Origin of the sequence: Pseudomonas abietaniphila, from assembly GCF_900100795.1 — a bacterium.
Taxonomy (GTDB): Bacteria; Pseudomonadota; Gammaproteobacteria; order Pseudomonadales; family Pseudomonadaceae; genus Aquipseudomonas; species Aquipseudomonas abietaniphila.
In genome coordinates this window covers 342,535-398,925 of the sequence record NZ_FNCO01000005.1, presented here as the reverse complement: position 1 = coordinate 398,925, position 56,391 = coordinate 342,535, and the positions used below count along the sequence as shown (strand labels likewise).

General features: G+C 59.8%; 56 protein-coding genes and 1 tRNA gene (2 of these 57 cut by a window edge). 46 read left to right on the top strand and 11 right to left on the bottom strand.

Translation table 11 applies throughout. From position 1 onward, the window contains the following. Nucleotides 1–82: the end of a ubiquitination-like system serine protease family protein gene (locus BLS87_RS34625; protein ID WP_074752856.1), read on the top strand. The gene continues 293 nt to the left of window position 1, outside the view; only the last 82 of its 375 coding nucleotides appear in the window; the start codon falls outside the window, past its left edge; it ends in the stop codon at nt 80–82. Here the strand turns inward: BLS87_RS34625 and BLS87_RS12830 are convergent, their stop codons facing one another. Both BLS87_RS12830 and BLS87_RS12825 read right to left on the bottom strand, forming a co-directional pair. Further along, nucleotides 83–1,342 carry a tyrosine-type recombinase/integrase gene (locus BLS87_RS12830; RefSeq protein ID WP_074752855.1) on the bottom strand — a complete coding sequence of 420 codons (1,260 nt, stop codon included), beginning with the start codon at nt 1,340–1,342 and terminating at the stop codon, nt 83–85. It abuts the gene before it with no gap. A gap of 169 nt (nt 1,343–1,511) precedes the next feature. Then, nucleotides 1,512–1,596, bottom strand: a tRNA-Leu gene (locus BLS87_RS12825). Between the two features lie 108 nt (nt 1,597–1,704). On the opposite strand from BLS87_RS12825, the gene queA reads away from it, so the two are divergent. The 8 genes from queA to BLS87_RS12785 all read left to right on the top strand — a co-directional run bounded on the left by queA (nt 1,705) and on the right by BLS87_RS12785 (nt 10,946). Further along, complete coding sequence (gene queA / locus BLS87_RS12820; protein ID WP_074752854.1) at nt 1,705–2,784, top strand: tRNA preQ1(34) S-adenosylmethionine ribosyltransferase-isomerase QueA; 1,080 nt, start codon at nt 1,705–1,707, stop codon at nt 2,782–2,784. Between the two features lie 14 nt (nt 2,785–2,798). Then, a complete protein-coding gene (tgt, locus tag BLS87_RS12815; protein ID WP_167362058.1) occupies nt 2,799–3,914 on the top strand; it encodes a tRNA guanosine(34) transglycosylase Tgt in 1,116 nt (371 codons plus the stop codon). Between the two features lie 55 nt (nt 3,915–3,969). Continuing rightward, nucleotides 3,970–4,308: a preprotein translocase subunit YajC gene (gene yajC, locus BLS87_RS12810; RefSeq protein WP_062383548.1), complete on the top strand. Its 339-nt coding sequence runs from the start codon at nt 3,970–3,972 to the stop codon at nt 4,306–4,308. 62 nt (nt 4,309–4,370) lie between these two features. After that, nucleotides 4,371–6,239, top strand: a complete 1,869-nt coding sequence (gene secD, locus BLS87_RS12805) for a protein translocase subunit SecD (RefSeq protein ID WP_074752852.1) — start codon at nt 4,371–4,373, stop codon at nt 6,237–6,239. Nucleotides 6,240–6,248: 9 nt separating this feature from the next. Next, nucleotides 6,249–7,160 (top strand): protein translocase subunit SecF, encoded by a 912-nt coding sequence (secF, locus tag BLS87_RS12800; RefSeq protein WP_074752851.1) that lies wholly within the window; start codon nt 6,249–6,251, stop codon nt 7,158–7,160. A 118-nt stretch (nt 7,161–7,278) separates the two neighbouring features. Continuing rightward, nucleotides 7,279–7,821 carry a glycine zipper 2TM domain-containing protein gene (locus BLS87_RS12795; protein WP_074752850.1) on the top strand — a complete coding sequence of 181 codons (543 nt, stop codon included), beginning with the start codon at nt 7,279–7,281 and terminating at the stop codon, nt 7,819–7,821. Between the two features lie 218 nt (nt 7,822–8,039). Continuing rightward, nucleotides 8,040–9,281, top strand: coding sequence for an OprD family porin (locus tag BLS87_RS12790; protein WP_074752849.1), 1,242 nt, complete (start codon nt 8,040–8,042; stop codon nt 9,279–9,281). 66 nt (nt 9,282–9,347) lie between these two features. After that, a complete protein-coding gene (locus tag BLS87_RS12785; protein WP_074752848.1) occupies nt 9,348–10,946 on the top strand; it encodes an argininosuccinate lyase in 1,599 nt (532 codons plus the stop codon). 25 nt (nt 10,947–10,971) lie between these two features. Here BLS87_RS12785 and BLS87_RS12780 read toward each other — a convergent pair whose 3' ends face one another. Further along, complete coding sequence (locus BLS87_RS12780; RefSeq protein ID WP_074752847.1) at nt 10,972–12,192, bottom strand: cation:dicarboxylate symporter family transporter; 1,221 nt, start codon at nt 12,190–12,192, stop codon at nt 10,972–10,974. Nucleotides 12,193–12,325: 133 nt separating this feature from the next. On the opposite strand from BLS87_RS12780, the gene BLS87_RS12775 reads away from it, so the two are divergent. Continuing rightward, the gene (locus BLS87_RS12775; RefSeq protein WP_074752846.1) at nt 12,326–13,261 is read left to right on the top strand and encodes a LysR family transcriptional regulator; all 936 of its coding nucleotides are present in this window, start codon (nt 12,326–12,328) and stop codon (nt 13,259–13,261) included. A gap of 40 nt (nt 13,262–13,301) precedes the next feature. Here BLS87_RS12775 and suhB read toward each other — a convergent pair whose 3' ends face one another. Then, on the bottom strand, nt 13,302–14,117 hold the full coding sequence (suhB, locus tag BLS87_RS12770; protein ID WP_074752845.1) for a type III secretion system regulator SuhB: 816 nt from the start codon (nt 14,115–14,117) through the stop codon (nt 13,302–13,304). A 236-nt stretch (nt 14,118–14,353) separates the two neighbouring features. On the opposite strand from suhB, the gene trmJ reads away from it, so the two are divergent. The 23 genes from trmJ (at nt 14,354) to BLS87_RS12655 (ending at nt 34,098) form a co-directional block, all read left to right on the top strand. Continuing rightward, nucleotides 14,354–15,127: a tRNA (cytosine(32)/uridine(32)-2'-O)-methyltransferase TrmJ gene (trmJ, locus tag BLS87_RS12765; protein ID WP_074752844.1), complete on the top strand. Its 774-nt coding sequence runs from the start codon at nt 14,354–14,356 to the stop codon at nt 15,125–15,127. Then, a complete protein-coding gene (gene cysE / locus BLS87_RS12760) occupies nt 15,127–15,912 on the top strand; it encodes a serine O-acetyltransferase (protein WP_074752843.1) in 786 nt (261 codons plus the stop codon). The genes trmJ and cysE overlap by 1 nt, the downstream gene beginning before the upstream one ends. Nucleotides 15,913–16,083: 171 nt before the next feature. After that, nucleotides 16,084–16,575: a Fe-S cluster assembly transcriptional regulator IscR gene (iscR, locus tag BLS87_RS12755; RefSeq protein ID WP_074752842.1), complete on the top strand. Its 492-nt coding sequence runs from the start codon at nt 16,084–16,086 to the stop codon at nt 16,573–16,575. A gap of 44 nt (nt 16,576–16,619) precedes the next feature. Beyond that, the gene (locus BLS87_RS12750) at nt 16,620–17,834 is read left to right on the top strand and encodes an IscS subfamily cysteine desulfurase (protein ID WP_074752841.1); all 1,215 of its coding nucleotides are present in this window, start codon (nt 16,620–16,622) and stop codon (nt 17,832–17,834) included. A 92-nt stretch (nt 17,835–17,926) separates the two neighbouring features. Continuing rightward, a complete protein-coding gene (gene iscU, locus BLS87_RS12745) occupies nt 17,927–18,313 on the top strand; it encodes a Fe-S cluster assembly scaffold IscU (protein ID WP_062383507.1) in 387 nt (128 codons plus the stop codon). 38 nt (nt 18,314–18,351) lie between these two features. After that, nucleotides 18,352–18,675, top strand: coding sequence for an iron-sulfur cluster assembly protein IscA (iscA, locus tag BLS87_RS12740; protein ID WP_074752840.1), 324 nt, complete (start codon nt 18,352–18,354; stop codon nt 18,673–18,675). 8 nt (nt 18,676–18,683) lie between these two features. Next, nucleotides 18,684–19,202, top strand: a complete 519-nt coding sequence (gene hscB, locus BLS87_RS12735; protein ID WP_074752839.1) for a co-chaperone HscB — start codon at nt 18,684–18,686, stop codon at nt 19,200–19,202. A 45-nt stretch (nt 19,203–19,247) separates the two neighbouring features. Then, on the top strand, nt 19,248–21,110 hold the full coding sequence (gene hscA / locus BLS87_RS12730; protein ID WP_074752838.1) for a Fe-S protein assembly chaperone HscA: 1,863 nt from the start codon (nt 19,248–19,250) through the stop codon (nt 21,108–21,110). Nucleotides 21,111–21,113: 3 nt separating this feature from the next. Then, complete coding sequence (gene fdx / locus BLS87_RS12725) at nt 21,114–21,455, top strand: ISC system 2Fe-2S type ferredoxin (RefSeq protein WP_062383494.1); 342 nt, start codon at nt 21,114–21,116, stop codon at nt 21,453–21,455. A 13-nt stretch (nt 21,456–21,468) separates the two neighbouring features. Next, entirely contained in the window at nt 21,469–21,669 is a 201-nt protein-coding gene (iscX, locus tag BLS87_RS12720; RefSeq protein ID WP_074752837.1) for a Fe-S cluster assembly protein IscX, read from the top strand. Between the two features lie 90 nt (nt 21,670–21,759). Next, entirely contained in the window at nt 21,760–22,185 is a 426-nt protein-coding gene (gene ndk / locus BLS87_RS12715) for a nucleoside-diphosphate kinase (protein ID WP_074752836.1), read from the top strand. A 27-nt stretch (nt 22,186–22,212) separates the two neighbouring features. Then, entirely contained in the window at nt 22,213–23,361 is a 1,149-nt protein-coding gene (gene rlmN, locus BLS87_RS12710) for a dual-specificity RNA methyltransferase RlmN (RefSeq protein WP_074752835.1), read from the top strand. A gap of 26 nt (nt 23,362–23,387) precedes the next feature. Next, nucleotides 23,388–24,146, top strand: coding sequence for a type IV pilus biogenesis/stability protein PilW (gene pilW / locus BLS87_RS12705; protein WP_074752834.1), 759 nt, complete (start codon nt 23,388–23,390; stop codon nt 24,144–24,146). Further along, on the top strand, nt 24,146–25,168 hold the full coding sequence (locus tag BLS87_RS12700; RefSeq protein WP_074752833.1) for a RodZ domain-containing protein: 1,023 nt from the start codon (nt 24,146–24,148) through the stop codon (nt 25,166–25,168). Before pilW ends, BLS87_RS12700 begins: the two co-directional genes overlap by 1 nt. A gap of 3 nt (nt 25,169–25,171) precedes the next feature. After that, the gene (gene ispG, locus BLS87_RS12695; protein WP_074752832.1) at nt 25,172–26,281 is read left to right on the top strand and encodes a flavodoxin-dependent (E)-4-hydroxy-3-methylbut-2-enyl-diphosphate synthase; all 1,110 of its coding nucleotides are present in this window, start codon (nt 25,172–25,174) and stop codon (nt 26,279–26,281) included. A 21-nt stretch (nt 26,282–26,302) separates the two neighbouring features. Beyond that, nucleotides 26,303–27,592, top strand: coding sequence for a histidine--tRNA ligase (gene hisS / locus BLS87_RS12690; protein WP_074752831.1), 1,290 nt, complete (start codon nt 26,303–26,305; stop codon nt 27,590–27,592). Between the two features lie 36 nt (nt 27,593–27,628). Beyond that, nucleotides 27,629–28,270 carry a YfgM family protein gene (locus BLS87_RS12685; RefSeq protein ID WP_074752830.1) on the top strand — a complete coding sequence of 214 codons (642 nt, stop codon included), beginning with the start codon at nt 27,629–27,631 and terminating at the stop codon, nt 28,268–28,270. Beyond that, the gene (gene bamB / locus BLS87_RS12680) at nt 28,263–29,414 is read left to right on the top strand and encodes an outer membrane protein assembly factor BamB (protein ID WP_074752829.1); all 1,152 of its coding nucleotides are present in this window, start codon (nt 28,263–28,265) and stop codon (nt 29,412–29,414) included. Before BLS87_RS12685 ends, bamB begins: the two co-directional genes overlap by 8 nt. 152 nt (nt 29,415–29,566) lie before the next feature. Next, nucleotides 29,567–31,036 carry a ribosome biogenesis GTPase Der gene (gene der / locus BLS87_RS12675; RefSeq protein WP_074752828.1) on the top strand — a complete coding sequence of 490 codons (1,470 nt, stop codon included), beginning with the start codon at nt 29,567–29,569 and terminating at the stop codon, nt 31,034–31,036. Nucleotides 31,037–31,155: 119 nt separating this feature from the next. Beyond that, on the top strand, nt 31,156–32,304 hold the full coding sequence (locus tag BLS87_RS12670; RefSeq protein WP_074752827.1) for a pyridoxal phosphate-dependent aminotransferase: 1,149 nt from the start codon (nt 31,156–31,158) through the stop codon (nt 32,302–32,304). Further along, nucleotides 32,292–33,083: an amidohydrolase gene (locus BLS87_RS12665; protein WP_074752826.1), complete on the top strand. Its 792-nt coding sequence runs from the start codon at nt 32,292–32,294 to the stop codon at nt 33,081–33,083. Before BLS87_RS12670 ends, BLS87_RS12665 begins: the two co-directional genes overlap by 13 nt. A 58-nt stretch (nt 33,084–33,141) precedes the next feature. Next, complete coding sequence (locus tag BLS87_RS12660) at nt 33,142–33,570, top strand: hypothetical protein (protein ID WP_074752825.1); 429 nt, start codon at nt 33,142–33,144, stop codon at nt 33,568–33,570. Between the two features lie 120 nt (nt 33,571–33,690). Then, complete coding sequence (locus BLS87_RS12655; RefSeq protein WP_074752824.1) at nt 33,691–34,098, top strand: hypothetical protein; 408 nt, start codon at nt 33,691–33,693, stop codon at nt 34,096–34,098. 207 nt (nt 34,099–34,305) lie between these two features. Here BLS87_RS12655 and leuA read toward each other — a convergent pair whose 3' ends face one another. The 3 genes from leuA to xseA all read right to left on the bottom strand — a co-directional run bounded on the left by leuA (nt 34,306) and on the right by xseA (nt 38,652). Next, nucleotides 34,306–35,991 carry a 2-isopropylmalate synthase gene (leuA, locus tag BLS87_RS12650; protein WP_074752823.1) on the bottom strand — a complete coding sequence of 562 codons (1,686 nt, stop codon included), beginning with the start codon at nt 35,989–35,991 and terminating at the stop codon, nt 34,306–34,308. Nucleotides 35,992–36,426: 435 nt separating this feature from the next. After that, entirely contained in the window at nt 36,427–37,269 is an 843-nt protein-coding gene (locus BLS87_RS12640; protein ID WP_425262218.1) for a M23 family metallopeptidase, read from the bottom strand. Between the two features lie 3 nt (nt 37,270–37,272). Continuing rightward, nucleotides 37,273–38,652 carry an exodeoxyribonuclease VII large subunit gene (gene xseA, locus BLS87_RS12635; RefSeq protein WP_074752872.1) on the bottom strand — a complete coding sequence of 460 codons (1,380 nt, stop codon included), beginning with the start codon at nt 38,650–38,652 and terminating at the stop codon, nt 37,273–37,275. 194 nt (nt 38,653–38,846) lie between these two features. On the opposite strand from xseA, the gene BLS87_RS12630 reads away from it, so the two are divergent. From BLS87_RS12630 to BLS87_RS12610, 5 genes are all read left to right on the top strand, one after another. After that, nucleotides 38,847–39,632, top strand: coding sequence for a sulfite exporter TauE/SafE family protein (locus BLS87_RS12630; RefSeq protein ID WP_074752821.1), 786 nt, complete (start codon nt 38,847–38,849; stop codon nt 39,630–39,632). 72 nt (nt 39,633–39,704) lie between these two features. Further along, nucleotides 39,705–40,253: a sugar ABC transporter ATPase gene (locus BLS87_RS12625; protein WP_074752820.1), complete on the top strand. Its 549-nt coding sequence runs from the start codon at nt 39,705–39,707 to the stop codon at nt 40,251–40,253. Between the two features lie 126 nt (nt 40,254–40,379). Further along, nucleotides 40,380–41,849 (top strand): IMP dehydrogenase, encoded by a 1,470-nt coding sequence (gene guaB, locus BLS87_RS12620; protein ID WP_074752819.1) that lies wholly within the window; start codon nt 40,380–40,382, stop codon nt 41,847–41,849. 100 nt (nt 41,850–41,949) lie between these two features. Continuing rightward, nucleotides 41,950–43,527, top strand: coding sequence for a glutamine-hydrolyzing GMP synthase (gene guaA, locus BLS87_RS12615; RefSeq protein ID WP_074752818.1), 1,578 nt, complete (start codon nt 41,950–41,952; stop codon nt 43,525–43,527). 273 nt (nt 43,528–43,800) lie between these two features. After that, nucleotides 43,801–44,145 carry a helix-turn-helix domain-containing protein gene (locus BLS87_RS12610; protein ID WP_074752817.1) on the top strand — a complete coding sequence of 115 codons (345 nt, stop codon included), beginning with the start codon at nt 43,801–43,803 and terminating at the stop codon, nt 44,143–44,145. Between the two features lie 166 nt (nt 44,146–44,311). On the opposite strand, the gene BLS87_RS12605 is transcribed toward BLS87_RS12610, so the two are convergent. Next, the gene (locus tag BLS87_RS12605) at nt 44,312–44,683 is read right to left on the bottom strand and encodes a PH domain-containing protein (protein WP_074752816.1); all 372 of its coding nucleotides are present in this window, start codon (nt 44,681–44,683) and stop codon (nt 44,312–44,314) included. Nucleotides 44,684–44,954: 271 nt separating this feature from the next. Between BLS87_RS12605 and BLS87_RS12600 the strand changes: the two genes are divergently transcribed. Together BLS87_RS12600 and tadA are read left to right on the top strand one after the other, a co-directional pair. Then, complete coding sequence (locus BLS87_RS12600) at nt 44,955–46,325, top strand: multicopper oxidase family protein (RefSeq protein WP_074752815.1); 1,371 nt, start codon at nt 44,955–44,957, stop codon at nt 46,323–46,325. Continuing rightward, nucleotides 46,325–46,807, top strand: a complete 483-nt coding sequence (gene tadA / locus BLS87_RS12595) for a tRNA adenosine(34) deaminase TadA (RefSeq protein ID WP_074752814.1) — start codon at nt 46,325–46,327, stop codon at nt 46,805–46,807. Before BLS87_RS12600 ends, tadA begins: the two co-directional genes overlap by 1 nt. A 60-nt stretch (nt 46,808–46,867) precedes the next feature. On the opposite strand, the gene mltF is transcribed toward tadA, so the two are convergent. Then, nucleotides 46,868–48,328 carry a membrane-bound lytic murein transglycosylase MltF gene (mltF, locus tag BLS87_RS12590; protein WP_074752813.1) on the bottom strand — a complete coding sequence of 487 codons (1,461 nt, stop codon included), beginning with the start codon at nt 48,326–48,328 and terminating at the stop codon, nt 46,868–46,870. Between the two features lie 215 nt (nt 48,329–48,543). Here mltF and purL point away from each other — a divergent pair, with 215 nt between their 5' ends. Beyond that, nucleotides 48,544–52,443, top strand: a complete 3,900-nt coding sequence (purL, locus tag BLS87_RS12585; protein WP_074752812.1) for a phosphoribosylformylglycinamidine synthase — start codon at nt 48,544–48,546, stop codon at nt 52,441–52,443. Between the two features lie 6 nt (nt 52,444–52,449). Beyond that, nucleotides 52,450–52,761, top strand: a complete 312-nt coding sequence (locus BLS87_RS12580) for a YqfO family protein (RefSeq protein ID WP_074752811.1) — start codon at nt 52,450–52,452, stop codon at nt 52,759–52,761. A 167-nt stretch (nt 52,762–52,928) separates the two neighbouring features. Here the strand turns inward: BLS87_RS12580 and BLS87_RS12575 are convergent, their stop codons facing one another. After that, nucleotides 52,929–53,492 carry a L,D-transpeptidase family protein gene (locus BLS87_RS12575; RefSeq protein WP_074752810.1) on the bottom strand — a complete coding sequence of 188 codons (564 nt, stop codon included), beginning with the start codon at nt 53,490–53,492 and terminating at the stop codon, nt 52,929–52,931. Between the two features lie 49 nt (nt 53,493–53,541). Then, the gene (locus BLS87_RS12570; RefSeq protein WP_074752809.1) at nt 53,542–54,093 is read right to left on the bottom strand and encodes an NUDIX hydrolase; all 552 of its coding nucleotides are present in this window, start codon (nt 54,091–54,093) and stop codon (nt 53,542–53,544) included. 159 nt (nt 54,094–54,252) lie between these two features. Between BLS87_RS12570 and BLS87_RS12565 the strand changes: the two genes are divergently transcribed. The 4 genes from BLS87_RS12565 to purT form a co-directional block, all read left to right on the top strand. Beyond that, on the top strand, nt 54,253–54,864 hold the full coding sequence (locus BLS87_RS12565) for a CoA pyrophosphatase (RefSeq protein WP_074752808.1): 612 nt from the start codon (nt 54,253–54,255) through the stop codon (nt 54,862–54,864). Nucleotides 54,865–54,932: 68 nt separating this feature from the next. After that, nucleotides 54,933–55,457, top strand: coding sequence for a gamma carbonic anhydrase family protein (locus tag BLS87_RS12560; protein ID WP_074752807.1), 525 nt, complete (start codon nt 54,933–54,935; stop codon nt 55,455–55,457). Then, the gene (locus tag BLS87_RS12555) at nt 55,457–55,675 is read left to right on the top strand and encodes a DUF1289 domain-containing protein (protein ID WP_074752806.1); all 219 of its coding nucleotides are present in this window, start codon (nt 55,457–55,459) and stop codon (nt 55,673–55,675) included. The genes BLS87_RS12560 and BLS87_RS12555 overlap by 1 nt, the downstream gene beginning before the upstream one ends. Before the next feature lie 120 nt (nt 55,676–55,795). Then, nucleotides 55,796–56,391, top strand: partial view of a formate-dependent phosphoribosylglycinamide formyltransferase gene (purT, locus tag BLS87_RS12550; protein ID WP_074752805.1) — the 5' portion only. The gene runs 586 nt beyond the window's last position; 596 of the gene's 1,182 nt are visible here — the first part of the coding sequence; the start codon lies at nt 55,796–55,798; its stop codon lies off the right edge, out of view.

Here is a 56,391-nt window from a genome sequence, read left to right as displayed (position 1 = left end):
GTACTTGGGCGATTGCACGCACTCTATGGCAGGGAAGACTGTCGACCTGCCAGAGTGGAGTAAAGCCTGGGAAGCGTGGTAGTTATGCAGGCATCTGCCTGACCTTAAATCCAGGCCCCGGCTTCGGGGTCGTGCAAGTCTCAAGAGAGTCGAGATAATCCGCGTACCACTGCATCATTTCCCGCCGCTGCTTCAGATACCCTGCCTTGTTGTAAACCCCCGCCACGCCTTCCTCCTTGTGCGCGAGCATCGCCTCGACAAAATCCTTCTGCCATTCGTGCTCGCGCAGCAGTGTGCTTGCCGTATGCCGAGTCCCATGCCCGACCAGCCTTCCTTTATAGCCAACCTGCGCGTAGACCTTCCCGATCGTGTTTTCGCTGATAACCGGCGTGCGATTTCCCGTGCCAGGGAAAACCCATTTGTTCTGGCCAGTTGATTCGTGGAGGTCGCGCAGCATCGCCACCAATTGAGTGCAGAGCGGCACGACGTGGTCGCGGCGCATCTTCATCTTGCTGGCGGGGATCACCCACAGCGCATCATCCAGTTGGAGTTCAGACCATTCTGCGAAACGGACCATGCCCGGGCGGCTGGCCGTATACAGGCACATCCAGCCAGCGGTCAGTGAGATTTTCCTGCTGGTGGACTTTCTCAGCGCGCGCAGGAAATCGGGCAACTCATGCTCGAGCAGATGCGGGTACTGCTCGGTCGCCGGCGGCGGGGTGGCCACGGCGAGGAGTTCGCTCGCTGGGTTGTTCTCGGTAAGGCCGCTGGCGATCGCGAAGCTGAAAATTTTGTTCAGCCAGCCGCGTGCCTTCTTTGCCACGTTGTGGGCGTCGCGCTTCTCGAATGCAAGCTGCAGAGCTGCGCAGTCTTTACGGTTGATTTCGTCGAGCTGCTTGTCACCTAGCGCTGGCAGGATATCGCTGTCGAGGTAAGTACGGACCTTTTCCAAAGTGGACTGGGCGAGCCCTTCCTTGGTCTTCTTCTCATACCAGGCTTCGGCGGACGCGCGGAAGGTGTTCCGCTTTGCGATCACCTCAGCAGTCGCAGCGGCCGTCTTGTTAGCCACAGGGTCGACACCGCGCTCGATCAGCTTGATCGCATCCTGAGCTTTTTCGCGGGCCTTCTTTGCAGAAACCTCGGGATAACCGCCCAGGCCCATGAAGGACCAGCTGCCAGTTTCCTTCTTGAATCTGAGCTCCCACCGCTTCCGGCCGTTTGGCGCGACCACAAAATAGATCCGATCCACCCCGTAGGTTTCACGATATTCCTTGGCTTCTGGTTCGAGGGAGGCGAGCACGGTATCGGCGAGCGGCCGGCGCTTTATGTCTGTGCGTTTCATGACATCCGTGTATGGGAAAGTTCGAGTTGAAATCGACCATACACGACACCATACACGGCATCAAGAATCATGCTGCTGCATGAGGGATCATGCAGACACAAAAAAACCGCCGAAAGTGGCGGTTTCATTGCGTTTCGCGACCATGCTGGTGCATGTGGAAACATACGGTTGGTGCCCCGAGGGAGACTCGAACTCCCACTCCTTTCGAAAACGGATTTTGAATCCGCCGCGTCTACCAATTCCGCCATCAGGGCTCAATGGCGGCGAAGTATAGAGACGCTCCTACCGTTGGTCAATCATGTTTCATGGTCAATTTTCACTTATTCGGCTAAACTTCCCGGCCCTGCTAGACGAACCCCATCATGCGTGTCGCTGACTTTACCTTCGAGCTCCCTGATTCATTGATCGCTCGCCATCCTTTGGCGGAGCGACGCAGCAGCCGTTTGCTGACCCTCGACGGGCCAAGCGGCGCGCTGGCACACCGCCAATTCACTGATTTGCTGGAGCATTTGCGCCCCGGCGATCTGATGGTTTTCAACAATACCCGGGTGATTCCGGCGCGTTTGTTCGGGCAGAAAGCCTCGGGCGGCAAGCTGGAAATTCTGGTGGAGCGAGTGCTCGATCAGCACCGCGTGCTGGCTCACGTGCGCTCCAGCAAGTCGCCTAAAGCGGGTTCGACGATCCTCATCGATGGCGGTGGCGAGGCCGAGATGGTCGCGCGCCACGATGCGTTGTTCGAGCTGCGCTTTGCCGAGCCGGTGCTGCCGTTGCTGGAGCGCGTCGGGCACATGCCGCTGCCTCCTTATATAGATCGCCCGGACGACGACGCCGACCGCGAGCGTTATCAGACCGTGTACGCGCAGCGTGCCGGTGCGGTGGCGGCGCCGACGGCGGGGCTGCATTTCGATCAGACGATGATGGATGCGATTGCCGAGAAGGGCGTCGAGACGGCGTTCGTGACGCTGCACGTGGGCGCGGGGACGTTCCAGCCGGTGCGCGTAGACCGTATCGAAGATCACCACATGCACAGCGAATGGCTCGAGGTCACGCAGGACGTGGTCGATGCCGTTGCGGCGTGTCGCGCCCGTGGCGGTCGGGTGATCGCGGTCGGTACGACGAGTGTGCGTTCGCTGGAAAGCGCCGCGCGCGATGGCGTGCTCAAGCCGTTCAGTGGTGACACCGACATCTTCATCTATCCTGGGCGGCCGTTTCACGTGGTCGATGCCCTGGTCACCAACTTCCATTTGCCTGAATCCACGCTGTTGATGCTGGTTTCGGCCTTCGCCGGTTACCCGGAAACCATGGCGGCCTATGCGGCGGCGGTGGAGCACGGTTACCGCTTCTTCAGTTACGGTGATGCCATGTTCATCACCCGCAATCCCGCGCCGACTGCCCCTGAGGATTCTGACCCAGTGGACGCGGCCTCAGAGGATCAAGCATGAGTCGCACCTGTCGTATGTCGTTCGAGCTGTTGGCCACTGATGGCAAGGCTCGTCGTGGTCGTCTGACCTTTCCCCGTGGCGTGGTCGAAACCCCGGCGTTCATGCCGGTCGGTACCTACGGTACGGTCAAGGGCATGCTGCCTCGGGATATCGAAGCCACGGGTGCGCAGATCATCCTCGGTAACACCTTCCACCTGTGGCTGCGTCCGGGCACCGAGGTGATCAAGGGCCACGGCGACCTGCACGATTTCATGCAGTGGAAAGGGCCGATTCTGACCGACTCCGGCGGTTTTCAGGTGTTCAGCCTGGGCGCCATGCGCAAGATCAAAGAGGAGGGCGTGACCTTCGCCTCCCCGGTGGATGGCGCCAAAGTGTTCATGGGGCCGGAAGAGTCGATGCAGGTCCAGCGTGATCTGGGCTCGGACATCGTGATGATTTTCGACGAATGCACGCCGTACCCGGCGGACGAAGACGTCGCGCGCACCTCCATGGAGCTGTCGCTGCGTTGGGCCAAGCGGTCGAAAGTCGCCCACGGCGAAAACACCGCGGCACTGTTCGGCATCGTCCAGGGCGGCATGCATGAAAACCTGCGCATGCGCTCGCTGGAAGGCTTGAACGAGCTCGACTTCGACGGCCTGGCCATTGGCGGCCTGTCGGTGGGCGAGCCCAAGCACGAAATGATCAAGGTGCTGGACTATCTGCCAGGGCGCATGCCGGCTGAAAAACCTCGTTACCTTATGGGTGTAGGCAAGCCGGAAGACCTGGTTGAAGGTGTGCGCCGCGGAGTCGACATGTTCGACTGCGTGATGCCTACGCGCAATGCTCGCAACGGTCATCTGTTCATCGACACCGGTGTCCTGAAGATTCGTAACGCGTTTCATCGCCACGATGAATCGCCGCTGGATCCGACCTGCGATTGCTACACCTGCAAGAACTTCTCCCGCGCTTATCTGCATCACCTGGACAAGTGCGGCGAAATGCTGGGGAGCATGCTCAATACGATCCACAATTTGCGGCATTACCAGCTGCTTATGGCTGGTTTGCGCGAGGCTATTCAACAGGGTACATTGGCCGCCTTTGTCGACACGTTCTATGCCAAACGCGGGCTTCCCGTGCCGCCGCTGGACTGAATGACATCCGGTCTTACCGCTTCTTATTATTAAAATTATGCAACTGGAGTGTTAAATGAGCTTTTTCATTTCCAATGCCATGGCAGACGCCGCGGCACCTGCGGCCGCTGGCCCGGCAGGTTCGGGTTTTGAGTGGATCTTCCTGGTCGGCTTCCTGGTCATCTTTTATCTGATGATCTGGCGTCCACAGGCCAAGCGCGCCAAAGAGCAGAAGAACCTGCTGGGCAACTTGCAGAAGGGCGACGAAGTTGTCACTTCCGGCGGTATCGCGGGCAAGATCAACAAAGTGACTGACGATTTCGTGGTAATCGAAGTGTCCGACACCGTTGAGCTGAAGATCCAGAAGGGCGCCATCGCTGCCACCCTGCCTAAGGGCACTCTGAAAGCCATCTGATTCCAGTCTTTTACCAATCGACGGGGCGCGCAAGGCGCCCCGCGTTATAAGCAGGCGGCGTGATGTTGAACAAATACCCTCTGTGGAAATACATCCTGATCCTGGCAGTGCTAGTGGTCGGCTTTATTTATTCCGCACCCAATCTCTACCCTGATGACCCGGCCGTTCAGGTCAGCGGCGCAAGCACCGCGTTGCAAGTCACTCAGGCTGATCTGGATCGCGTAAGCAAGGCGCTTACCGATGCTGGCATCGCGGTCAAGGGCGCGTCTCTGGCCGAGAATGGCAAGGGCGGTTTGTTGCGTCTGACCAAACAGGAAGACCAGCTGCCCGCCAAGGATGTCGCGCGCAAGGCGCTGGGTGACGACTACGTCGTTGCACTGAACCTGGCACAAACCACGCCCAAGTGGCTGCGCAGCATTGGCGCCAGCCCGATGAAGCTGGGTCTGGACCTTTCCGGCGGCGTGCACTTCCTGCTCGAAGTGGACATGGACAAGGCGCTCAGCGCTCGTCTGAATGTATATGAAGGCGAAGTGAAGAGCCTTCTGCGCAAGGAAAAAGTGCGCTATCGCAGCTTGCCGCAAGACGGCACTGCCATTCAGCTGGGTTTCAGTGACACCGATTCCCGCGAACAGGCCCGTGCCCTGATCCGCAAGGATTACACCGATTTCGATATCACCATGAGCGATCGTGGTGAGATGCCGATCCTGCGTCTGGCGATGACCCAGGCCAAGGTCGCCGAGATTCGCGAATACTCGATCAAGCAGAACTTGACCACTGTGCGTAACCGGGTCAACGAACTGGGTGTGGCCGAGCCACTGGTTCAGCGTCAGGGTGCCAACCGCATCGTCGTTGAACTGCCAGGCGTGCAGGACACTGCCGAAGCCAAGCGTATTCTCGGCAAGACCGCCAACCTTGAGTTCCGTTTGGGCGCAGGCCCCGATGACACCAAGGCCACCACTGAAATGTTCGAGTTCCGCGAAGGCGGTCGTCCGGCAGCTGCGGTTGAGCGGGGTCTGATCATCACCGGTGACCAGGTGACCGACGCTAAGGCTGGCTTCGACGAACACGGCCGTCCACAGGTGAACATCAAGCTCGATGGTCACGGTGGTGACCTGATGAGTCGCGCCACCCGCGCCAACGTCGGTCGCAGCATGGCGGTGATCTTCATCGAGCAGAAACCGACCACCACCTACACCAAGCAGATGGTGAACGGCGTCGAAAAAGACGTGCCGGTTCAGACCTTCAAAGAAGAGAAGAAGATCATCAGCCTGGCGACCATCCAGTCGCCGCTGGGTGCTCAGTTCCGCATCACCGGCCTGAACGGTCAGGGTGAGTCTTCCGAGCTCGCGCTGTTGCTGCGTGCCGGTGGTCTGGCTGCGCCGATGTACTTCGCTGAAGAGCGCACCATTGGCCCGAGCTTGGGTGCCGACAACATCACCAAGGGCGTTCACGCATCGCTCTGGGGCATGCTGTTCGTTTCGCTGTTCATCCTCGCCATCTACCGTTTCTTCGGTTTGATCGCGACCGTCGCGCTGGCCTTCAACATGGTCATGCTACTGGCGCTGATGTCGCTGCTGGGTGCAACACTGACCCTGCCGGGTATCGCCGGTATCGTGTTGACCATGGGCATGGCGGTGGACGCCAACGTGCTGATCTTCTCGCGTATTCGTGAAGAGATCGCCAATGGCATGACCGTGCAGCGTGCGATCAACGAAGGTTTCGACCGCGCCTACACCGCGATCCTCGACGCCAACCTGACGACGCTGCTGGTCGGCGGCATTCTCTTCGCGATGGGCACAGGCCCCGTGAAGGGCTTTGCGGTGACCATGTCGCTCGGGATCTTTACCTCGATGTTCACAGCCATCATGGTGACCCGCGCAATGGTCAACCTGATTTTCGGTGGTCGTGACTTCAAGAAGTTGTGGATTTAAGGGGCTGCCATGAAACGTACCATCAACTTCATGGGCGTTCGCAACGTTGCGTTCGCCATCACCATGCTCCTTACCGCACTGGCGCTGTTCAGCTGGTTCAGCAAAGGGCTCAACTTCGGTCTGGACTTCACCGGCGGTACGCTGATCGAACTGACTTACGAGCGTCCTGCCGATCTGGGCAAGGTGCGTGAGGAGCTGGTTTCTTCGGGCTACCACGAGGCCATCGTGCAGAGCTTCGGTGCGACCACCGACCTGCTCGTGCGGATGCCGGGCGAAGATCCACAACTGGGTGCCCAGGTGGCCGAAGCGCTGCGCAAGACCGGCGCTGACAACCCTGTGACGGTCAAGCGTGTCGAGTTCGTCGGCCCTCAGGTCGGTGAAGAGCTGCGCGACCAAGGCGGTATCGGCATGCTGCTCGCGTTGGGCGGCGTACTGATCTACCTGGCCTTCCGCTTTCAGTGGAAGTTCGCGGTTGGCGCGATTGTTTCGCTGATCCACGACGTGGTCGTGACCATGGGTATCCTGTCGTTCTTCCAGGTGACGTTTGACCTGACGGTACTGGCAGCGGTGCTCGCGATCATCGGCTACTCGCTCAACGACACCATCGTGGTATTCGACCGGGTTCGTGAGAACTTCCGTCTGCTGCGCAAGGCCTCGCTGATCGAGAACATCAACATCTCGACCACGCAGACCCTGTTGCGCACCATGGCGACGTCGATTTCCACCTTGCTGGCCATCGTCGCGCTGTGGGTCTTCGGTGGCGACAGCCTGCACGGGTTCTCCGTTGCGCTGTTCATCGGTGTTCTGGCCGGTACGTACTCCTCGATCTACATCGCGAACGTGGTGTTGATCTGGCTGAACCTGCGCGTTGAAGACCTGCTTCCACCCGTGACCACTGACAAGGTGGACGACCGTCCGTAACGAGCTTTTCGGACCGGTCATCATGTGAAAAGGCGCGAGTGTGAACTCGCGCCTTTTTTTGTGCTCCAAGGCTGGGAGTAGCGCGAGCAATTGCGCCGAATATCGCCAGGAGGTTCACGTGAACAAGTCGTTGCTAGTTGGTGCAGTATTGGGTGCTGTCGGTGTCACCGCCGGTGGCGCTTTGGCCACCTATAGCCTCGTAAAATCAAACGGCCCAGAGTACGCAGAAGTGCTCGCCGTCGAGCCTGTAAAAGAACAGATCAAAACGCCACGCCAGGTGTGCAAAGACGTCGCGGTCACCCACCGCGCGCCGGTCAAGGACGAGCACCAGATCGTCGGCAGTGTCATCGGTGCCGTCGCCGGTGGTCTGCTCGGCAACCAGGTCGGTGGTGGTAACGGTAAGAAGATCGCGACCGTTGCCGGTGCCGTCGGTGGTGGTTATGCCGGTAACAAGGTTCAGGAAGGCATGCAGAACCGCGACACCTACACGACCACTGAAAGTCGTTGCAACACGGTCAACGACATCAGCGACAAAGTCGTGGGCTACAACGTGAAGTACAAGTTGAACGACAAGGTTGGCCAGGTGCGCATGGATCGTGATCCGGGCAGCCAGATTCCGGTCAACAAGGACGGCCAGTTGGAGTTGAGCCAGGCTCAGTAAGCCTGACTGCTGCCTCGCTTCAAAAAACGCCCCACTGGTTGGGGCGTTTTTTTGCCCTAATTTTCTTCATATCCATAAGGTATTGAATGGGTAGTAACTATATATTTTTAATCGCCAATCTCGCCGCGTAAGCTTTTCTCCGTGGCCCCGCGACGGACGCGTCGTCGGGCTCGCACGATAAATCTAATAAAAATCAGCGATGACACACGGGAATAAAAATGCATAAAAGCCCTGTTGCTCTTGGCCTCACGTCGGCTGCCTTCGGGCTGACCCTGGCGTTTCCTGGCTTCGCCGAAGCCGGTTTTCTCGAGGACAGCAAAGCTGATCTCGAACTTCGCAATTTCTACTTCAACAGCGACTACCGACAGGACGGCGCCAGCCAGTCCAAGCGTGACGAATGGGCCCAGGGCCTGATCCTCAACTATGAGTCGGGGTTTACCGACGGCACGGTCGGCTTCGGTGTCGATGCCATCGGCCTGTTCGGTCTGAAGCTGGATTCCGGTCCCGATCGTCGCAACAGCGGACTGCTGCCGGTCGGGGATGAAAAGGCCCCGGATGACTACGGCCGCGCAGGCGTGACCGCCAAGGCGCGAATCTCCAAGAGTGTGTTGCGGGTCGGCACCTTGCTGCCGAGATTGCCGACGGTACTCCCTAACGACGGCCGTCTGTTGCCGCAGACCTTTCGGGGTGCGCAGGTGACGTCCAGAGACATCGCCGACATGACCCTCAACGTCGGCCGCCTGACCAGCAACACCGAGCGCAACGACAGCGGGCACGAAGACATTGAGGCCGATGGCAAGGGCCTCAAGGGCGGTCGTCCCAGCGACAAGTTCGACTTCGCCAGCGCGAGCTACAACTGGAGCAAGGGGCTGACCACGTCTTACAACTACGGGGGGCTTGAAAACAACTACAAGCAGCACATCGTGACGCTGGTTCACAGCTTTGCGCTGAGCGAGTCGCAGTCATTCAAGAGTGACCTGCGTTACGCGCGCTCGCTCAAGGATGGTAATACCAATGTCGACAATACCGCCGTGGGCGCGAAGTTCACCTACAGCGTCGCAGGCCATGGTTTTGGCGTGGCGTATCAACGCATGAACGGCGAAACCGGGTTTCCGCACCTGGCGGGCACCGACTCCTTCCTCGTCAATTACGTGATGATTTCTCCAGATTTCGCCAACCCTGAGGAGCGCTCATGGCAGGCCCGTTACGACTACGACTTTGCAGCGGTGGGCTTGCCCGGCTTGAGCTTCATGACGCGCTACCTGCAGGGCGACAACTTCGCTCGCGGCAACAAAGAAGGCACCGAGTGGGAACGCAACAGCGACATTGCCTACGTGTTCCAGAGCGGCGCGCTGAAAAACCTCGAACTGAAATGGCGCAACGGTACTTACCGCAGTAACGGCGGCAACAACATCGACCAGAACCGCGTCATCGTCAGCTACACGCTGCCGCTGCTCTGAGTGCCGAAGCTTTTATCACCTTCCCAATAACGCTCATCTTCGGCACTCGCCGCAACGGAGCTTGATATGCCCACAAGAAAGTCCCTCATCCATCTGGCCATCGCCTTCGCGCTGTTCAACAGCTATGGCGCTTATGCGGCCAACACGGCCGAGTTGCCGTGTGCGACGACCGAGCAATGCGCTGCCCAGGCGGCGAAAATCGGCGCCACGGTCGATAAATCGAGCGCCAAAGGCAACAAAGGCGAAAGCCAGTTTTCCTGGCTGAACCGCATCAACAAAGCCTCGATCGTCATGCTGACCGAAGAGGGCATTGTGAAACCCGAGATGGGCCAGAAGATCGCGACCGGCGTGCGCTACGCCATCGATCAGGCCGACCAGCCCAATGGCAAGCGCCCGAGCGATGTGCTGCAACTTGAGCAGATCATGACCGACAAGATCGGCCCGGAAGCGTCGCTGATTCACTCCGGTCGCAGTCGCCAGGACATGCTCGCCACCTACCGTCTGGCCAAACTGCGTTCGGACGTGCTGGCCTACAGCGAAGCCATGAACGCGACCCGTAAACGCCTGTTGGACCTCGCCGACAAGAATATCGACACGCTGATTCCGGCCTACACCAACGGCGTTCAGGCGATGCCGATCACTTACGCGCACTATTTGCTGGCGTTCGAGGCCTCGTTTGATCGCGATGGGCAGCGGATCCGCGAGCTGTATCAACGCCTGAATCAAAGCCCGATGGGTACTGCCGTGCTGGCCAACTCCGCTTACCCGCTGAATCGCGAGCGCATGGCCGAGTTGCTGGGCTTCGACGGCGTGCGTGAGAACTCCATGGATTCCAGTCAGATTTCCACTTACGACATCCCGATCGAGGCAGCGAATATCGCGTCGTCCTCGGCGATTCGGGTGGGCGCGATGATTGGCGACATCCACACCCAATACCACCAGATTCGGCCGTGGTTGTTACTGGACGAGGCGAAGACCTACACCAGCAGCGCGATGCCGCAGAAACGGAATCCGGGGTTGCTGATGCGTGCGCGGGAAAGCGCGTCCGACGTGGTGGGCCTGGCGCAAAGCGTGACCCTGCGCGCGCACAACGTCACGCCTGGCATGACCGACTACAAGTTCGCCTTCGACTCTCTGGGTGTGTTCGATTCGACCAAAGCCATGTTCGGCGCGATGGATGCCGTGCTTGATGCGTTACAGGTCAATCCGCAGCGCGCCCGCGAAGAGCTGGAAAACGAGTGGACCACCTCGATGGAGCTGGCGGACACGCTTGAGCGTACGCAGAAAGTGCCATTTCGCATTGGCCACAGCTTCGCGTCACTCATTGTCGAGCAGGCCCGCGATCAAGGCCTGACGCCAAAAACCTTCCCGTATGCCGATGCGCAAAAGCTCTACACCCAGGCGGCGGACAAGTATCAGTGGAAGCCGAATACCCTGCCGCTGGATGAGTCGACGTTCCGCGCGTCGCTGTCGCCGGAAAACATGGTCAAGACCCGCAAAGGCACCGGTGGACCTCAGCCCGAAGAGGTCAAACGCATGCTGGCCGAGGCGCACAAGACGCTGGATGCCGATCAGGCGTGGCTGCGTGAACGTCGAGAGAAGTTGACCCAGGCGGAAGGTAACCTGGATCGGGCGTTCGAGAAGTTGCTGTCGTCCAAAGGCTGATGTCAGTCGGTTTCTGCCCGGTGGGTTACGTCCTTCGGGCAGAAACAAAAGCAACGGCATTCTGCCAGCGCGCAATCGCCAGGCACGCCACGCAATTGCCCAGCACGTTGGTCAACACCCTGCACTTCATCAGGCGTTCCACGCCCAACAGCAAGCCGACACCTTCCAGCGGTACGAGGTGAAACAGGTTCAGCGTCGCGATCAATGTGAAGAAGGCCGAACCCGCCATGCTGGTAGAGCCCAGGGACGTCACCAGTGATATCAGCAGCAGCGTCAGCAGTTCGCTGCCGGTCAGTTCGATCCCCGCCATTTGCGCCAGAAACAGTGCCGCCGTGATCAGGTAGATATTTGAACCGCTGAGGTTGAAGGTGTAGCCGGTGGTCAGCACCAAGCGCGTCAGCTGGCGGTCGCAGCCCAGGGTCTGCATCTTCTCGATCAGGCCGGGCAGTGCGGCCACGGAGGAACCGGTGAATGTCACCAGCAGCAACTCGTCCTTCAGATGCACGATCAACCGCCATAGCGACACCCCGGAGGTTTGGGCTACGGGGGTCAATACCAGCAGCACGAAGGCGGCCGATGCCAGGTACATCACGGCGACGAACTTGAGCAGCGGTAATGCCGACGCCGGGCCGAAACGCCCGATGGTGAAGGCGATGGCGCCAAAAGCGGCAAGCGGTGCGAAACGCAGAATGACCTTCAGAACCTTGAAGAGCAGGCTCACGGCCTTTTCCAGCAACGTGCGCAAGGCATCGGCATGACGATGCCCCTCTGCGCGGGCGAGCAGGGCACCTGCCAATAACCCGGCGAGCATGATCGGCAGTATCGGGTTTTGCACGAGTGCATGGCTGACGACAGCCCCTGCGGCTGACCACGAAAATTCGCCTGGGGTGTTGGCCGCATCGATCACGGGCAGGGACAGAGTTGACGCGCTGGATGCGACGCCGTTACCCGGGTGCAGGGCTTCAGCGATCAGGCACCCCATCGACAACGACAGCAGCGCCATCGTCTGGAAATAGATCAGGACCCTGCATCCCAAGCCGCGTTGCCTGACCTGCAAACCGGCGACGCCCGACGCGATCAGGAGGAACATCATGAAAGGCATCAGCCAGCCGATGATGCGAATGAACCCATCGCTCAGCGGTTTCATGGCAACGGCAAGTCGCGGGTCAACAGCGCCCAGCAGCATGCCGCAGGCGATGGCCATGAGCAGTTGGAGCGTGGGATTGCGCAGAAGCCTGAGTGGCATCGGTGTTCCGGGTTTCGGCGTATTTATTGTTATGAACGTGCCTTGTCAGCGCTGGATGGATTGGGCACGCTTGCCGGTCAATGTCGCGTTGATCGGGCGGCCATCATAAAACCTTGAGGCGGGATAGACCACCATGGAGCTTCGTCATCTGCGCTATTTCGTCATGGTGGCCGAGGAGCGGCATTTCACACGCGCCGCCGCTCGCCTGAACATGCAGCAACCGCCACTCAGCCAGCAAATTCGAGCGCTGGAAGACGAACTCGGGTTCGACCTGTTCAAGCGTCATCCCAAGGGCGTAGATCTCACGGCGGGTGGTCTGGTATTCCTACAGGAAGCGCAGGGCATTCTGGCGCGTGTCAAAGAGGGTTCGCTCAAGGCGTCTCGTGCCGCTCACGGTATCGAAGGCCAGTTGAGCATCGGCTTCACCAGTTCGGCCGCCGCCCATCCGCTGATCCCGCGCATCATTCGTGCTTATCGTGAGCGTTATCCCGGCGTGGCGGTTTCACTCAAGGAGGGGAGTGCGAAAAAGCTCACTGACATGAGCATCGAGGGCGGTGTCGACGTCGGCATCCTGCGAGCGCCGGTCAGTCGTCATCAGAGCATCGAGTTTTATCGCCTGCTCAACGAGGAAATGCTGCTCACCTTGCCGGTGGGGCATCGCTTGCTGGCGGAGCATGATCCGTCTGCCAAGCCGCCGTCGATTTCGCTCGATGACCTGCAGGATGAGCAGTTCATTCTCGTGCGACGGCCCGGCGCTCCCGGGATGTACGCCAACCTGATCAAAGCCTGTCAAAACGCAGGCTTCAATCCGAAGATTGCCTTCGAGGTGGAGCGCATGCTGACCAACGTCAGCCTGGTGGCTGCGGGCGCAGGAATCTCCATCGTCCCGGCTTCGATGAAGGACGTGCACAAAGAGAGTGTCGTCTACTGTCCGATTGCCCATGCCAGGCCTCGGCTGCATGCACCGATCACGCTGGTGTGTCGCAGCTTTAATCAGTTGCCGCCGCTGCAGAACTTCATTGATCTGTCGCGCGAGTTGAGCGGGCGAAGGGCGCTGCAGCGGGCATAAAAAAACCGGCACATGGCCGGTTTTTTTGCAGCGTTGAAGCTTAGCGCTTCAGCGAGGCTGGCACGTACGGAGCGATCGAGGTCAGTACGGCTTTGAAGCACTTGGTGTTGCCGGCAACGATGTGGCCTTTCTCAAGGAATTCGTGGCCACCGTTGAAATCGCTGACCAGTCCGCCTGCTTCCTGAATCAGCAGGGCGCCTGCGGCCATGTCCCATTCGGACAGACCCGACTCCCAGAACGCATCAAAGCGACCGGCAGCGACGTAGGCCAGGTCCAGGCTTGCTGCGCCAGCGCGGCGGATGCCGGCGGTCTGGCCGACCAGCGAACGGAACATGTTCAGGTAGTTCTCGAGGTTGTCCAGCTGGTTCTCGCGGAACGGGAAGCCGGTGCCGAGGAGGGCGCCTTCCAGGCTCTTGCGAGGGCTGACGCGCAGGCGACGACCGTTGAGTTGCGCACCACGGCCACGGCTGGCGGTGAATTCTTCCTGGCGGACCGGGTCCAGAACAACGGCGTGTTCCAGGCGACCACGGTATTTGCAGGCAATGCTGACCGCGAAGTGCGGAACGCCGCGAACGAAGTTGGTGGTGCCGTCCAGCGGGTCGATGACCCACAGGTAATCGGCGCCTTCACCGCTGCCTTCGTGCAGGCCGGTTTCTTCGCCGAGGATGCCGTGGGTTGGGTAAGCCTTGAGCAGGGCGTCGATGATGACTTTTTCTGCCGCGCGATCGACCTCGGTGACGTAGTCTTTCGCGTCTTTTTCGTCGACCTTGATGGTATCCAGGCGCTCGATGGAGCGGAAAATCAATTCGCTGGCGCTGCGGGCGGCGCGCAGCGCGATATTCAGCATGGGCTGCATGGATGTATCACCTAGGTCGTTAAAGAGAGCCGGGCATTCTATGGGTTCTTTCCGACGATTTCCAGCGCGAGTGCAGCCTTTGCCCTGCGTCCGGTCGCCTCATGACCCCTTGATCGTCACTGGCCCCGCGGGCCTTAACGGTGTATCTAGGTCGAATGGCGCACGGGTTCATAGCCTTGCGCCGGGTGCTTCTGTAAGATTCGTCCCCCTTTTCACCTGCTAGCGAGACTTCACCAGTGCTGCAAAATATTCGTGTCGTCCTGGTCGGTACCAGTCATCCGGGAAATATCGGTGGCGCTGCTCGTGCCATGAAGAACATGGGGCTTTCGCGTCTGGTGCTGGTCGATCCGGCGATGTTCCCGCATCACGAAGCGGACGCCCGTGCGTCGGGGGCGGGCGACATTCTGGAAGGCGCCCAAGTGGTCGCGACGCTTGAAGATGCGCTCGTGGGCTGCAACCTCGTGCTGGGTACCAGCGCCCGTGATCGCCGCATTCCCTGGCCATTGCTCGACCCACGCGAAGCGGGCGTGAAAACCGTTGAGCACGCCGCGCAGGGCGAAGAGATCGCCCTGGTGTTTGGCCGTGAGTACGCGGGCCTGACCAACGAAGAGCTGCAGCGCTGCCATTACCATGTGCACATCCCTTCCGATCCGGAATTCAGCTCGCTGAATCTGGCGGCTGCGGTGCAGGTCCTGAGCTACGAAACCCGCATGGCGTGGCTCGCAGCAGGCGGACAGGCGACCAAGGTCGAGAAGTTCGAGGTCAATTCCGTGCGCAGCACCGAGCTTGCGACAATGGATGAGATGGAAAAATTCTATGAGCATCTGGAGGCCACGCTGGTGAATATTGGCTTCCTCGATCCGGAAAAGCCTCGTCATCTGATGGCCAGGTTGCGCCGGCTCTACGGGCGCTCCTCTGTAAACCGATCTGAAATGAGCATTTTGCGCGGCATCCTCACCGAGACCCAGAAAGCGGCCAACGGCGAGCCCTACAAGCGGAAGGATCAGTGATGTTCGAGCGTCTGCGAGAAGACATTCAAAGCGTGTTTCACCGTGACCCGGCAGCCCGAAACGCATTCGAAGTGCTGACCTGCTATCCAGGTATGCACGCCATATGGTTGCATCGTTTGTCTGGCTGGCTGTGGCGCAAGGACTTGAAGTGGCCGGCCCGTATGGTCTCCAACTTCGGTCGCTGGTTGACGGGTATCGAAATCCACCCCGGCGCCAAAGTCGGACGGCGTTTCTTTATCGATCACGGCATGGGCATCGTCATCGGCGAGACAGCCGAGATCGGCGATGACGTGACGCTTTATCAGGGTGTGACCCTGGGCGGCACCAGTTGGAACAAAGGCAAGCGGCATCCCACGCTGGAATCCGGCGTTGTCGTGGGGGCGGGTGCGAAGGTGCTGGGCCCGTTTACGGTGGGCGCGGGCGCCAAAGTCGGTTCCAACGCCGTGGTGACCAAGCCGGTGCCGGCGGGTGCGACAGTGGTCGGTATTCCCGGGCGGATCATCGTCAAGTCGGACGACAGCGAGGCTGAAGCCAAGCGCAAGGCGATGGCCGAGAAGATAGGTTTCGATGCGTACGGTGTGAGCGAAGACATGCCAGACCCTGTCGCCAAGGCGATCGGTCAGTTGCTGGATCACCTGCAAGCGGTGGATGTGCGCATGGAAGACATGGGCAAGGCGCTCAAGAGTCTGGGGTGCGAATACCGCGAGAAGGCCCTTCCGGAGCTGCATCAGGAAGTCTTCGATTGCATCAAGGAACGCAGCGAAACCAAAGCCGTCCACGACTAAAGGAGGGGGTGGGGGCTGGAAAACGCAGAAGTGCCATTCCAGCCTGGGTTTTGCTATGATGCGGCCCGCTGTTTTGCGGGTAATCCCGACTGTTTCACTAGGTCTTATAGTTGACTTAAATACTCGGGAATAGCATACTCGCCCTCATTCCGAACCTCCGCGGTACACGTCATGCGACTGACTACAAAGGGCCGATACGCCGTCACTGCCATGCTGGATCTGGCATTGCACGCGCAGCATGGGCCAGTGTCTCTGGCCGACATCTCCGAGCGGCAGGGGATTTCCCTTTCCTACCTCGAGCAACTGTTCGCCAAGCTGCGCCGCAGCAACCTGGTGTCCAGCGTGCGTGGGCCCGGCGGTGGCTACCAGCTGTCCCGCACGATGCAAGGCATTCAAGTGGCGCAGGTGATCGATGCGGTCAACGAATCGGTCGATGCGACACGTTGTCAGGGACTCGGTGATTGCCATGCTGGCGATACCTGTCTGACCCACCATTTGTGGTGTGACCTCAGCCAGCAGATTCACGAATTTCTAAGCGGTATCAGCCTGGCCGACCTCGTCACTCGCCGTGAAGTGCAGGAAGTCGCCCAACGTCAGGATCTGCGTCGTTGCAACAACAAGACGCAGCAACTGGACAAGATTGAAACATCCGCCGTTGAGTGAACGCAGATGAACGCGCGGCGCGCCTGCCCGATAGGAGATATTCAATGAGATTGCCGATTTACCTCGATTATTCCGCGACGACCCCGGTCGACCCGCGTGTTGCGCAGAAAATGAGCGATTGCCTGCTGGTTGATGGCAACTTCGGTAACCCGGCGTCGCGCTCCCACGTCTTCGGCTGGAAAGCAGAAGAAGCGGTCGAGAATGCCCGTCGTCAGGTCGCTGATCTGGTCAACGCCGACCCGCGTGAAATCGTCTGGACCTCCGGTGCTACCGAATCCGACAACCTGGCGATCAAAGGCGCTGCGCATTTCTATGCCTCCAAAGGCAAGCACCTGATCACCAGCAAGATCGAACACAAGGCTGTCCTCGACACCATGCGCCAACTGGAGCGTGAAGGTTTCGAAGTCACGTATCTGGAGCCGACTGAAGACGGTCTGATCACTCCGGCCATGATCGAATCGGTTCTGCGTGACGACACCATCCTGGTTTCGATCATGCACGTGAACAACGAAATCGGCACCGTGAACGACATCGCTGCGATTGGCGAGCTGACCCGTTCGCGTGGCGTGCTGTTCCATGTCGACGCCGCTCAGTCCACCGGCAAGGTCGACATCGACCTGTCGAAACTGAAAGTCGACATGATGTCCTTCTCGGCCCACAAGACCTACGGTCCAAAGGGCATTGGCGCGCTGTACGTGAGCCGCAAGCCGCGTGTTCGCATCGAAGCGACCATGCACGGTGGCGGTCACGAGCGCGGCATGCGTTCGGGCACATTGGCCACTCACCAGATCGTCGGCATGGGTGAAGCGTTCCGCGTCGCCAAAGAAGACATGGCTGCCGAGAACGTGCGCATCAAGGCACTGAGCGACCGTTTCTACAAGCAGGTCGAGCACCTGGAAGAGCTGTACGTCAACGGCAGCATGACCGCTCGCGTACCGCACAACCTGAACCTGAGCTTCAACTACGTCGAAGGCGAGTCGCTGATCATGGCGCTCAAGGACCTCGCGGTGTCGTCCGGTTCTGCCTGCACCTCGGCTTCCCTGGAGCCGTCCTACGTGCTGCGCGCCCTGGGTCGCAACGACGAGCTGGCGCACAGCTCGATCCGTTTCACCTTCGGCCGTTTCACCACGGAAGAAGAGATTGACTGGGCTGCGCAGAAAGTTTGCGAGGCTGTCACCAAGCTGCGCGCTCTGTCGCCGCTGTGGGACATGTTCAAAGACGGTGTCGACATCTCCAAAATCGAGTGGGCGGCGCACTAATTTAAAGTCGCCACAGATGCGGCGCTTTAAAAACGCGTTGTCCGGTTTTTGAAGTGTCGCGAGAGCGATTTACCTGATGAGAGGATTGCACCATGGCTTACAGCGAAAAGGTCATTGACCACTACGAGAACCCGCGCAACGTCGGCAAGATGAACGCGGAAGATCCTGATGTCGGCACCGGCATGGTCGGCGCTCCAGCGTGCGGCGACGTGATGCGCCTGCAGATCAAGGTTAACGAGCAGGGCATCATCGAAGACGCCAAGTTCAAGACCTACGGCTGCGGTTCTGCCATCGCTTCCAGCTCCCTCGCCACCGAGTGGATGAAGGGCAAGACCCTGGACGAAGCAGAAACCATCAAGAACACCCAACTGGCGGAAGAGCTGGCGTTGCCGCCGGTGAAAATTCACTGCTCCGTACTCGCTGAAGATGCCATCAAGGCCGCTGTTCGCGATTACAAGCAGAAGAAAGGCCTGCTCTAAGCAGTCTTCATCCCGCTTGCAAGAGGTAAGGAGTTCCGATGGCTATCAGCATGACCGAAGCTGCCGCAAATCACGTGCGTCGCTCCCTTGAAGGGCGCGGCAAAGGTGATGGCATTCGTCTGGGTGTTCGTACGACCGGGTGTTCTGGCCTGGCGTACGTCCTCGAGTTCGTCGACGAGCCGGAAAGCGAAGACTCGGTGTTCGAATACCATGGCGTCAAGGTGATCATCGATCCCAAGAGCCTGGTTTACCTCGACGGCACCGAGCTCGATTTCGTCAAGGAAGGGTTGAACGAAGGCTTCAAGTTCAACAATCCCAACTCGCGCGGTGAATGTGGCTGCGGCGAAAGCTTCAACGTTTGAGGCTGACTGTGGGCACTCCTTGTCATTTCGCTTTATTCGATCTGCAGCCGGGCTTCCGTCTGGATCTAGACCTGCTGGCGACGCGTTACCGCGAGCTTGCCCGTAGCGTGCACCCCGACCGCTTTGCTGACGCCCCCGAGCGTGAGCAGCGCGTTGCGCTGGAGCGCTCGGCGAGCTTGAACGATGCCTACCAGACGCTTAAGAGCGCGCCTAAACGGGCGCGCTATCTGTTGGCGCTCAAGGGCGAAGTTCCGCTTGAAGTCACCGTGCAGGACCCCGAGTTTCTGATGCAGCAGATGCAATGGCGCGAAGAACTCGAGGACTTGCAAGACGAAGCGGACCTGGACGGTGTCGCGACGTTCAAGCGTCGGCTCAAGGTTGCGCAGGAAGAACTGAACGAAAGCTTCGCGGCCTGTTGGGATGATGCTGCACAGCGTGAGCAGGCCGAAAGGCTGATGCGCCGCATGCAGTTCCTCGACAAGCTCTCTTACGAAGTGCGCCAGCTGGAAGAGCGCCTCGACGATTAACCCCGCGCCGCCCTTGGGCGGCGCGCCAGTGATATCAGAAAAGCAATGGCTCTACTGCAGATCGCCGAACCCGGCCAAAGTCCAAAACCTCATCAGCGCCGTCTGGCCGTCGGGATCGATCTCGGCACCACCAACTCGCTGGTGGCTGCGCTGCGCAGCGGCATCAGTGAACCGCTTCCCGATCAGAACGGGCAGGTCATCCTGCCGTCGGCGGTGCGTTACCACGCCGATCGCGTCGAAGTGGGCCAGTCGGCCAAAGACGCTGCCGCCACCGACCCCTTGAACACGATCATTTCGGTCAAGCGCCTGATGGGGCGCGGCATCTCGGACGTCAAGCATCTGGGCGAGCAACTGCCGTACCGCTTCATTGGCGGTGAGTCGCACATGCCGTTCATCGAGACGGTTCAGGGCGCCAAAAGCCCCGTTGAAGTCTCTGCCGATATCCTGAAAGTACTGCGTCAGCGTGCCGAAGCGACGTTGGGTGGCGATCTGGTCGGTGCGGTGATTACCGTGCCTGCCTATTTCGACGATGCTCAGCGTCAGGCGACCAAAGACGCCGCCAAGCTGGCGGGGCTGACGGTCCTGCGTTTGCTCAACGAGCCTACCGCGGCGGCCGTGGCTTATGGTCTGGACCAGAACGCCGAAGGGGTCGTGGCCATCTATGATCTGGGCGGCGGCACCTTTGACATCTCGATTCTTCGCCTGACCGGCGGTGTGTTCGAAGTCATGGCCACCGGCGGCGACAGCGCGTTGGGCGGCGACGATTTCGACCACGCCATCGCGAGCTGGATCATCACTGAGGCCGGTCTTTCCGATGACCTCGATCCTTCGGCGCAGCGCAGTCTGATGCAGACCGCCTGTGCCGCCAAGGAAGCGTTGACAGACACTGATTCGGTCGACGTCGTACACGGTGCGTGGACGGGTGTGCTGACCCGTGCAGCGTTCGAAGCGCTGATTGAACCGATGATCGCCCGCAGCCTCAAGGCCTGCCGTCGCGCGGTGCGTGACAGCGGTATCGAACTGGATGAAGTGGAAGCGGTGGTCATGGTCGGCGGTTCGACCCGTGTGCCTCGTGTTCGCGCAGCCGTTGCCGAGCTGTTTGGTCGTCAGCCGTTGACCGAAATCGACCCTGATCAAGTGGTGGCCATCGGTGCCGCGATCCAGGCCGACACACTGGCGGGTAACAAGCGTGACGGCGGCGAGCTGTTGCTGCTGGACGTGATTCCACTGTCCCTGGGGCTTGAAACCATGGGCGGTCTGATGGAGAAAGTGATCCCGCGTAACACCACGATTCCGGTGGCGCGTGCTCAAGAATTCACCACCTACAAAGACGGCCAGTCGGCCATGATGATTCACGTGCTGCAAGGCGAGCGTGAATTGATCAGCGACTGCCGTTCACTGGCGCGTTTTGACCTGCGCGGCATCCCCGCCATGGTCGCCGGCGCCGCCAAGATTCGTGTCACTTTCCAGGTCGACGCCGACGGTCTGCTCAGCGTGTCCGCTCGGGAACTGGCGTCCGGCGTGGAGTCCAGCATCCAGGTCAAGCCGTCTTACGGTCTGACCGACGGCGAAATCGCTCGCATGCTCAAGGATTCGTTCCAGTATGCCGGCGATGACAAGGTCGCTCGTGTCCTGCGTGAACAGCAGGTCGACGCCCAGCGTCTGATCGAAGCCGTCGAAGGTGCGCTGCAGGCCGATGGCGAGCGCTTGCTCGACGCCGAAGAGCGCATGGTTATCGACATGCAGGTGGACGAACTCCGTGAATTGATGAAGGGCACCGACGGTGCGGCCATCGAGCAGCAGACCAAGCGTCTGTCGCAGGTGACCGATGCCTTCGCAGCCCGCCGCCTGGACTCGACGGTGAAAGCCGCGTTGGCAGGGCGCAACCTGAATGAGATTGAGGAATAACTGATGCCGCAGGTCATTTTTCTGCCACACGCCGAGCATTGCCCGGACGGTATGGTTGTCGAGGCCGAAACCGGCAAGTCGATTCTTGAAGTGGCGCATGACAACCACATCGAAATCGAGAGCGCTTGCGGCGGCGTCTGTGCCTGCACCACCTGTCACTGCATCATTCGCGAGGGTTTCAATTCCCTGGAAGAGGCTGACGAGCTGGAAGAGGACTATCTTGATCGTGCCTGGGGTCTTGAGGCGCAGTCGCGTCTGTCCTGTCAGGCGAAGGTCGGCACTGAAGACCTGACCGTCGAGATCCCGAAATATTCGCTTAACCATGCAGCTGAAGCGCCGCACTGACCGAGGGATTGTCATGAGCTACGGTTGGAATGATGTACAGCGTATCGCTGAGGAATTGTACGAAGCTCATCCCGATACCGATCCGTATTCGGTTGGCTTCGTCAAACTGCAGCAGATGATTCAGCAGTTGCCTGATTTCGACGATACCTCTGGCCGGGTCGGCGAGAAGGTGCTCGAAGCGGTTCAGACCCTCTGGGCCGCCGAAATAGACTGATCATCTTTGCACGTTAGGCAATACACCAGAACCCGCGTATAATTCGCGGGTTTAATTTTTCGCAACAATCACTGTTTCTGGAGTTACACCATGGCTGTTCAACGTACTTTCTCGATCATCAAGCCTGACGCCGTTGCTAAAAACGTAATCGGCGAAATCACCACCCGCTTCGAAAAAGCCGGTCTGCGTGTTGTGGCGTCGAAACTGAAGCAACTGTCCAAGGCCGAAGCAGAAGGTTTCTACGCTGAGCACAGCGCTCGTGGTTTCTTCGGTGATCTGGTTGCTTTCATGATCTCCGGTCCGGTTGTCGTTCAGGTTCTGGAAGGCGAAAACGCCATCGCTCTGAACCGTGAGCTGATGGGCGCTACCAACCCTAAAGAAGCAGCTGCTGGCACTATCCGTGCTGACTTCGCTGATTCCATCGACGCCAACGCTGTTCACGGCTCGGACTCCGAAGCTGCTGCTGCTCGCGAAATCGCTTACTTCTTCGCTGCTACCGAGGTAACCGCTCGCTAAGCTGCTGCTGCGAGTGAGGGTGAATCCATGACTGATACAACTGGCAAAATCAACCTGTTGGGTCTGACCCAGCCGGAAATGGAAAAATTCTTCGAGTCGATCGGGGAGAAACGCTTCCGTGCCGGTCAGGTCATGAAGTGGATTCACCATTTTGGCGTCGATAACTTCGAGGCCATGACGAACGTCGGCAAGGCGCTGCGCGAAAAGCTCGAGCGTCGTGCCGAAATTCGGGGTCCTGAAGTCGTCAGCGAGGACATTTCCACCGACGGTACCCGTAAATGGGTCGTTCGCGTGGCGTCCGGCAGCTGCGTCGAGACCGTCTACATTCCGCAAGGCAAACGCGGCACCCTGTGTGTCTCGTCCCAGGCGGGCTGCGCGCTGGATTGCAGTTTCTGCTCTACCGGCAAGCAAGGCTTCAACAGCAACCTCACCGCCGCCGAAGTAATCGGTCAGGTGTGGATTGCCAACAAATCTTTCGGCAGTGTCCCGGCTACCGTCGACCGTGCCATCACCAACGTGGTGATGATGGGCATGGGTGAGCCATTGCTGAACTTCGACAATGTCATCTCCGCCATGCATCTGATGATGGATGACTTCGGCTATGGCATCTCCAAACGCCGGGTGACCTTGTCCACGTCGGGCGTGGTACCCATGATCGATGAGCTGGCCAAGCACATTGACGTTTCGCTGGCCCTTTCGCTGCACGCGCCGAACGACGCGTTGCGCAACCAGCTGGTGCCGATCAACAAGAAGTATCCCTTGAAGATGCTGCTCGAGTCCTGCCGCAACTACATGTCGGCATTGGGCGAGAAGCGCGTGCTGACCATCGAATACACGCTGCTCAAGGACATCAACGATCGTCCTGAACACGCGGTCGAGATGATCGAGCTGCTCAAGGACACGCCATGCAAGATCAACCTGATCCCGTTCAACCCGTTCCCGCATTCGGGTTACGAGCGTCCCAGCAACAACGCGATCCGCCGTTTCCAGGATCTGCTGCATCAAGCCGGGTATAACGTCACCGTGCGTACCACGCGCGGTGAGGACATCGATGCTGCCTGTGGCCAGTTGGTCGGGCAGGTCATGGACCGCACGCGTCGCAGCGAACGTTATATCGCTGTGCGTGAGCTCAGTGCCGAGACCGACGGGGCTCAGGTCACCGCGGCCCGCACCTGACTGCGAATTTGACTGAGAGGATCTCTATGTCCCTGCGCGTTGCGCTGCTCCTGTGTTTTGCCACGTTGCTGGTAGGTTGTGTGTCCACTGGCAACGTCGATCCGCTGAGTACCGGCAAGGGACGTGAAGAAGCTCGTCATGCCTATGTGCAATTGGGCCTCGGCTATCTGCAGCAGGGTCAGATGGAGCGGGCGAAAGCGCCGCTGAAAAAGGCGCTTGAGCTGGACAGCTCGGACGCCGACGCGAACGCTGCCCTGGGACTCGTCTTTCAAGCCGAGCTCGAACCCGAGCTGGCCAATGAGTATTACACCAAGGCACTGTCCTCACGTCCCAAGGATGCCCGCATTCTCAACAACTACGGTGGCTTTCTTTACGAGCAGAAGCGCTACAAGGAAGCTTATGAGCGCTTTCAGCAGGCCGCCGATGATAATCTCTACGCCGAGCGTGCCAGGGTGTTCGAGAATCTGGGCATGACGTCCCTGATGCTGGGGAATCGTGACGCAGCACTGGAAGAATTCAACAAAGCCTTGAGGCTTGATCGCCAACAACCACGCGCATTGCTCGAAATGGCTGAGATGTCTTACGAAGACAGGCATTATGTGCCGGCGCGTGACTATTACGACCGTTTCAGCCAGCTTAGCGAGCAGAATGCACGTAGTCTGTTGCTGGGCACGCGGTTAGCGAAGGTTTATGACGATCGCAACAAGGCAGCCAGTTATGGCCTGCAACTAAAAAGACTCTATCCCGGTACGCCGGAATATCAGCAATACCTGTCGGAGCAATGATGAAAGCGGCGCATCCCGAAGTTGTAGCAGCCACTCGCAGGAACCCTGGTGAAACGTTGCGCCAGGCTCGCGAGAGCAGAAACTGGTCGCTGCCAGATGTGGCTTTGAGGCTGAACCTCACCGCGACGTCCCTGGGTTATGTGGAGGCGGGCGATTTCGACAAGCTCCCCGGCCATACCTTTGCCCGGGGTTACATTCGTGCCTACGCGAAACTGATGGACCTTGACCAGGCAGCCCTGGTCAACGAGTTCGATCAGTACACCGGCACCGACGGCAAGGGCAGCAACGTACATGCCCTGGGTCGCATCGAAGAGCCTGTGCGCCTGTCCCACAATATCCTGCGCATTGTCAGCTTGTTGCTGCTGATTGCGCTGATCGGTGGGGGGTTTGTCTGGTGGCAGGATCAGGCGACTCTGCGCGGCAAAGAACCAACCAGTCTCGGAATGGAGCACGTCGAAGTCGAAAGTGCTGACGGCACCACCCAGATTCATCCGCTGGACGAGCCGGAAGATCAGGCGGTTACTGAAGCCCAAGGCAGCACGCCAGCGCCGCTGCCGTTGAATAACGCCGAGCCGGCCGCAGCCGTACCGACGACGCCGACCGCACCGACCACCACCGCGCCAGCCACAGGTGCAACGGCGGCCGCGCCTGCGCACGGCACGGCTGCCACGCCTGCTGCTCCCGCGCACACCGCGCCGACGACGCCAGCCACGGCTGCCGTGCCTGCGCCAGCGCCTGCACAAGCACCAGCGACCACTGAGGCAGCGCCGGCGCCTGCCGGTTTCGGTCAGGTGCACATCGCATTCAACGCCGATTGCTGGTTTCAGATCACCGACGGTAACGGCAAGGTGCTGACCAGTGGCCTCAAGCGCTCTGGCGACACCGTCGATGTCAGCGGCAAGCCACCTCTGGCGGTGCGACTGGGCGTGGCCCGTGCTGCACAGGTCAGCTACAACGGTCAGCCGGTCGACGTCGCACCTTTCACTTCGGGCCAGACGGCTCGCATGAAGTTGGGGCAATAAGTCATGCACGGCGAATCTCCGATCAAACGTCGCGAATCTCGTAAAATCTGGGTCGGCTCGGTGCCGGTCGGCGGTGATGCCCCGATCGCGGTACAGAGCATGACCAACAGCGACACGAACGACGTCGCTGCAACCGTCGCTCAGATCAACCGTCTGGAGGCCGCAGGCGTGGACATCGTCCGCATTTCGGTCCCGGACATGGACGCCGCCGAGGCGTTCGGTCGTATCAAACAGCTGGTCAAGGTGCCGCTGGTTGCCGACATCCACTTCGACTACAAGATCGCCCTGCGTGTGGCCGAGCTTGGCGTCGATTGCCTGCGGATCAACCCGGGCAACATTGGCCGTGAAGACCGTGTTCGCGCGGTGGTCGACGCTGCGCGTGATCGCGGCATTCCCATTCGTATCGGCGTCAACGCCGGTTCGCTGGAAAAAGACCTGCAGAAGAAATACGGCGAGCCGACCCCGGCGGCGTTGGTCGAGTCCGCGCTGCGCCATGTCGAGCACCTTGATCGCCTTGATTTCCAGGACTTCAAGGTCAGCGTCAAAGCGTCCGATGTGTTCATGGCCGTTGAAGCCTACCGCCTGTTGGCCAAGCAAATTGTCCAGCCATTGCACCTTGGCATCACCGAAGCCGGTGGATTACGTTCAGGCACAGTGAAATCGGCCGTCGGCCTAGGTATGCTGCTGGCCGAAGGAATCGGCGATACCATTCGTATCTCGCTGGCCGCTGATCCCGTCGAGGAAGTGAAAGTCGGTTACGACATCCTCAAGTCGCTGCACCTGCGTTCCCGTGGCATCAACTTCATCGCCTGTCCGAGCTGCTCGCGGCAGAACTTCGATGTGGTCAAGACCATGAACGAGCTGGAAGGGCGCCTTGAAGATCTGCTGGTCCCGCTCGATGTCGCGGTGATCGGTTGTGTGGTGAACGGTCCGGGCGAAGCCAAGGAAGCCCATATCGGCCTCACTGGCGGTACGCCGAACCTGATCTACATCGATGGCAAGCCGTCGCAAAAGCTGACCAATGACAATCTGGTGGACGAGCTTGAACGCTTGATCCGGGAGAAAGCGGCCGAGAAGGTCCAGGCCGACGCAGCGCTGATCGTTCGCGGCTAACCCAGTTTCCAAGGAATTTTTGTGAGTAAGTCCCTGCAAGCCATTCGTGGCATGAACGACATCCTGCCGGACCAGACGCCACTGTGGCGCTACTTCGAAGGCACCGTATCGCGTCTGCTGGATAACTACGGTTATCGCCAGATTCGCATGCCGATCGTCGAGTTCACCGAGCTGTTCAAGCGCTCTATCGGCGAAGTCACCGACATCGTCGAGAAAGAGATGTACACCTTCGCCGACCGTAACGGCGACTCGCTGACCCTGCGCCCTGAAGGCACGGCGGCGTGCGTCCGTGCGGTGCTCGAGCACGGCATCACCGGCGGCGGCCAGGTGCAGAAGCTCTGGTACATCGGCCCGATGTTCCGCCACGAGCGTCCACAGAAAGGCCGTTATCGCCAGTTCCACCAGATTGGCTGTGAAGTGTTCAACCTTGACGGTCCGGACATCGACGCCGAGCTGATCGTGCTGACCTGGCGCCTGTGGGGCCTGCTGGGCATCCGCAACGCGGTCAAGCTCGAACTCAACAGCCTTGGCACCAGCGAAGCGCGTGGACGCTACCGCGAAGCGCTGGTCGAGTACCTCTCGGCCCGCCTCGAGCAGCTGGACGAAGACAGCCAGCGCCGTCTGAAAACCAACCCGCTGCGCGTGCTCGACACCAAACACCCTGAAACCCAGGCTGTGCTGGTCGATGCGCCGAAGTTGGCGGACTATCTGGACGAAGAGTCGCGGGTTCACTTCGAAGGCCTCAAGGCGCGTCTCGACGCGGCAGGCATTCCTTATGTGATCAACCCGAAGCTGGTCCGTGGGCTGGATTACTACAGCAAGACCGTTTTCGAATGGGTCACCGATCAACTGGGTGCTCAGGGCACCGTCTGCGCGGGCGGTCGTTACGACGGCCTGGTCGAGCAGATGGGCGGCAAGCCGACCACCGGCGTTGGTTTCGCCATGGGCATCGAACGCCTGGTGCTGCTGCTGGAAACCCTGGAGCAGATCCCGGAAGAGATTTCGCGCACCATCGACGTGTACGTCTGTGCCTTTGGCGAAGCCGCAGAGTTGGCCGCGCTGGCATTGTCGGAGCGTCTGCGTGATCAGGCGCCGAACCTGCGTCTGCAGGTCAACGCCGGAGCTGGCAGCTTCAAGAGCCAGTTCAAGAAAGCCGACAAGAGCGGCGCGCTGTATGCGCTGATCCTGGGCGATGAAGAGCTGGCCCGCAAGGAAGTGGGCGTCAAGCCTCTGCGCGGTCAGGGCGAACAACAAAATATTGCCTGGGATGCTCTTTCCGAGCACCTGGCCACCTGCATCGTGCAGGGTTGAAGCTGATAAACAGCCGAATTAGATAGGAGTATTGGGGTGTCGAGTACCGATGATGAACAGCTGGCGGCGGTAAAAGACTGGTGGCAGCGTAACGGCAAGCCCCTGGTCACCGGCGGTCTGCTCGCGGTGATCGTTGTGTTGGGCTGGCAAGCCTGGCACCGCTATCAGAACAACCAGGCACAAGGTGCTTCGGCCCTGTATCAACAGTTGCTGGAAACAGCCTTGACCCCAAGTGGTCAGGCCGATGCCGGTCGTGTCGCGGAGATCGCCGGCAAGCTGAAAAGCGAATTCGGTGGCACCCCGTACGCACAGTACGGCAGCCTGTTCGTGGCCAAGGTCGCGGTCGAAACCGGCAAGCTGGACGATGCTGCAAGCGAATTGAAAGCGGTGAATGACAAGCCAGCCAACCCGACACTGGGTGAAATCGCCCGTCAGCGTCTGGCTCGCGTGCTCGCGGCACAGAACAAGGCAGAAGACGCGCTGAAGCTGCTCGACGGTCAGGTCGACAAGGCATTCGCGGCCAGTCGTGAAGAGCTGCGCGGTGATCTGCTGGTTCAGCTGGGTCGTACCGACGATGCTTATGCTGCATACAAAAAGGCCAAGGCTGCGCTGTCCGAGGAAGCGGCAGTGGGTGGCTTGCAAATGAAGCTCGACGATCTGGCGAAAGGGGATGCGTGACGTGATTCGTTGGAAACATGCAGCATTGCTGGCTCTGGCCGTTTTGGCCGCGGGTTGCAGCAGCAACACCAAAAAGGAATTGCCTCCGGCCGAGCTGACCGACTTCAAAGAAGAAGTGGTCCTGCAAAAGTTGTGGAGCCGTTCGGTCGGTGACGGCCAGGGCGACATCTACAACATGCTGGTTCCGGCCATCGACGGCGAGAACATCTACGCTGCTGATGCCAACGGTCTGGTCATGGCGATCAACCGTAGCAACGGCGACGTGGTCTGGAAGAAAGAGCTCGAGCAGCCTGTTTCCGGCGCTGTCGGCGTGGGTTCCGGCATGGTCATGCTCGGCACCCTGCGCGGTGAGGTGATCGTCCTCGACGAAGCCACCGGCGAGCAGAAGTGGAAAGCCAAGGCGACCAGCGAAGTGTTGTCTTCGCCGGCCACCAACGGTGACGTTGTGGTCGCTCAGACCCAGGACGACAAGGTCATTGGTTACGATGCCGTGACCGGTGATCAGCGCTGGATCTACGAAAGCAGTCCTGCGGTTCTGACCCTGCGCGGCACCGGTGCTCCGATTGTCACCAACCAGCTGGCGATTGCAGGCCTGTCGACCGGTAAGGTTGTGGCACTGGACATCAGCAATGGCGTGCCAGTCTGGGAGCAGCGTGTAGCGATTCCACAAGGTCGTTCCGAACTGGACCGCGTGGTCGACATCGATGGCGGCCTGCTGTTGTCCGGCTCGACCCTGTACGTCGCGACCTATCAGGGCCGTGTCGCGGGTCTGGAGCTGCAGAGCGGCCGTGTGCTGTGGCAGCGTGATGCATCGAGCTACTCGGGCGTTGCCCAGGGCTTTGGCAGCGTCTACGTTTCCCTGGCCAACGGCACGGTTGAAGGCGTCGATGAGCGTTCTTCCACCGCGCTGTGGAGCAACGACTCGCTGGCTCGCCGCCAGTTGGGTTCGCCGGAAGTGTTCTCCAGCTACGTAGCGGTGGGCGACATGGAAGGTTACCTGCACCTGCTGAGTCAGGTTGACGGTCACTTCGTCGGCCGTGAAAAGATCGACAGCGACGGCCTGCGTGCACGCCCGCTGGTGTCGGGCAACACCATTTACGTCTTCGGCAACAGCGGCAAGCTGGAAGCCCTGACGATCAAGTAGTGGCTGTCTATGCTTGAGGAGGCCAGCCAACCGGCTTTCCTCGGGCAGCCCCGCTCTGACGGGGCTTGCGGCACTTCGGGTGCCGCTCCGAACTCCGGCCGCTGCCTTGCAGCGGCTTTTGTATTTTCTGAAATAACGAAGTGGAGAGCCGCATGGTTCCCGTAATCGCCCTGGTGGGTCGACCGAACGTCGGCAAGTCCACCTTGTTCAACCGCCTGACCAGGACTCGCGACGCCATCGTCGGCGACTTGTCCGGTCTGACCCGTGATCGCCAATACGGTGAGGCCAAGTGGCAAGGGCGTACCTACATCCTGATCGACACCGGCGGTATTTCCGGTGATGAGCACGGCATGGACGAAAAGATGGCCGAGCAGTCGCTGCTGGCCATCGAAGAAGCCGATGTCGTTTTGTTCCTGGTGGACGCCAAGGCTGGCTTCACCGCCGCCGACCAGATGATTGGCGAGCACCTGCGCAAGCGCAACAAGACCTCGTACGTGGTCGCCAACAAGGTCGACAACATCGACCCTGACATGGCCCGCGCCGAGTTCGCGCCACTGGGCATGGGCGACGCGATTCCGGTTGCCGGTGCACACGGTCGCGGCATCACGCAGATGCTGGAAATCGCCTTGAGCGAATTCCCGAAAGACGCGGACGAAGTGGAAGAGGGTGAAGAAGAGGACGTTGCTGAAGGCGAAGAAGCCAAGCGCATCCCGGGCCCGAGCGAGAAAGACGGTATCAAGATCGCGATCATCGGCCGTCCGAACGTGGGCAAGTCGACGCTCGTCAACCGCATGCTCGGCGAAGACCGCGTCATCGTCTACGACCAGCCCGGCACCACGCGTGACAGCATCTACATCCCGTTCGAGCGCAACGACGAGAAGTACACGCTGATCGACACCGCCGGTGTGCGCAAGCGCGGCAAGATCCACGAGGAAGTCGAAAAGTTTTCGGTGGTGAAAACCCTGCAGGCGATCAAAGACGCCAACGTGGTGATCTTCGTCATGGACGCCCGCGAAGGCGTGGTGGACCACGACCTGAACCTGCTGGGCTTCGCGCTTGAAGCGGGCCGTGCACTGGTCATCGCGTTGAACAAATGGGACGGCATGGTCCCGAGCGAACGCGACTACGTGAAGACCGAGCTGGAACGCCGGTTGTTCTTCGTCGACTTCGCCGACATCCACTTCATCTCGGCGCTGCACGGCACGGGCGTGGGTAACCTCTACCAGTCGGTTCAGAACTCGTTCAAATCTGCCGTGACCCGCTGGCCGACCAGCCGCCTGACGCAGATTCTCGAAGATGCCGTCAGCGAGCACGCGCCACCGATGGTTGCCAGCCGTCGAATCAAGCTGCGTTATGCCCACTTGGGCGGCGCCAACCCGCCGATCATCGTGATCCACGGTAACCAGGTCGACAAGGTACCGAAGTCTTACGTTCGCTACCTCGAAAACACCTACCGTCGGGTGCTCAAGCTGGTGGGTACGCCGATCCGCATCGAGTTCAAAGGTGGCGAGAACCCGTACGAAGGCAACAAGAACACGCTGACCGACCGTCAGGTCAACAAGAAGCGTCGCTTGATGTCGCACCACAAGAAGGCCAACAAGAAGCGCAAGGACAAGCGCTGATTTTGTAATGGTCTTTCTTCGAAAAAGGCGCCTTTGGCGCCTTTTTTTGTGTTCGCCGGATGGGCTATCCTGCGAGTCCCCGTGCCGTTCTGGAGCCGGGTGTGGAGCAGGAAAACCCTATGATCACCAGCAAATTGCCGAACGTTGGCACCACCATCTTTACCGTGATGTCCCAGCTTGCAGCCGAAACCGGGGCGATCAATCTTTCTCAGGGTTTTCCCGATTTCGATGGGCCCGACGCACTGCGTGAGGCCCTCTGCCGTCACACCATGGACGGCCACAACCAATATGCACCGATGACCGGCCTGCCGGCATTGCGGGAGCAGGTGGCCGCCAAGATCGCCCGATCCTATGGGCGTCAGGTCGACATGAATACCGAGGTCACGATCACCCCGGGCGCGACCCACGCGATTTTCTGTGCGATTCAGACCGTGGTACGCGCGGGCGATGAAGTGATCGTTTTCGATCCGAGTTACGACAGTTACGAGCCCTCGGTGGAGCTTGCGGGCGGTCGTTGTGTGCACGTGCAACTCAAGGACGGTGATTTCTCCATCGACTGGGAAAAGCTCAATGCCGCGCTGAGCCCTCGCACCCGCATGATCATTATCAACACGCCACACAACCCCAGTGGTGCGTTGATTACCCGTGACGAGCTTGACCAGTTGGCGGCCCTGATCCGGGATCGCGACATCTATCTGGTCAGCGATGAAGTCTATGAGCACCTGGTGTTCGACGGCGTGAAGCATGCCAGCGTGCTTGCCCATGAAGAGCTGTATCAGCGCGCCTTCGTGGTCAGCTCCTTCGGCAAGACCTACCACGTCACGGGCTGGAAAACCGGTTATCTGGTCGCGCCACCTGCGCTGACCGCCGAAATGCGCAAGGTCCACCAGTTTGTAGGGTTCTGTGGTGTGACGCCTCTGCAGTGGGCCTTGGCCGACTACATGGCGCAATGTCCTGAACATGTAGAAGAGCTTCCCGCGTTCTATCAAGCCAAACGGGACTTCTTCTGTGATCAACTGGAGTCGTCGCGTTTCACCTTCACGCGAGCCGCAGGGACCTATTTCCAACTGGTCGATTACTCGCAGATCCGCCCGGACCTGAACGACGTCGAGATGTCTCTGTGGATGACCCGAGAGCATGGCGTCGCGAGTATTCCGATCTCCGTGTTCTATCAGAGTCCGCCTGAAGGCCAGCGCATCATCCGGCTGTGCTTTCCCAAGCGAGAGGAGACGTTGCGTCAGGCAGCGGAAAAACTATGCGCGATCTGAGCGATCTGCCGAACCTGAACATCGCCCTGGTACAGACCACGTTGGTCTGGCACGACTGCAAAGCCAACCACGCGCATTTCGAGGATTTGCTGGATCAGGCGCAGGGTGCCGATCTGGTGATTCTGCCGGAGATGTTCACCACCGGCTTCTCGATGGAGTCCGAAGCACTCGCCGAGCCCGAAAACGGCGTGACGTCCAAGTGGCTGCTGGCGCAGGCCAAGCGCATCAATGCTGTCGTGACCGGAAGCGTCATCGTGCGGTCGGCCGATGGCAGTCATCGCAATCGCCTGTTATGGGCGCGGCCTGACGGCGAGCTCCTGCACTACGACAAGCGCCACCTCTTCCGCATGGCGGGTGAGCATGAGCATTACAGTCCGGGTGAGCGCCAGGTGCAGTTCGAACTCAAAGGCTGGCGGATTCGTCCGCTGATTTGCTACGACCTGCGGTTCCCGGTCTGGAGCAGAGACGCGCGCGACACCGACTTGCTGTTGTACACCGCCAACTGGCCGGGGGCCCGCCGTCAACACTGGAACCGTCTGTTGCCCGCTCGGGCCATCGAGAACCTGTGTTACGTGGCGGCAGTGAACCGCATCGGCACCGACGGCAAAGGCTTTGCCTACACCGGCGACAGTCAGGTGCTGGATTTTCAGGGCGAGAGTCTGTTGAACATCGGCGAGGCGGACGGTGTTTTCCACGTCAGCCTGTCTGCCGAAAGCCTGGCGGCGTACCGGCAGAAATTCCCGGCATATCTCGACGCTGATACATTCGAGATACACTAAGTTCATAGAGTTTGAGGGGGGCTCGGTCGATAGCGTTGTACCAAAACAGGAGATCGGTATGACCACCATCAACGCGTCCTCACTCACTTCGTACTCCAGCACCTTCACCGTCGCCGTCAAGAAAGACACCACGACCGCGACGGCCGACAGCGACGACACGTCGACCACGGCTGCTTCGACCTCGGCCTCGGGCGGTGCAGGCGGTGCACCGGCTGCAGGCGGCGCCAGCGGCAGCTCGGACTCATCCAGCGAAAGCGAGCAGGCGATCGAGAAGCTTGAGCAGCAGATCAAAGAAACCGAGAAACGCTTGCAGGAGCAAGAACAGCAACTGGCTGCGGCTCAGGCGAGCAAAGGCTCCGACGAAGAAAAATCCCAGCGCGTGATGGCCATTCAAGGCCAGATTTCGACGACCACCGCCAGCCTGGCCACTCAAGAAGCGGCGCTGGTGCAACTGCAGAAGTCCGGCAGCATCAACACCACCGCCTGACACGTTGACGAGAAGCGCTCCACGGTTGACGCCGTGGGGCGCTTCTGTGCGCGCATGAAAGACGAACTTCAGTTCTGTGTAAGCCGGCCGATACAAAGTGCACTAAACAGGAGTTTGATCATGACCACTATCAACACCAGTTCGTTGAGTGCTTACTCCAGCGTGTTCACGGCTGGCTTCAAGAATGATGAGTCCACCCAAAGCGATGCCACGACCGCCAGCGTGAATCTGCGCGGCAATGTGTATCAATCGCCAGGCGCTTCCAAGTCCGGCGAGGCGGAGAGCGGCGGTACGCCGCAAGAGCAGGCCATCAAGCAGTTGCAGGAGCAGATCAAGCAGACCCAGAAGATCCTCCAGCAACAGCAGCAGCAATTGGCCGTCGCTCAGAACAGCAAGGCGCCTGATCAAGAGAAGGCCACGCAGGTGCTGGCCATCCAACAGCAGATTTCCGGCACGATGGCGCAACTGAGCGCGCAGCAGGCCGCGCTGCTGGAATTGATGAAAGGCACAGTCAAAACCACCGCGTGATCTAATCGGCGCGAACAAAAAAAGGCCCTGAAGTCTGCACTTCAGGGCCTTTTTTGTAGCGCGTATATAACGGTTATCTGAGCGGTTGTTTCGGCTCTGCGGGAGCGAACTCATTCGCGAGAGGCCAGTCCAGTCGACGAATCTGTATCGTCTTGAACACCGCATCGCGAATGAATTCGCACACAAGGGGCAAAATCGGGCTTCAGATCACGCGGCTTTCGCAGCGTCCTCCGCTTGGGACAATGCACGGTTCAGTGCGCTGAACAGGGCTTTGAAGCTGGCGGTGGTGATGTTTTCATCGATGCCCACGCCGTGTACCGCACGCTCGCCGTTCACACGCAGTTCGATGTAGGCAGCGGCCTTGGCGGTGGTGCCTGCGCCGATGGCGTGCTCGTTGTAGTCCATGATCTCTGCGCTGACTGGCAAGCCGGCCACCAGTGCTTCCAGCGCACCGTTGCCCTTACCGCGCCAGTGCAGGTTGGTCTCGCTGTCGCTTTTGCCGGTGACTTCGACTTCCACTGCGCTGTGGCCGTTTTCTTCCTGCAGACGATGGCTCACCAATGCATAAGGTTTGTTGGCTTGCAGGTATTCGCGCTTGAACAGCGAGTAGATCTGCTCAGCGCTCATTTCCAGGCCCAGACGGTCGGTTTCGCCTTGTACCACCTGGCTGAATTCGATCTGCATGCGACGTGGCAGGGAGATGCCGTATTCCTGTTCCAACAGGTAGGTAATACCGCCTTTGCCGGACTGGCTGTTGACCCGAATCACCGCCTCGTAGCTGCGGCCAATGTCGGCCGGGTCGATGGGCAGGTAAGGGACTTCCCACAGTGTGCCTTCCTTCTGCTGGGCAAAACCTTTGCGGATGGCGTCCTGGTGGGAGCCGGAGAACGCGGTGTGGACCAGGTCGCCGACATACGGATGACGCGGGTGAACCGGAATCTGGTTGCACTCCTCCACGACCTTGCGCACGCCGTCGATGTCGGAGAAGTCCAGCTGCGGGTTCAGGCCTTGGGTGTACATGTTCAGCGCGACCGTTACCAGGTCGACGTTACCGGTACGTTCGCCGTTGCCGAACAGGCAGCCTTCGACGCGATCTGCACCGGCCATCAGGCCCAGTTCGGTCGCTGCCACGCCAGTGCCACGATCGTTGTGGGTGTGCAGGCTGATGATCACGCTGTCACGACGGCTGATGTTGCGGCAGAACCACTCGATCTGGTCGGCATAGATATTCGGGGTGGCGACTTCCACGGTGGCCGGCAGGTTGAGGATCACCTTGTTCTGTGGCGTGGCGTTCCACACTTCGATCACCGCGTCACAGACTTCCTTGGCGAAATCCAGCTCGGTGGCGCTGAAGGTTTCAGGCGAGTACTCGAACTGCCACTGGGTTTGCGGCTGCTGTGCGGCGTATTTGACGAACAGCTTGGCGGCATTGACCGCAATGGCCTTGATCCCATCTTTATCCTGATTGAAGACGATACGACGGAAGGACGGGGAGGTGGCGTTGTACAGGTGGACGATGGCTTTCTTGGCGCCGCGCAGGGATTCGAAGGTGCGCTCGATCAGGTCCTCACGACCCTGGGTCAGCACCTGAATGGTGGTGTCATCCGGGATGTGGCCGTCTTCGATCAGCGTACGCACGAAGTCGAAGTCGGTCTGGGACGCCGCCGGGAACGAGGCTTCGATTTCTTTCACACCGACTTGTACCAGCGTCTTCCAGAAACGCAGCTTCTTGACCGAATCCATTGGCTCGATCAGCGACTGGTTACCGTCACGCAGGTCGGAACTGCACCAGATCGGCACCTCGGTAATGGTCTTGGAAGGCCAGGTGCGGTCAGGCAGGTCGATGACTGGAAACGCACGGTACTTCTGCGAGGGATCTTTGAGCATGGTCATGGGAACAGTCCTTTATTTGTACTCAGGGCCGAGAGAAGTCGGCCAGCCGATAAATGCGAGGTGTAGCGTCGAGGCACCGCGATTTAGCCTGGCAGTCGTGCACTGACGAGACTGAGGCAGCGATGTTGACGCAGCAGAATGAGGGTTTGAGAGGCTTTCATGTGCTCAACCGTAACCAATGGGGTGAAAGGTGGCAAGCAGTTGAAAAAAATTGGGAGAAGTTTTCGATAGCCCGAAGCTCATGAGATTTATCGGCTGGATATCTTGGTTTTTTGCGATTTTATTGCCCGGCTGTTTCAGTCTGCGCAACTCGGCCAATGGTAGGAGCGCGCTTGCCCGCGATTGCATTTTGTCGGCCAGTACTCGGCTGACTTGACGTATCGCAATCGCGGGCAATCGTGCTCCTACAGGGTTCAGACCAGCAAATCCCTGGGCCTACGGCTGAAACGCATTGATAAAAATCGCCGGGTCCACGCGCGCATCGTTCAGGCTGACGTTCCAGTGCATGTGCGGGCCCGTTGCGCGACCGGTCGAACCGACGCGACCTACCACGCCGCCCCGAGGTACGGCATCGCCGACTTTCACGTCGATTTTCGACATGTGGCAGAACATGCTGATGAAGCCCTGCCCGTGATCGACGAACACCGTGTTGCCGTTGAAGAAGTAATTGCCGATCAGGATGACCTTGCCCGCAGCGGGTGACTTGATCGGTGTACCTGCAGGGACGGCGAAATCCAGACCCGCATGCGGGTTGCGCTCCTCACCGTTGAAGAAACGGCGCACGCCGAACTTGCTCGACAGCGGGCCGTCGACCGGTTTGTCAAGCAACAGGTTGCTCGGCGTGCCCGGCGTGAAGCTTCGGTAGGCGCGCACTTGCACGTCCAGTTCCTGTTCGATGCGCTTGAGGTCATCCGGGTTTGGATTGACCTGACGCTTGTTCTTCAGGGTGATGTGCTGCTCGGGGTATTTCTTGCTGGCGACGACAAACGGCAAAGAGCGACCCCCGCTGTTCACCTGCTGGGACGTGCCGGGCTTGATCGTCAGGGGGATGCCGACAATGGCCAGCCAGCGGGCGTCCTGATCCTTGACCACGAGCACCGGCTTGCCCTGCCAGGTTGCTTTTGGCGCCTGAGCGGCCGGACCGAGATCAACCACCGCCACGCCACCGGGCACGGGCTTGTTCAGCAGGCGAGAAATGTAGCTGTCGGCGTGAGCGGGCAGCGTCACGCAGAGGGCCAGCGCGACGCCAGCCAGGGAACGGGAGATCAAGGGCAGCATCGGTCAATCCAGAAGAGAAAGGGTGACGGGCGTCAGGTGGTTGTCTTCAACGCGCACGTGCAGTTCGCCTTCGGCCAGTTTCGCGGTGAGGCGCTGGCCGGTGTGAGTCTGTTCGGCGGTCCGGATCGCCTTGCCACGCTCGTCCAGCAGAATGCTGTAACCGCGTCCCAGCGTCGCCAATGGGCTCACCACGTTGAGTGTCTGCACCTGCGTTTGCAGCTGCAGGTGGCGGGTCTTGAGGTTTTCCCTGATCGCACGCGGCAGCCGTTCGGCCAGTACCTCCAGTCGCTGGCGCAGGAACGCCAGCGTGCGTCCTGGATGTTGCGCGGCCAGACGGCTTTCCAGGTGGCTCATGCGCACCTGACGTTTGTGCATCTGCTGCTCGAAGGCACGACGCATGCGCATGTCCAGATCGTCCAGGCGTTGAGCGCGCTGGCGCAGACGTTCACCCGGATGACGCAAGCGCCGTGAGATGCCGTCCAGGCGCAGTCGCTCGCGCATCAGGCGATCCTGCATACGGCTGATCAACCGCCGTTGCAGGCTGTCGACGCGACGGTGCAGGTCGCTGGAATCGGGTGCCAAGAGTTCTGCCGCAGCGGAGGGTGTGGGCGCGCGAACGTCGGCGACGAAGTCACTGATGGACACGTCGGTTTCGTGACCGACCGCGCTGACGATCGGCGTCACGCACGCGTCGATGGCGCGGGCGACGGCTTCTTCGTTGAAGCACCACAAATCTTCCAGCGAGCCGCCGCCACGGGCGAGGATCAAGGCGTCGAAGCCGCGAGCGTCGGCCAGTTTCAGCGCACGAACGATCTGGTTGATGGCTTCGCGGCCCTGGACGGCGGTGGGAATCAGTGTCAGTTCCACCTGCGGCGCGCGACGGCGAAACACGCTAATGATGTCGCGAATCACGGCGCCGGTCGGCGAACTGATGATGCCGATCCGTTGAGGGTGCAAGGGCAGGGCGACTTTGCGCTCGGCGCCGAACAGTCCTTCCGCGCTGAGTTTTTCTTTCAGTGCATCAAACGCCAGCCTCAGGGCACCGTCACCTGCGGGTTCGACAGTGTCGAGGATCAACTGATAGTCGCCGCGACCTTCAAACAGCGAAACCTTGCCCCGCACCTTCACCGCCAGTCCGTCTTTCAGCGCCTGGCGCACGCGCGCGGCGTTGCTGCGGAACAACGCGCAACGCACTTGGGCGCCTGTGTCCTTGAGCGTGAAGTACACGTGACCGGACGCCGGGCGCGACAGGTTGGAAATCTCCCCCTCGACCCAGATGCTGGCGAAAACATCCTCCAGCAGCACGCGCGCGCGGCCGTTGAGCTGGCTGACAGTGAGGACTTCCCGGTCAAGGCCGAGTCTTGCGAAGGGGTCTTTGATCATGCCGCGCATGATAAAGGCATTAGCTGGCGATGTCGTGTATCAGCGGCCGCCGCGGACCCTGTAGGAGCAGTCGGAGGTTACGACGGCCGCGAATGCGGTATGTCAGACACCCCTTGATTCACAGGCTCAACACAATCGCGAGCACGCCCGCTCCTACAGTATGCTGTGCCGACTTTACCCGCTACGGAAATACAATGCTCACCACCCTCACCGAGTTGTCGGGTGCTTTCACTCAGTTGGGGTTGAGCCCGACCGACTGGCTGTTTATAGAGACCGGCGTTATCGCCGCCTATCTGGTGTTCGCCATCGCCGGTTTCGGAACTGCACTGGTGGCGGGCCCCGTCCTGATTCACTTCATGCCGTTGTCGCGAATCATCCCGCTGCTGGTGATGCTGGATTTCCTTGCCGCGTTTAGTCATCTACTGCCGTCCCGGCAATCGGTGGTGCGCGCCGAGTTGCTGCGCATGGTGCCGTGCATGGCGGTGGGTTGTACGCTCGGTGTGCTGTTCTTGCTCAACCTCAAGTCTGACGTGCTGCTGCTACTAATGGGCTTGTTTCTGATCGGTTATTCGGTTTACAGCCTTGCCGTGAAGGTGCGCCCAACCCAGCTGTCGGCAGGCTGGTCGATTCCGATGGGCACCGTGGGTGGGTTGTTCGGTGCGTTGTTTGGTAGTGGCGGCTTTTTATATGCGATCTACCTCAACGGCCGCCTGACCGACAAGACACAGGCCCGCGCCACGCAAAACGCGCTGATCAGTTGCAGCACCGTCGTGCGCCTGAGCCTGTTCGTCATCACAGGCGTGTACGCGCAAGTCTCCCTGCTCTTGCTTGCAGTGTGCCTGCTGCCGGCGATGATCATCGGCTCGTGGATCGGTCGGCGTCTGGTCATGCGCCTGTCGCGGGAGATGTTCGTGCGCCTGGTCACCTGGATGGTGCTGCTCAGCGGGATGACGCTCATCGGTCGTTATCTTGCCGGTTGAGGCAGCCATACTTGACGTCATCACCGGTGGTATTAAGCTGCCGCCCCCGATCAAACGTCAGACAGGCCCGTCATGAACACCCAAAGCATCATCGTCCCGCAAATCTCCAGCTTTCCTGCGCATGAAGCGAAGGCGCGGGCGATCCTGCGCTGGCTGGTGAAGCTGGATGTGGTGGAAGAGTCGCTGACCACCTGCGGGCGCAGTTTCAATCGCATGGCCTACGCCATCGCACCCGGCGCGCGGCGTTTTGTCGAAAACCCGGATGCATTGCCCTACGGTCAGGCGGTGAATGGCCTGGAAATCGTCCTCAAGCGCTGCATCTATACCCCGCAGCAGGGTTTCAAGGAGGAGGCCGGTTGCCCTGAGTGTCGGCGGGAGATCGGTGAAGCGCTGTTCGACAGTCTGGAGGAATGGATGCCGGGCCACACCGACAACTTCATCTGCCCGGAATGCCGCCATGAAGACGACATCAACGGCTTTCTGTTCTTGGACCCGTGCGGCTTTTCCAACCTGGGCTTCATTTTCAATGACTGGCTGGACGCCGGCTTCAAGGCGAGCTTTCTGGAAGAATTCGCCGAACGTCTGGATCGTCCGGTTTCCTTCGTCAAAGTTCGCCTATGAATGCAGAAATTGGTGATAGAGCGGGTCGATCATTCTGATTATTAAATAGACTGATCTTTACATTGAGCAAGAGCAGGTGTCTGGGTATAATGGCGCGCTTCCATTTTCCCGCTCGGGAGCCCAGCGATGCTGCGTATCAGCCAAGAAGCCCTTACATTCGACGACATTCTCCTTGTGCCCGGTTATTCCGAGGTGCTTCCCAACGAAGTCAGTCTGAAAACCCGATTGACCCGTGGCATCGAACTGAACATCCCCCTTGTTTCCGCCGCTATGGACACCGTCACTGAAGCCCGTCTGGCGATCGCCATGGCTCAGGAAGGCGGCATCGGCATCATCCACAAGAACATGACCGTCGAGCAGCAAGCTGCCGAAGTGCGCAAGGTCAAGAAGTTCGAAGCGGGTGTGGTCAAGGACCCGATCACCATCGAGGCGGATGCCACCGTTCGTGATCTGTTCGAGCTGACCCGTCAACACAACATTTCCGGTGTACCGGTCCTGCACGACGGCGAGCTCGTCGGCATCGTGACCTCTCGTGACGTACGCTTTGAAAACCGGATGGACATCCCTGTTCGTGAAGTGATGACGCCCAAAGAGCGTCTGGTTACTGTTCGCGAAGGCGCCGACAAATACGAAGTCCGCGACCTGCTGCACAAGCACCGCCTGGAAAAAGTCCTGATCGTCGACGACAAGTTCGCGCTCAAGGGCATGATGACCGTCAAGGACATCGAGAAATCCAAAGCCTACCCACTGGCCAGCAAGGACGATCAAGGTCGTCTGCGCGTTGGCGCTGCAGTCGGCACCGGTAAAGACACCGGCGAGCGCGTCAGCGCCCTGGTCGCCGCCGGCGTTGACGTCATCGTCGTCGACACCGCCCACGGTCACTCCAAAGGCGTGATCGACCGCGTTCGCTGGGTCAAGCAGAACTTCCCGGACGTCCAGGTCATCGGCGGCAACATCGCCACCGGCGCTGCTGCACGTGCACTGGTCGAAGCGGGCGCTGACGGCGTCAAGGTCGGCATCGGTCCTGGCTCCATCTGCACCACGCGTATCGTAGCCGGCGTTGGCGTTCCGCAAATCAGCGCCATCGCCAACGTTGCCTCGGCGCTCGAAGGCACCGACGTTCCCCTGATCGCCGACGGCGGCATCCGCTTCTCCGGTGACCTGTCCAAGGCCATCGTGGCCGGTGCCTACTGCGTGATGATGGGTTCGATGTTCGCCGGTACCGAAGAAGCGCCGGGCGAAATCGAACTGTTCCAGGGTCGTTCCTACAAGGCGTACCGTGGCATGGGTTCGCTGGGTGCAATGTCCCAGGCGCAAGGCTCTTCGGACCGCTACTTCCAGGACTCATCGGAAGGTGCAGAGAAGCTGGTGCCGGAAGGTATCGAAGGTCGCGTGGCCTACAAGGGTTCGCTGACTGCCATCGTTCACCAACTGATGGGCGGCCTGCGTTCTTCCATGGGGTACACCGGCAGCGCCGACATTCAGGAAATGCGCACCAAGCCTGAATTCGTCCGCATCACCGGCGCCGGCATGGCCGAGTCTCACGTTCACGACGTGCAGATCACCAAGGAAGCGCCGAACTATCGCGTAGGTTGATCTGAAATGCGCCTGATAAACCGGGCGCGTTTCAAGAATTGTGTAGCGGGGCTGTTCATTACAGCCCCGTCTTGTTTCTGATTTTCGACGAGAATGACTCATGGCCCTCGACATTCACGCCCACCGTATCCTGATCCTCGACTTCGGTTCCCAGTACACCCAGCTGATCGCCCGCCGCGTGCGTGAGATCGGTGTGTATTGCGAACTGCACCCGTTCGACATGGACGACGAAGCGATTCGCGAATTCGCTCCAAAAGGCATCATCCTCGCCGGTGGCCCCGAGTCCGTGCACGAAGCCAACAGCCCGCGCTGCCCGCAAGCTGTGTTTGACCTGGGCGTTCCGGTCTTTGGTATCTGCTACGGCATGCAGACCATGGCTGAACAACTGGGTGGCAAGGTCGAAGGTTCCGAACTGCGTGAATTCGGTTACGCCCGTGTCGACGTCGTCGGCAAGAGCCGCCTGCTCGACGGCATCGAAGATCACATCGACGCTGACGGCCTGTTCGGTCTAGACGTGTGGATGAGCCACGGTGACAAGGTCACCAAGATGCCGTCCGAATTCCACATCCTGGCCAGCACCCCGAGCTGCCCGATCGCCGGCATGGCCGACGACGCCCGTGGCTACTACGGCGTGCAGTTCCACCCGGAAGTGACCCACACCAAGCAGGGCGGTCGCATCCTGTCGCGCTTCATCCTCGACATCTGCGGCTGCGAAGCGCTGTGGACCCCTTCCAAGATCGCTGAAGACGCCATCGCTCAGGTCCGCGCGCAAGTCGGCACCGACAACGTCCTGCTGGGTCTGTCCGGCGGTGTTGACTCGTCCGTCGTAGCAGCGCTGCTGCACAAGGCGATTGGCGATCAACTGACCTGCGTCTTCGTCGACAACGGTTTGCTGCGCCTGCACGAAGGTGAGCAAGTGATGGCCATGTTCGCCGAGAACATGGGCGTCAAGGTGATCCGCGCCAATGCTGAAGAGCAGTTCCTCAACAACCTGGAAGGCGAAGCCGACCCAGAGAAGAAGCGCAAGATCATCGGCCGTACCTTCATCGACGTGTTCGATGCCGAGTCGAGCAAGCTGGATAACATCAAGTACCTGGCTCAGGGCACCATCTACCCTGACGTGATCGAGTCCGCTGGCGCCAAGAGCGGCAAGGCTCACGTGATCAAGTCGCACCACAACGTGGGCGGCCTGCCGGAAGAAATGAACCTGAAACTGGTCGAGCCACTGCGCGAACTGTTCAAGGACGAAGTCCGTCGTCTGGGCCTGGAACTCGGCCTGCCGTACGACATGGTCTACCGCCACCCGTTCCCGGGCCCGGGCCTGGGCGTGCGCATCCTCGGCGAAGTGAAGAAGGAATACGCCGACCTGCTGCGTCGCGCTGACCACATCTTCATCGAAGAACTGCGCAAAGCCGACTGGTACCACAAAGTCAGCCAGGCCTTCGTCGTCTTCCAGCCGGTCAAATCCGTCGGCGTGGTCGGTGACGGCCGTCGTTACGCCTGGGTCGTCGCCCTGCGTGCCGTAGAAACCATCGACTTCATGACCGCACGTTGGGCACACCTGCCTTACGAACTGCTGGAAACCGTCAGCGGCCGCATCATCAACGAAATCGAAGGCATCTCCCGCGTCACCTACGACGTGTCGAGCAAGCCGCCAGCGACGATTGAGTGGGAATGATTCGGCGTCCGGCATTGTCCGGAACGATCTAGCAAGAAATGCCCTGGAGCCCGCTTAATTGCGGGCTTTTGGTTTTTTGAGCTGGGAGATTTCGGCGGTTTTGTGCCTTGAGTTTCCCGCGTGCGGTGGGGGGCAGGTCGGAAAATAATGTTTACCTAAATTGACTTTATGAAATTTAAAGTTAACAGAATCGAGCTTTATCCTTATTTGAGGGTAGATTAATAGGTGCTATCGTAGACCTTAAGTTATTTAACGCTCATTTGAGTGAGTCTTATGAATGATTTTTTCCCCGTCGTCTGTGCTGACAGGCTCAGCAAAATCGGGCTTCTCGTTAAAGCCAGACGCCTTGCATTAGGCGTGCGCCAATCCGACATCAAGGTCACCCTCGGTGTGTCAGCGCACACGCTCCGCAAGATTGAGGGGGGCTCGGAGCTCGTTGATCTTCGATCGTTCATGTTGGTGTTGTGGAAATTGGGAATCACGGACACGGTTTTCGCTTCCCTGGAAGGCGTGGAAAAGACGTCCGAAATCACCCGCTTCACCGACGAAGGTGAACCACACCACAGCATTGCAAAAAAGAGGGTGCGACTGCCTAAGCCCAAGCCCGAGGATTTCTGATGTCGCGCGCTTACATCTATATGGAGCATCCCGACATTGACCACGCGGCACGAGTGATGCAGCACCTCAATGATTGACTGAAGGCTCTCTCGAGTCTTCAGCCCTTTCTGAAGCAACAAAGCCGGATGCAACCTCGTCGAGGCCCATCCGGCTTAGTCGTTTCTGATCAACCAAAAATGTGTCTGGAAATCAGCTGTGAGATTTCGATGATCGATGTCTTGCCTGTGAATTCGAATTTCACTTTGCCCAGGGCGGAGAAATAAATTTCGAGCTCTGAGTCGAGGTCAAACGTGCCAGAGGTCTCGACCGAGTAGGCCACGATGTTTTTGTAGGGGAGGGAGGTGAAGTCTTTCTTGCTTCCGGTGATGCCCTGCACGTTCACCGCGATGATGCGCTTGTTGGTGAAGACCACGCCGTCGCGCATGGATTTGTAAGCGTCAACGACGGTTTCGCCCTCCAGCAGCAACGCCGTGACGCGCTCGGCGTATTCGTTGTTTTGCTTGAGTTTGAAAAAGCCTTTGTTGTTGAAGTCGATCATCCTTGGAACATCCTGTGAGGTGGGCATCCATCCAGCGCTGCGCTGAGCGGGTCAGGGCGATTCTGGCGCAGGCGGGCCTCTGCGACAAGCGAACGTCAGAAGCGAGCAGGCGGACTTTCGGTGTTCATCCGGGCTCGATTGCTACGAAATATGTACCTCGTCACGCCTTCCCTTAATTTTCTGCAAATGCGGGTGTATCTTATCCGCCCTTCGCAAAGTCTCTCATTCAGCGCTTTGTTTCGTTTCAGGCTTTATACAGGTGCCGTGGCTGATGTCTTTCACCCGTCGACAAATTCTTGGAGGTCTGGCCGGTCTTGCTGTGGTCGGGCTCGGCGCGGGCGGGGCTTCGCGGTACTGGCTTGGGCGCACGGGGCCGGGGGAAGGGCATGACTACGAGTTGATCGCTGCGCCACTGGACGTTGAGCTGGTTTCCGGTTTCAAGACGCCCGCCTGGGCGTTTGGCGCGACGGCGCCGGGCACGGAGTTGCGGGTTCGGCAAGGTGACTGGCTGCGGGTGCGTTTCATCAATCAGTTGCCTGTGGAGACGACCATTCACTGGCATGGCATCCGGCTGCCGCTGGAGATGGACGGCGTGCCTTATGTGTCGCAGCTGCCGGTCAAGCCGGGCGAGTACTTCGACTACACATTCCGCGTGCCTGACGCGGGCAGCTACTGGTATCACCCCCACGTCAGCAGCAGCGAAGAACTGGGGCGCGGGCTGGTTGGGCCGTTGATCGTTGAGGAGCGCGAGCCGACCGGATTTGCTCATGAGCGGGTCGTCAGTCTGAAAAGCTGGCACGTGGACGAGCAGGGCGCCTTCACTGATTTCAGCGTCACTCGCGAAGCGGCTCGTGAAGGCACGGCGGGGCGGTTATCCACGATCAATGGCGTGCCGCAGGGCGTGATCGAGCTGCCTGCCGGTCAGATCACCCGCGTGCGCATTCTCAACCTCGACAACACGGTGACCTATCGCCTGAACCTGCCGGACGCCGAGGCGATGATTTATGCGCTGGACGGCAACCCGGTCAAGCCACGTCCATTGGGCAAGGATTACTGGCTCGGGCCGGGGATGCGCATCTGTCTGGCGATCAGGGCACCCGCAGCCGGTGAGGAGTTGTCGTTGCGTAACGGTCCGGTACGGTTGGGGACCTTCCGCTCGGTGGCCAGTAATGGCACGCTCGGCGAGTGGCCCCCCGAGTTGCCTGCCAATCCGGTCGCCGAGCCCGACCTGGCCAACGCCGAGAAGCTTAACTTCAACTTCGAATGGGTCGGCTCGATGTCGGTGAGTGCCGAAGGCAAGCCGCCGAGCTTGTGGCAGATCAACGGCAAAGCCTGGGACATCACGGACAAGACCTGCGCCGATCGGCCAATCGCGAGGCTGGAAAAGGGTAAGAGCTACATCTTCGAGCTGAAGAACATGACCCAGTATCAGCACCCGATTCACTTGCACGGGATGAGCTTCAAAGTGATCGCGTCCAACCGCAAGGACGTGATCCCGTATTTCACCGACACCTACCTGTTAGGTCGAAACGAGCGCGCGCGCGTCGCGCTGGTAGCGGATAATCCCGGCGTGTGGATGTTCCACTGCCATGTGATCGATCACATGGAAACCGGTCTTATGGCAGCTATTGAGGTTTCGTAATGCGGCAGCCGCACATCATTGATCGCAGCCGCGATCAGCATTTCATGCGAGAAGCACTGGCGTTGGCCGCTGAGGGAGCGCTGCTGGGCGAGGTCCCGGTGGGCGCGGTGGTGGTTCAGGACGGCGTGATCATCGGGCGCGGTTTCAACTGCCCGATCAGTGGCAGCGACCCGAGCGCGCACGCTGAAATGGTTGCAATCCGCGCTGCGGCTCAGGCGGTCAGCAACTACCGTCTGCCGGGCAGCACGCTGTATGTCACCCTCGAACCCTGCAGCATGTGCGCAGGCCTGATCGTGCATTCGCGGATCACGCGTGTGGTGTTCGGTGCCACCGAACCCAAAGCGGGCGTAGTGCAGAGCCAGGGGCAGTTCTTTGCTCAGCCGTTTCTCAACCATCGGGTACTGTTCGAAGGTGGCGTGCTGGGGGAGGAGTGCGGGGCGATGTTGAGCGAGTTTTTCAGGATGAGGCGGGCGAAGGGATGATGAGTTTTTAGCGTCTGTTGAGGTCCTGACAAATCCCCGGAGTGATCACGCAGATCCCGCTTAAAGCGGGGCCTTTTCTTCTGGCGGTTTGGTCTTGTCCACGCCCGGCACGTGCAGGTTGCCTTCAGCAACCTGACTGCCTTCCAGCTGCGGTTGGGTGACCCACGTCAGAATGTCGTAATAACGGCGGATGTTCGCGACGAAGCTGACAGGCTCGCCCCCGCGGGCGTAACCGTAGCGCGTCTTGCTGTACCACTTCTTCTGCGAGAGACGCGGCAGCATCTTTTTCACGTCCAGCCATTTGTTCGGGTTCAGGCCTTCGCTCTCCGCCATCTTGCGCGCATCGTCGAGGTGTCCCGTGCCGATGTTGTAGGACGCGAGCGCCATCCAGGTACGATCCGGTTCCTGGATGGTATCCTCAAGCTGATCCTTCACGTAGGCGAAATACTTGGCGCCACCTTGAATGCTTTGCTTGGCATCCAGCCGGTTGGAAACGCCCATCGCTTGCGCGGTGCTCTGGGTCAGCATCATCAGCCCGCGAACACCGGTCTTGGACGTCACGGCCGGCTGCCACAGCGATTCCTGATAGCCAATCGCGGCGAGCAACCGCCAGTCGACCTGTTCTTGCTTGGCGGCGGCCTGAAAATGCTTCTCGTATTTGGGGAGACGTTCCTGCAGGTGCTGGGCGAAGGTGTAGGCGCCGACGTAACCCAGCACGTCGACATGCCCGTAATAGCGGTCTTTGAGCCGCTGCAGCATGCCGTTCTTCTGCATCTTGTCGAGGAAGGTGTTGATTTCGTTCATCAGGCTGTTGTCGGCGCCCAACGCGACGGCCCAGCGCTGGTCGCGACCGTCGCCCAGATCGAACGCCACGCGCACGTTGGGGAAGTAGACCTGGTTCATCGCCAGTTCGTTGGAGTCCACCAGTGTCAGGTCGATCTGGCCTTCATCGACCATGCGCAGCAGATCGACGACTTCGACCTGATCGGATTCTTCGTAGTTGATGCCGGGATACTTGACCTTCAATGCCGCCAGTTGCTCGGCGTGACTGCTGCCTTTGAGCACCAGGATGCGTTTGCCGACCAGGTCGCCCGGGTCGGTAGGGCGCGACTGACCGTTGCGGTAGATGACCTGAGGCGTGACCTCCAGATAAGAGTGCGAGAAACGCACCTGTTTCGCGCGGTTTTCGGTGCTGACCAAACCGGCGGCTGCAAGCACGGGGCCGCCGGGCTTGTTCATCTGGTCGAACAGGTCGTCAAGGTTGTCAGCGGTTTCGATCTTCAGTTCCACGCCCAGATCGTCGGCGAAACGCTTGACCAGTTCATACTCGAAACCGGTTTCACCGTTGCGATCCTGGAAGTAGGTCGCCGGGCTGTTGCGGGTGACGACGCGCAGAACGCCATCCTCCTTGACTCGTTCCAGCGTGTTGGGTTTCTCAACACAGGCACCGAGCAGCAGGAAGATTCCGGTTGCGATGAGCCACTTGGCACAGCGTGGGCGGAAATCAGATGGGGAAAACATCGGTGCAGTATACGCAAAGCGCACTGACCGCCATATCTCGACAGCGATGATCGCGTCTGATAGAGCAGTCAGATTTTTTACTCATCTCAGTAGGAGATCCGCAAACACCGACATTCGGATGCGCAGAAGCCTTTGTTTCGGGTGCCGAAAGCCCCCGGTTTAGGCTAGAATGCACGGCCTCAAAGCACACCCCCTTCCCCGAGGCTGTCCCGACGATGTTGATCTTGCGTGGTGCTCCCGCCCTTTCCGCCTTCCGCCACAAGAAATTACTTGAGCAGTTGAACGATAAAGTTCCAGCTGTGAGTGGCCTGTACGCTGAATTCGCTCACTTCGCTGAGGTTACCGGCGTCCTGACAGAGGATGAGCAGCAAGTCCTTGCCCGTCTGTTGAAATACGGCCCGAGCGTGCCGGTTCAAGAGCCTCGTGGTCGTCTGTTCCTGGTACTGCCGCGTTTCGGCACCATTTCGCCGTGGTCGAGCAAGGCCACCGACATCGCCCGCAATTGCAGCCTGACCAAGATCCAGCGTCTTGAGCGTGGCATTGCCTTTTATGTAGAAGGTCAGTTCAGCGAAGCCGAAGCACAGATCGTCGCCGACATCCTGCACGACCGCATGACCCAACTGGTCCTGAGCGCGCTGGAACAGGCAGCGGGCTTGTTCAGCCACGCAGAGCCCAAGCCGCTGACCGCAGTCGATGTGCTGGGTGGCGGCCGCGCCGCGCTGGAAAAAGCCAACGTCGAGCTGGGCCTGGCCCTGGCCGAAGACGAAATCGATTATCTGGTCACCGCTTTCACCGGCCTGAAACGCAATCCGCACGATATCGAACTGATGATGTTCGCCCAGGCGAACTCCGAGCACTGCCGCCACAAGATCTTCAACGCCAGTTGGGACATCGACGGTCAGAGCCAGGAAAAAAGCCTGTTCGGCATGATCAAGAACACCTACCAGATGCACAACGAAGGCGTGCTGTCCGCTTACAAGGACAACGCATCGGTCATCGTCGGCAGCGTGGCGGGTCGTTTCTTCCCGAACCCTGAAACCCGCCAGTACGGTGCGGTGCAGGAGCCGGTGCACATCCTGATGAAGGTCGAGACGCACAACCACCCGACCGCGATCGCTCCGTTCCCCGGCGCATCCACCGGTTCGGGCGGCGAGATCCGCGACGAAGGCGCAACCGGCCGTGGCGCCAAGCCGAAGGCCGGCCTGACCGGTTTCACCGTTTCCAACCTGAACATTCCGGGTTTCGAGCAGCCTTGGGAAAAGCCTTACGGCAAGCCTGAGCGCATCGTCACCCCGCTGGACATCATGATCGAAGGCCCGCTGGGCGGCGCTGCGTTCAACAACGAATTCGGTCGTCCGGCGCTGACCGGTTACTTCCGTACGTTCGAGCAGTCGATCAACACCCCGCACGGTGAAGAAGTCCGTGGTTACCACAAGCCGATCATGCTGGCGGGCGGCATGGGCAACATCCGTGCAGAGCACGTGCAGAAGGGCGAAATCACGGTCGGCGCCAAGCTGATCGTGCTGGGCGGCCCGGCGATGCTGATCGGTCTGGGTGGTGGCGCGGCGTCTTCCATGGCGACCGGCACCAGCTCGGCTGATCTGGACTTCGCGTCGGTTCAGCGGGAAAACCCTGAAATGGAGCGTCGTTGTCAGGAAGTGATCGACCGCTGCTGGCAGCTGGGCGACAAGAACCCGATCGCGTTCATTCACGACGTCGGTGCAGGCGGTCTGTCCAACGCCTTCCCTGAGCTGGTCAACGATGGTGGTCGTGGCGGCCGCTTCGAATTGCGCAACGTGCCGAACGACGAGCCAGGCATGGCCCCGCTGGAAATCTGGAGCAACGAGTCTCAGGAGCGTTATGTCCTGGCCGTGAGCGCCCCTGATTTCGAACGCTTCAAAGCCATTTGCGAACGCGAGCGTTGCCCGTTTGCAGTCGTCGGTGAAGCCACCGAAGAGCCACAACTGACCGTGACCGATAGCCATTTCGGCAACAGTCCTGTGGACATGCCGCTGGAAGTTTTGCTCGGCAAGGCGCCGCGCATGCACCGTTCGGCCAACCGCGAAGCCGAGCTGGGTGACGATTTCGACCCAAGCACCCTCGACCTCGAAGAAAGCGTTCATCGCGTTCTGCATCACCCGGCCGTGGCGAGCAAGAACTTCCTGATCACCATTGGCGACCGCAGCATCACCGGCCTGGTCAATCGCGACCAGATGGTCGGCCCTTGGCAGGTGCCTGTGGCTGACGTCGCTGTTACCGCGACCAGCTTTGACGTTTACACCGGTGAAGCCATGGCCATGGGCGAGCGCACGCCGCTGGCACTGCTGGATGCGCCAGCGTCCGGTCGCATGGCGATCGGCGAGACTCTGACCAACATTGCGGCCTCGCGCATCGGCAAGATTTCCGACATCAAACTGTCGGCCAACTGGATGTCTGCGGCCGGTCACCCGGGCGAAGACGCCCGTTTGTACGACACCGTCAAAGCGGTCGGCATGGAGTTGTGCCCTGAGCTGGGCATCACCATTCCGGTGGGCAAGGACTCCATGTCCATGAAAACCCGCTGGAGCGATGAAGGTGCGGAAAAAACCGTCACCTCGCCGATGTCGCTGATCGTCACCGGCTTTGCGCCGGTCACGGACATTCGTGGCACCCTGACCCCGCAACTGCGCATGGACAAGGGTTTGACCGACCTGATCCTGATCGATCTGGGCCGCGGCCAGAACCGTATGGGTGCATCGATTCTCGCGCAGACCCACGGCAAGCTTGGCAACGCGGCACCGGACGTCGATGACGCTGAAGACCTGAAGGCGTTCTTCGCCGTGATCCAGGGCCTGAACGCCGACGGCCACCTGCTGGCTTACCACGACCGTTCCGACGGCGGTCTGATGACCACCGTGCTGGAAATGGCGTTCGCCGGTCACTGCGGTCTGAACCTGCAGCTGGACACCCTGACCGGCAAGCGTGAAAAAGTCGCGGCCATTCTCTTCAACGAAGAGCTGGGTGCGGTCATTCAGGTCCGTCACGACGCTACCCCACTGGTGCTCGCACAGTTCAGCGCTGCCGGTCTGGGCGACGACTGCGTTGCGGTCATCGGTCAGCCGGTAAACAACAGTGAAGTGACCATCAGGCTCAATGCCGAAGAGCTGTTCAAGGGTGATCGTCGTCTGCTGCAACGTCAGTGGAGCGAGACCAGCTACCAGATCCAGCGTCTGCGTGATAACGCTGACTGCGCTGATCAGGAATTCGACGCACTGCTGGAAGAAGACAACCCGGGCCTGAGCGTCAAGCTGGGCTACGACGTCAACGACGACATCGCTGCGCCTTACATCAAGAAAGGCGTGCGCCCACAAGTGGCGGTCCTGCGTGAGCAAGGTGTGAACGGTCAGGTCGAGATGGCGGCGGCGTTCGACCGCGCCGGGTTCGCTTCGGTTGACGTGCACATGAGTGACATCCTCGCGGGCCGCGTCGACCTGAACGAGTTCAAAGGTCTGGTGGCCTGCGGCGGTTTCTCCTACGGCGACGTGCTGGGTGCCGGTGAAGGCTGGGCCAAGTCGGCCCTGTTCAACAGCCGCGCCCGTGATGCCTTCCAGGGCTTCTTCGCGCGTACCGACAGCTTCGCGCTGGGCGTGTGCAACGGTTGCCAGATGATGTCCAACCTGCACGAGCTGATTCCGGGCAGCGAGTTCTGGCCACACTTCGTTCGTAACCGTTCCGAGCAGTTCGAAGCGCGCGTGGCAATGGTTGAAATCCAGAAGTCGGCGTCGATCTTCCTGCAAGGCATGGCCGGTTCGCGCATGCCCATCGCCATCGCTCACGGTGAAGGTCATGCGGAGTTCAAGTCGCCTGAGGCTTTGCTCGAAAGCGATGCGTCCGGCACGGTCGCGATGCGTTTCGTCGACAATCACGGCAAGGTTACCGAAAACTATCCGGCCAACCCGAACGGCTCGCCGCGCGGTATCACCGGCCTGACCACCCGCGACGGTCGCGTCACCATCATGATGCCGCACCCTGAGCGCGTGTTCCGAGCGGTGAACAACTCGTGGCGTCCGGACGAGTGGGCCGAAGATGGCGCGTGGATGCGCATGTTCCGCAACGCACGTGTGTGGGTCAATTAAGCGCTGATGTACAAGCTCGCTTTCTTTGTTCCATCGAGCCATGTAGAGCAGGTCAAGCGCGCAGTGTTCGCCGCCGGCGCTGGGCGAATCGGCGCGTATGACTGCTGCTCATGGCAGGTGCTCGGCCAAGGTCAGTTTCGCCCGCTGGACGGCAGTCAGCCGTTCATTGGGCAGACCGGTGAGATCGAGCACGTGGAGGAGTGGAAAGTCGAGCTGGTCGTCGACGATGCGCTGATTCAACAGGCGGTGGCTGCGCTCAAGCACAGCCACCCCTATGAAACACCCGCTTATGAAGTGTGGAAGCTGGCGGATTTTTGAGTGTGATGGATCGCCACGGACGTCTCGGTGGAAACGAATTCATTGGCAAAAATTCGTACAGTCACCACGATCCTGTGACGACACCACCCAATCAATCATGATTTCGCGCCCATAGGGATCTGCTTCGTCCTTGTGCGAGCCCGGCTGCCTGCCAGGCGGTAGTGAGCTTACGGCCGAATCTCGATCATCGTGCCGTCTTTGACCAGATCCCAGACTTCGCGGATGTCGCTGTTCTTCATCGCGATGCAGCCATTGGTCCAGTCCAGCGTGTGGAAGTACCACTCCGGGTAGTCTTCGCTGACCGGCGTGCCGTGGATCATGATCATGCTGCCCGGGTTCACACCCTCGCGGCGGGCACGGGCAGAGTCGGAGATGTTGGGGTAGGAGATGTGCAGCGACAGGTTGTAGGCGTCGCTGGTCTTGCGGTAGTCCAGCCAGTAAAAGCCTTCAGGGGTACGTTGGTCGCCTTCCTGCAGTTTCGGTCCCTTGGGCGCCTTGCCCAGTGAGATGCGGTAGGTCTTCAGCGCCTCTCCGTTGCTCATCAACTGCAACTGATGCGCGGACTTGATCACCAGAATCTTGTCGATGCTGCGCTTGGAAATGTCTTGCGTGTCCACGACCTTTCCGCCGATGAACTTCTGCTCGCTCCCTTTCGGGACGATGGTCTGAGTAAACGCCGCCTGCGACAGCGGAGCGAACGACAGACATAGAACGGCAAGCAACAAACGCATTTACACGGTATCCCTGAAGCTCGCGCGGCAATCGCGCGTCGTCATCTGATCAAGTGGTTTTAAGTGGGGGTGACACAGAAAGGCAATCGGTATGCACCGGGAATTCTTGATGCCGCCGGTCGATAAAGAAGCATTCTAGGGTACGTCGAACCGTGTGGAAAGCCAGCTCTGACCACGGAATGTCGGCCTCATCGAACAACTTCACCTCAAGGCTTTCAACGCCTGCGGCAAACTCCGCACCGGCCATGCTGGCCCGGTAGAAAATGTGCACCTGATTGATGTGCGGCACGTCGATCATTGCGTACAGGTGCAGGTCTTCCAGAAGGGCGCAGGCCTCCTCGACAGTTTCTCGTCGGGCGGCCTGTTCGACGCTTTCGCCGTTCTCCATGAAGCCTGCCGGCAGCGTCCAGTAACCCAGGCGCGGCTCGATGGCGCGACGGCACAGCAACACCTTGTCGTCCCATATCGGCAGTACACCGGCGACAATGTTCGGGTTCTGGTAATGAATCGTATGGCAGTGTTCGCACACGTAACGCGGGCGGCTATCGCCCTCGGGAATGCGCTGGATAACCTGTTCGCCGCATTGGCTGCAGAATTTCATGATCGAATCGGGTTCCTGTCGTCAGCGGCTATCTTGGCGTGCGGCGCGGGTGGTCGGCAAGTGGCGTCTTGTTAACGGCTGCCCGGATGTACTGCAAGGGGTTGGGCGCATTCGCGCTTTGGTGCATGATGCCGGGTAGGCAACAGGACGAGAATTCCCATGCTGGACGAGCTACTTAGTCGTATAAGCAGCCATACGCCGGGCACTCTGGAAACGGACAAACGCTTTCCCGAGGCGGCGGTGTTACTGCCCATCACCCGCAGCGACGAACCTGAACTGGTCTTGACCTTGCGTGCCAGCGGTCTATCGACGCACGGTGGCGAAGTGGCGTTTCCGGGTGGCCGGCGTGATCCGGAAGACCCGGACCTGATCTTCACGGCGCTGCGCGAGGCCGAAGAAGAAATCGGCCTGCCGCCTGGACTGGTCGAGATCGTCGGCCCCCTCAGTCCGCTGATCTCCAAGCACGGAATCAAAGTCACACCGTACGTGGGCGTGATTCCCGACTTCGTCGAATACCGTCCCAATGACGGCGAGATCGCTGCCGTATTTAGCGTTCCTCTGGCGTTTTTTCGAGAGGACGCCCGCGAGCACACTCACCGCATCGATTATCAGGGTCGCAGTTGGTACGTGCCGAGCTATCGTTTTGGCGAGTACAAGATCTGGGGGCTGACGGCCATCATGATTGTCGAACTCATGAACGTAATGTTCGAGAGCAATATCAGCCTCAACCATCCGCCCAAGCGCTCGATCATTCACACCTTGAAGTCCTGACCGCACTTCTTCATTCAACCGTGAGCCATGCGCTCGACCCACGGCCGCAGAGCCTTGAGGACAACAATATGAAATACCGTCTGGGGACGTCCCGTGTCCAAGCCCACCCGCAAAGCTGGATCGCGCCGACCGCCACCCTGATCGGCAACGTCAGGCTTCAGGCCAACGCCAGCGTCTGGTTCGGTGCGGTGCTGCGCGGGGATAACGAACTGATCGATATCGGCGAGAACAGCAACGTGCAAGATGGCACGGTCATACACACCGACATGGGGTCGCCGCTGACCATCGGCAGGAACGTGACCATCGGCCACAACGTCATGCTGCATGGCTGCACCGTGGACGACAACACGCTCATCGGCATCAACTCGGTGATCCTCAACGGCGCCAAAATCGGCAAATACTGCATCATCGGCGCCAACTCGCTGATCGGCGAAGGCAAGGTGATTCCGGATGGCTCGCTCGTGATGGGATCGCCCGGCAAGATCGTGCGTGAGCTGACCGACGCGCAGAAGAAAATGCTTGAGGCCAGCGCCGCGCATTACGTTCACAATGCGCAGCGTTACGCACGCGATCTGGCGCCACAGGAAGACTGATGTCCACCGACCCTACACAACACGAGAAACCCGTTCGTTCGCCCTGCGTGAGCATCTGTGCGCTGGACGAGGCCGATATCTGCGTCGGCTGCCAGCGCACCGTTGCGGAAATCACCGGCTGGAGTCGCATGAGCAACGAGGCGCGGCGCGCAGTGCTGGTGCTCTGTGATGATCGCGCCAAGGCCAGCGGGATGATGTTCTCGGTGCCCGCTCGCTGAGGCGCCCGTCCGCGGTCGCACCCCAATCCCCGGCCTTCGTGGTAAATTGCGCGCCTTTCTCCCCTGCGGTTGCTCGTCCATGGCGGGCTGCCCTCGATATCTGCTCCACGAGGACCTGTGATGACTCAAATCGGAACTCCACTGTCGCCGACCGCGACCCGCGTATTGCTCTGCGGTTGCGGTGAGCTGGGCAAGGAAGTGGTGATCGAACTGCAACGCCTGGGCGTTGAAGTGATTGCCGTCGACCGTTACGCCAATGCTCCGGCCATGCAAGTCGCGCACCGCAGTCATGTGATTAACATGCTCGACGGCGCCGCGCTGCGTGCCGTGATCGAGGCCGAGAAGCCGCATTACATCGTCCCGGAAATCGAAGCGATCGCCACCGCGACGCTGGTGGAGCTGGAGTCCGAAGGTTTCACCGTGATCCCGACGGCGCGTGCCGCACAGCTGACCATGAACCGCGAAGGCATTCGCCGTCTGGCGGCTGAAGAGCTGGATCTGCCGACCTCGCCGTATCACTTTGCCGACACTTTCGAAGACTACAAGAAAGCCGTCGAAGACCTGGGCTTCCCGTGCGTCGTCAAGCCGGTCATGAGCTCGTCGGGCAAGGGGCAGAGCCTGTTGAAAACCGACGCTGATATCCAGAAGGCGTGGGATTACGCGCAGGAAGGCGGTCGTGCCGGCAAAGGCCGCGTGATCATCGAAGGCTTCATCGA

Excerpts from the sequence above, each read along its gene's own strand:
- secD (WP_074752852.1), top strand. The coding sequence starts at position 4,371 with ATGTTGAACAAATACCCTCTGTGGAAATACATCCTGATCCTGGCAGTG.
- guaA (WP_074752818.1), top strand. The coding sequence starts at position 41,950 with ATGGCCCTCGACATTCACGCCCACCGTATCCTGATCCTCGACTTCGGT.
- BLS87_RS12565 (WP_074752808.1), top strand. The coding sequence starts at position 54,253 with ATGCTGGACGAGCTACTTAGTCGTATAAGCAGCCATACGCCGGGCACT.
- pilW (WP_074752834.1), top strand. The coding sequence starts at position 23,388 with ATGTCCCTGCGCGTTGCGCTGCTCCTGTGTTTTGCCACGTTGCTGGTA.
- ispG (WP_074752832.1), top strand. The coding sequence starts at position 25,172 with ATGCACGGCGAATCTCCGATCAAACGTCGCGAATCTCGTAAAATCTGG.
- BLS87_RS12600 (WP_074752815.1), top strand. The coding sequence starts at position 44,955 with ATGTCTTTCACCCGTCGACAAATTCTTGGAGGTCTGGCCGGTCTTGCT.
- BLS87_RS12665 (WP_074752826.1), top strand. The coding sequence starts at position 32,292 with ATGCGCGATCTGAGCGATCTGCCGAACCTGAACATCGCCCTGGTACAG.
- mltF (WP_074752813.1), bottom strand. The coding sequence starts at position 48,328 with ATGTTTTCCCCATCTGATTTCCGCCCACGCTGTGCCAAGTGGCTCATC.
- iscX (WP_074752837.1), top strand. The coding sequence starts at position 21,469 with ATGAGCTACGGTTGGAATGATGTACAGCGTATCGCTGAGGAATTGTAC.
- iscU (WP_062383507.1), top strand. The coding sequence starts at position 17,927 with ATGGCTTACAGCGAAAAGGTCATTGACCACTACGAGAACCCGCGCAAC.
- der (WP_074752828.1), top strand. The coding sequence starts at position 29,567 with ATGGTTCCCGTAATCGCCCTGGTGGGTCGACCGAACGTCGGCAAGTCC.
- BLS87_RS12660 (WP_074752825.1), top strand. The coding sequence starts at position 33,142 with ATGACCACCATCAACGCGTCCTCACTCACTTCGTACTCCAGCACCTTC.
- purL (WP_074752812.1), top strand. The coding sequence starts at position 48,544 with ATGTTGATCTTGCGTGGTGCTCCCGCCCTTTCCGCCTTCCGCCACAAG.
- BLS87_RS12555 (WP_074752806.1), top strand. The coding sequence starts at position 55,457 with ATGTCCACCGACCCTACACAACACGAGAAACCCGTTCGTTCGCCCTGC.
- suhB (WP_074752845.1), bottom strand. The coding sequence starts at position 14,117 with ATGCAGCCCATGCTGAATATCGCGCTGCGCGCCGCCCGCAGCGCCAGC.
- BLS87_RS12655 (WP_074752824.1), top strand. The coding sequence starts at position 33,691 with ATGACCACTATCAACACCAGTTCGTTGAGTGCTTACTCCAGCGTGTTC.
- hscA (WP_074752838.1), top strand. The coding sequence starts at position 19,248 with ATGGCTCTACTGCAGATCGCCGAACCCGGCCAAAGTCCAAAACCTCAT.
- cysE (WP_074752843.1), top strand. The coding sequence starts at position 15,127 with ATGTTCGAGCGTCTGCGAGAAGACATTCAAAGCGTGTTTCACCGTGAC.
- BLS87_RS12780 (WP_074752847.1), bottom strand. The coding sequence starts at position 12,192 with ATGCCACTCAGGCTTCTGCGCAATCCCACGCTCCAACTGCTCATGGCC.
- guaB (WP_074752819.1), top strand. The coding sequence starts at position 40,380 with ATGCTGCGTATCAGCCAAGAAGCCCTTACATTCGACGACATTCTCCTT.
- BLS87_RS12560 (WP_074752807.1), top strand. The coding sequence starts at position 54,933 with ATGAAATACCGTCTGGGGACGTCCCGTGTCCAAGCCCACCCGCAAAGC.
- fdx (WP_062383494.1), top strand. The coding sequence starts at position 21,114 with ATGCCGCAGGTCATTTTTCTGCCACACGCCGAGCATTGCCCGGACGGT.
- BLS87_RS12625 (WP_074752820.1), top strand. The coding sequence starts at position 39,705 with ATGAACACCCAAAGCATCATCGTCCCGCAAATCTCCAGCTTTCCTGCG.
- BLS87_RS12750 (WP_074752841.1), top strand. The coding sequence starts at position 16,620 with ATGAGATTGCCGATTTACCTCGATTATTCCGCGACGACCCCGGTCGAC.
- BLS87_RS12630 (WP_074752821.1), top strand. The coding sequence starts at position 38,847 with ATGCTCACCACCCTCACCGAGTTGTCGGGTGCTTTCACTCAGTTGGGG.
- yajC (WP_062383548.1), top strand. The coding sequence starts at position 3,970 with ATGAGCTTTTTCATTTCCAATGCCATGGCAGACGCCGCGGCACCTGCG.
- rlmN (WP_074752835.1), top strand. The coding sequence starts at position 22,213 with ATGACTGATACAACTGGCAAAATCAACCTGTTGGGTCTGACCCAGCCG.
- BLS87_RS12580 (WP_074752811.1), top strand. The coding sequence starts at position 52,450 with ATGTACAAGCTCGCTTTCTTTGTTCCATCGAGCCATGTAGAGCAGGTC.
- BLS87_RS12775 (WP_074752846.1), top strand. The coding sequence starts at position 12,326 with ATGGAGCTTCGTCATCTGCGCTATTTCGTCATGGTGGCCGAGGAGCGG.
- tgt (WP_167362058.1), top strand. The coding sequence starts at position 2,799 with ATGTCGTTCGAGCTGTTGGCCACTGATGGCAAGGCTCGTCGTGGTCGT.
- BLS87_RS12610 (WP_074752817.1), top strand. The coding sequence starts at position 43,801 with ATGAATGATTTTTTCCCCGTCGTCTGTGCTGACAGGCTCAGCAAAATC.
- BLS87_RS12830 (WP_074752855.1), bottom strand. The coding sequence starts at position 1,342 with ATGAAACGCACAGACATAAAGCGCCGGCCGCTCGCCGATACCGTGCTC.
- ndk (WP_074752836.1), top strand. The coding sequence starts at position 21,760 with ATGGCTGTTCAACGTACTTTCTCGATCATCAAGCCTGACGCCGTTGCT.
- secF (WP_074752851.1), top strand. The coding sequence starts at position 6,249 with ATGAAACGTACCATCAACTTCATGGGCGTTCGCAACGTTGCGTTCGCC.
- iscA (WP_074752840.1), top strand. The coding sequence starts at position 18,352 with ATGGCTATCAGCATGACCGAAGCTGCCGCAAATCACGTGCGTCGCTCC.
- BLS87_RS12700 (WP_074752833.1), top strand. The coding sequence starts at position 24,146 with ATGAAAGCGGCGCATCCCGAAGTTGTAGCAGCCACTCGCAGGAACCCT.
- leuA (WP_074752823.1), bottom strand. The coding sequence starts at position 35,991 with ATGACCATGCTCAAAGATCCCTCGCAGAAGTACCGTGCGTTTCCAGTC.
- tadA (WP_074752814.1), top strand. The coding sequence starts at position 46,325 with ATGCGGCAGCCGCACATCATTGATCGCAGCCGCGATCAGCATTTCATG.
- BLS87_RS12790 (WP_074752849.1), top strand. The coding sequence starts at position 8,040 with ATGCATAAAAGCCCTGTTGCTCTTGGCCTCACGTCGGCTGCCTTCGGG.
- BLS87_RS12605 (WP_074752816.1), bottom strand. The coding sequence starts at position 44,683 with ATGATCGACTTCAACAACAAAGGCTTTTTCAAACTCAAGCAAAACAAC.
- BLS87_RS12785 (WP_074752848.1), top strand. The coding sequence starts at position 9,348 with ATGCCCACAAGAAAGTCCCTCATCCATCTGGCCATCGCCTTCGCGCTG.
- queA (WP_074752854.1), top strand. The coding sequence starts at position 1,705 with ATGCGTGTCGCTGACTTTACCTTCGAGCTCCCTGATTCATTGATCGCT.
- BLS87_RS12570 (WP_074752809.1), bottom strand. The coding sequence starts at position 54,093 with ATGAAATTCTGCAGCCAATGCGGCGAACAGGTTATCCAGCGCATTCCC.
- BLS87_RS12575 (WP_074752810.1), bottom strand. The coding sequence starts at position 53,492 with ATGCGTTTGTTGCTTGCCGTTCTATGTCTGTCGTTCGCTCCGCTGTCG.
- BLS87_RS12640 (WP_425262218.1), bottom strand. The coding sequence starts at position 37,269 with ATGCTGCCCTTGATCTCCCGTTCCCTGGCTGGCGTCGCGCTGGCCCTC.
- BLS87_RS12670 (WP_074752827.1), top strand. The coding sequence starts at position 31,156 with ATGATCACCAGCAAATTGCCGAACGTTGGCACCACCATCTTTACCGTG.
- bamB (WP_074752829.1), top strand. The coding sequence starts at position 28,263 with ATGCGTGACGTGATTCGTTGGAAACATGCAGCATTGCTGGCTCTGGCC.
- iscR (WP_074752842.1), top strand. The coding sequence starts at position 16,084 with ATGCGACTGACTACAAAGGGCCGATACGCCGTCACTGCCATGCTGGAT.
- xseA (WP_074752872.1), bottom strand. The coding sequence starts at position 38,652 with ATGATCAAAGACCCCTTCGCAAGACTCGGCCTTGACCGGGAAGTCCTC.